This window comes from Mesorhizobium sp. M4B.F.Ca.ET.143.01.1.1, assembly GCF_004792275.1.
In the GTDB taxonomy this organism is placed as follows: Bacteria; Pseudomonadota; Alphaproteobacteria; order Rhizobiales; family Rhizobiaceae; genus Mesorhizobium; species Mesorhizobium abyssinicae.
The window spans coordinates 1-56811 of the sequence record NZ_SRSR01000021.1; the positions used below are offsets into that span (position 1 = coordinate 1).

General features: G+C 61.7%; 57 protein-coding genes and 4 pseudogenes (1 of these 61 only partly in view). 24 read left to right on the forward strand and 37 right to left on the reverse strand.

Going from position 1 to position 56811, the window contains the following annotated elements; all coding sequences use genetic code 11:
- Positions 1-34: 34 nt before the first annotated feature.
- The 7 genes from EN786_RS37955 to EN786_RS31775 all read right to left on the reverse strand — a co-directional run bounded on the left by EN786_RS37955 (position 35) and on the right by EN786_RS31775 (position 6999).
- The gene (locus EN786_RS37955) at positions 35-190 is read right to left on the reverse strand and encodes a hypothetical protein (protein WP_210238907.1); all 156 of its coding nucleotides are present in this window, start codon (positions 188-190) and stop codon (positions 35-37) included.
- 268 nt (positions 191-458) lie between these two features.
- Entirely contained in the window at positions 459-1316 is an 858-nt protein-coding gene (locus EN786_RS31750; RefSeq protein WP_135909397.1) for a nucleotidyl transferase AbiEii/AbiGii toxin family protein, read from the reverse strand.
- Positions 1313-2140, reverse strand: coding sequence for a type IV toxin-antitoxin system AbiEi family antitoxin (locus EN786_RS31755; RefSeq protein ID WP_135909399.1), 828 nt, complete (start codon positions 2138-2140; stop codon positions 1313-1315). Before EN786_RS31755 ends, EN786_RS31750 begins: the two co-directional genes overlap by 4 nt.
- Before the next feature lie 164 nt (positions 2141-2304).
- Positions 2305-4830: a recombinase family protein gene (locus EN786_RS31760; RefSeq protein WP_135909401.1), complete on the reverse strand. Its 2526-nt coding sequence runs from the start codon at positions 4828-4830 to the stop codon at positions 2305-2307.
- A gap of 146 nt (positions 4831-4976) precedes the next feature.
- The gene (locus EN786_RS31765; protein WP_135909403.1) at positions 4977-5306 is read right to left on the reverse strand and encodes a hypothetical protein; all 330 of its coding nucleotides are present in this window, start codon (positions 5304-5306) and stop codon (positions 4977-4979) included.
- Between the two features lie 14 nt (positions 5307-5320).
- Complete coding sequence (locus EN786_RS31770; RefSeq protein WP_135909406.1) at positions 5321-6421, reverse strand: hypothetical protein; 1101 nt, start codon at positions 6419-6421, stop codon at positions 5321-5323.
- A 23-nt stretch (positions 6422-6444) separates the two neighbouring features.
- Entirely contained in the window at positions 6445-6999 is a 555-nt protein-coding gene (locus EN786_RS31775) for a methionyl-tRNA formyltransferase-like protein (RefSeq protein WP_135909408.1), read from the reverse strand.
- Between the two features lie 71 nt (positions 7000-7070).
- Here EN786_RS31775 and EN786_RS31780 point away from each other — a divergent pair, with 71 nt between their 5' ends.
- Positions 7071-7442, forward strand: a complete 372-nt coding sequence (locus tag EN786_RS31780) for a hypothetical protein (RefSeq protein ID WP_135909410.1) — start codon at positions 7071-7073, stop codon at positions 7440-7442.
- Positions 7443-7498: 56 nt separating this feature from the next.
- On the opposite strand, the gene EN786_RS31785 is transcribed toward EN786_RS31780, so the two are convergent.
- The 3 genes from EN786_RS31785 to EN786_RS31795 are packed head-to-tail and all read right to left on the reverse strand — an operon-like array spanning position 7499 to position 11265.
- On the reverse strand, positions 7499-9232 hold the full coding sequence (locus EN786_RS31785; protein ID WP_135909412.1) for an FAD-dependent oxidoreductase: 1734 nt from the start codon (positions 9230-9232) through the stop codon (positions 7499-7501).
- Between the two features lie 25 nt (positions 9233-9257).
- Entirely contained in the window at positions 9258-10091 is an 834-nt protein-coding gene (locus tag EN786_RS31790) for a phosphoenolpyruvate hydrolase family protein (RefSeq protein ID WP_135909414.1), read from the reverse strand.
- Positions 10078-11265, reverse strand: coding sequence for a Tm-1-like ATP-binding domain-containing protein (locus tag EN786_RS31795; protein WP_246688790.1), 1188 nt, complete (start codon positions 11263-11265; stop codon positions 10078-10080). Before EN786_RS31795 ends, EN786_RS31790 begins: the two co-directional genes overlap by 14 nt.
- A gap of 184 nt (positions 11266-11449) precedes the next feature.
- Between EN786_RS31795 and EN786_RS31800 the strand changes: the two genes are divergently transcribed.
- Positions 11450-12028 (forward strand): hypothetical protein, encoded by a 579-nt coding sequence (locus EN786_RS31800; protein ID WP_210238914.1) that lies wholly within the window; start codon positions 11450-11452, stop codon positions 12026-12028.
- A gap of 3 nt (positions 12029-12031) precedes the next feature.
- Here the strand turns inward: EN786_RS31800 and EN786_RS31805 are convergent, their stop codons facing one another.
- The 8 genes from EN786_RS31805 to EN786_RS31840 are packed head-to-tail and all read right to left on the reverse strand — an operon-like array spanning position 12032 to position 20749.
- Positions 12032-13783, reverse strand: a complete 1752-nt coding sequence (locus EN786_RS31805; RefSeq protein ID WP_281405024.1) for a phosphoenolpyruvate hydrolase family protein — start codon at positions 13781-13783, stop codon at positions 12032-12034.
- Between the two features lie 54 nt (positions 13784-13837).
- On the reverse strand, positions 13838-14953 hold the full coding sequence (ugpC, locus tag EN786_RS31810) for a sn-glycerol-3-phosphate ABC transporter ATP-binding protein UgpC (protein WP_135909420.1): 1116 nt from the start codon (positions 14951-14953) through the stop codon (positions 13838-13840).
- 28 nt (positions 14954-14981) lie between these two features.
- Complete coding sequence (locus tag EN786_RS31815) at positions 14982-15776, reverse strand: HAD-IIA family hydrolase (protein WP_135909422.1); 795 nt, start codon at positions 15774-15776, stop codon at positions 14982-14984.
- Positions 15769-16542 (reverse strand): glucose 1-dehydrogenase, encoded by a 774-nt coding sequence (locus EN786_RS31820; RefSeq protein WP_135909424.1) that lies wholly within the window; start codon positions 16540-16542, stop codon positions 15769-15771. The genes EN786_RS31815 and EN786_RS31820 overlap by 8 nt, the downstream gene beginning before the upstream one ends.
- Positions 16539-17480 (reverse strand): ribokinase, encoded by a 942-nt coding sequence (locus tag EN786_RS31825; protein WP_135909426.1) that lies wholly within the window; start codon positions 17478-17480, stop codon positions 16539-16541. The genes EN786_RS31820 and EN786_RS31825 overlap by 4 nt, the downstream gene beginning before the upstream one ends.
- Positions 17477-18337, reverse strand: coding sequence for a carbohydrate ABC transporter permease (locus EN786_RS31830; RefSeq protein WP_135909428.1), 861 nt, complete (start codon positions 18335-18337; stop codon positions 17477-17479). Before EN786_RS31830 ends, EN786_RS31825 begins: the two co-directional genes overlap by 4 nt.
- 12 nt (positions 18338-18349) lie before the next feature.
- The gene (locus EN786_RS31835) at positions 18350-19303 is read right to left on the reverse strand and encodes a sugar ABC transporter permease (RefSeq protein ID WP_210238908.1); all 954 of its coding nucleotides are present in this window, start codon (positions 19301-19303) and stop codon (positions 18350-18352) included.
- A 57-nt stretch (positions 19304-19360) separates the two neighbouring features.
- Positions 19361-20749, reverse strand: a complete 1389-nt coding sequence (locus tag EN786_RS31840; RefSeq protein ID WP_135909430.1) for an extracellular solute-binding protein — start codon at positions 20747-20749, stop codon at positions 19361-19363.
- 254 nt (positions 20750-21003) lie between these two features.
- Here EN786_RS31840 and EN786_RS31845 point away from each other — a divergent pair, with 254 nt between their 5' ends.
- From EN786_RS31845 to EN786_RS31910, 14 genes are all read left to right on the forward strand, one after another.
- Positions 21004-21378: a CidA/LrgA family protein gene (locus tag EN786_RS31845; RefSeq protein ID WP_135909432.1), complete on the forward strand. Its 375-nt coding sequence runs from the start codon at positions 21004-21006 to the stop codon at positions 21376-21378.
- The gene (locus tag EN786_RS31850) at positions 21371-22069 is read left to right on the forward strand and encodes an LrgB family protein (protein ID WP_135909434.1); all 699 of its coding nucleotides are present in this window, start codon (positions 21371-21373) and stop codon (positions 22067-22069) included. The genes EN786_RS31845 and EN786_RS31850 overlap by 8 nt, the downstream gene beginning before the upstream one ends.
- A 164-nt stretch (positions 22070-22233) precedes the next feature.
- Positions 22234-22821: an FMN reductase gene (gene msuE, locus EN786_RS31855; RefSeq protein ID WP_246688791.1), complete on the forward strand. Its 588-nt coding sequence runs from the start codon at positions 22234-22236 to the stop codon at positions 22819-22821.
- Between the two features lie 23 nt (positions 22822-22844).
- Entirely contained in the window at positions 22845-23945 is a 1101-nt protein-coding gene (sfnG, locus tag EN786_RS31860; protein ID WP_135909436.1) for a dimethylsulfone monooxygenase SfnG, read from the forward strand.
- Positions 23946-23999: 54 nt separating this feature from the next.
- Positions 24000-24902 (forward strand): ABC transporter ATP-binding protein, encoded by a 903-nt coding sequence (locus tag EN786_RS31865; protein WP_135909438.1) that lies wholly within the window; start codon positions 24000-24002, stop codon positions 24900-24902.
- Complete coding sequence (locus EN786_RS31870) at positions 24902-25798, forward strand: branched-chain amino acid ABC transporter permease (RefSeq protein WP_135909440.1); 897 nt, start codon at positions 24902-24904, stop codon at positions 25796-25798. Before EN786_RS31865 ends, EN786_RS31870 begins: the two co-directional genes overlap by 1 nt.
- A 3-nt stretch (positions 25799-25801) precedes the next feature.
- On the forward strand, positions 25802-26839 hold the full coding sequence (locus EN786_RS31875) for a branched-chain amino acid ABC transporter permease (RefSeq protein ID WP_135909442.1): 1038 nt from the start codon (positions 25802-25804) through the stop codon (positions 26837-26839).
- A gap of 49 nt (positions 26840-26888) precedes the next feature.
- Positions 26889-28220 (forward strand): ABC transporter substrate-binding protein, encoded by a 1332-nt coding sequence (locus EN786_RS31880; RefSeq protein ID WP_135909445.1) that lies wholly within the window; start codon positions 26889-26891, stop codon positions 28218-28220.
- 64 nt (positions 28221-28284) lie between these two features.
- On the forward strand, positions 28285-29076 hold the full coding sequence (locus tag EN786_RS31885) for an ABC transporter ATP-binding protein (RefSeq protein WP_135909447.1): 792 nt from the start codon (positions 28285-28287) through the stop codon (positions 29074-29076).
- Complete coding sequence (locus EN786_RS31890; protein WP_135909449.1) at positions 29073-30320, forward strand: SfnB family sulfur acquisition oxidoreductase; 1248 nt, start codon at positions 29073-29075, stop codon at positions 30318-30320. Before EN786_RS31885 ends, EN786_RS31890 begins: the two co-directional genes overlap by 4 nt.
- A gap of 31 nt (positions 30321-30351) precedes the next feature.
- On the forward strand, positions 30352-31527 hold the full coding sequence (gene ssuD, locus EN786_RS31895) for an FMNH2-dependent alkanesulfonate monooxygenase (protein WP_135909451.1): 1176 nt from the start codon (positions 30352-30354) through the stop codon (positions 31525-31527).
- A complete protein-coding gene (locus tag EN786_RS31900; RefSeq protein ID WP_135909453.1) occupies positions 31524-32954 on the forward strand; it encodes an FAD/NAD(P)-binding protein in 1431 nt (476 codons plus the stop codon). The genes ssuD and EN786_RS31900 overlap by 4 nt, the downstream gene beginning before the upstream one ends.
- A gap of 26 nt (positions 32955-32980) precedes the next feature.
- Positions 32981-33487: a flavin reductase family protein gene (locus tag EN786_RS31905; protein ID WP_246688792.1), complete on the forward strand. Its 507-nt coding sequence runs from the start codon at positions 32981-32983 to the stop codon at positions 33485-33487.
- A gap of 449 nt (positions 33488-33936) precedes the next feature.
- Positions 33937-34893, forward strand: coding sequence for an LLM class flavin-dependent oxidoreductase (locus tag EN786_RS31910; protein WP_189524331.1), 957 nt, complete (start codon positions 33937-33939; stop codon positions 34891-34893).
- Positions 34894-34930: 37 nt separating this feature from the next.
- Here EN786_RS31910 and EN786_RS31915 read toward each other — a convergent pair whose 3' ends face one another.
- From EN786_RS31915 to EN786_RS37960, 6 genes and pseudogenes are all read right to left on the reverse strand, one after another.
- On the reverse strand, positions 34931-36271 hold the full coding sequence (locus EN786_RS31915) for an FAD/NAD(P)-binding protein (protein ID WP_135909456.1): 1341 nt from the start codon (positions 36269-36271) through the stop codon (positions 34931-34933).
- A 28-nt stretch (positions 36272-36299) separates the two neighbouring features.
- A complete protein-coding gene (locus tag EN786_RS31920) occupies positions 36300-36749 on the reverse strand; it encodes an Rrf2 family transcriptional regulator (RefSeq protein ID WP_135909575.1) in 450 nt (149 codons plus the stop codon).
- A 782-nt stretch (positions 36750-37531) separates the two neighbouring features.
- Positions 37532-37861: pseudogene (locus tag EN786_RS31925) on the reverse strand (IS6 family transposase); the annotation flags it as partial.
- A 177-nt stretch (positions 37862-38038) separates the two neighbouring features.
- Positions 38039-38851, reverse strand: coding sequence for a hypothetical protein (locus tag EN786_RS31930; protein ID WP_135909459.1), 813 nt, complete (start codon positions 38849-38851; stop codon positions 38039-38041).
- A gap of 224 nt (positions 38852-39075) precedes the next feature.
- A complete protein-coding gene (locus EN786_RS31935; protein WP_135909461.1) occupies positions 39076-39288 on the reverse strand; it encodes a thermonuclease family protein in 213 nt (70 codons plus the stop codon).
- Positions 39289-39303: 15 nt separating this feature from the next.
- Positions 39304-39477, reverse strand: coding sequence for a hypothetical protein (locus EN786_RS37960; protein WP_189524333.1), 174 nt, complete (start codon positions 39475-39477; stop codon positions 39304-39306).
- Between the two features lie 182 nt (positions 39478-39659).
- Between EN786_RS37960 and EN786_RS31940 the strand changes: the two genes are divergently transcribed.
- Positions 39660-39911: a hypothetical protein gene (locus EN786_RS31940; protein ID WP_135909463.1), complete on the forward strand. Its 252-nt coding sequence runs from the start codon at positions 39660-39662 to the stop codon at positions 39909-39911.
- A 10-nt stretch (positions 39912-39921) separates the two neighbouring features.
- On the opposite strand, the gene EN786_RS31945 is transcribed toward EN786_RS31940, so the two are convergent.
- The 8 genes and pseudogenes from EN786_RS31945 to aztA form a co-directional block, all read right to left on the reverse strand.
- A complete protein-coding gene (locus EN786_RS31945; protein WP_135909465.1) occupies positions 39922-40956 on the reverse strand; it encodes a diguanylate cyclase in 1035 nt (344 codons plus the stop codon).
- Positions 40957-41040: 84 nt separating this feature from the next.
- Entirely contained in the window at positions 41041-42858 is a 1818-nt protein-coding gene (locus tag EN786_RS31950) for an EAL domain-containing protein (protein WP_135909577.1), read from the reverse strand.
- Between the two features lie 347 nt (positions 42859-43205).
- Positions 43206-44435 (reverse strand): zinc metallochaperone GTPase ZigA, encoded by a 1230-nt coding sequence (zigA, locus tag EN786_RS31955; RefSeq protein ID WP_135909466.1) that lies wholly within the window; start codon positions 44433-44435, stop codon positions 43206-43208.
- A gap of 73 nt (positions 44436-44508) precedes the next feature.
- A pseudogene (locus EN786_RS39560) lies at positions 44509-45075 on the reverse strand (metal-binding protein ZinT); the annotation flags it as partial.
- Positions 45076-45117: 42 nt separating this feature from the next.
- Positions 45118-46290, reverse strand: a pseudogene (gene aztD / locus EN786_RS31960) (zinc metallochaperone AztD); the annotation flags it as partial.
- A gap of 86 nt (positions 46291-46376) precedes the next feature.
- Positions 46377-47366: a zinc ABC transporter substrate-binding protein AztC gene (gene aztC / locus EN786_RS31965; RefSeq protein ID WP_135909468.1), complete on the reverse strand. Its 990-nt coding sequence runs from the start codon at positions 47364-47366 to the stop codon at positions 46377-46379.
- Between the two features lie 17 nt (positions 47367-47383).
- Entirely contained in the window at positions 47384-48259 is an 876-nt protein-coding gene (gene aztB, locus EN786_RS31970; RefSeq protein WP_135909470.1) for a zinc ABC transporter permease AztB, read from the reverse strand.
- A complete protein-coding gene (aztA, locus tag EN786_RS31975; RefSeq protein WP_135909579.1) occupies positions 48259-49107 on the reverse strand; it encodes a zinc ABC transporter ATP-binding protein AztA in 849 nt (282 codons plus the stop codon). The genes aztB and aztA overlap by 1 nt, the downstream gene beginning before the upstream one ends.
- Positions 49108-49203: 96 nt before the next feature.
- On the opposite strand from aztA, the gene EN786_RS31980 reads away from it, so the two are divergent.
- The 7 genes and pseudogenes from EN786_RS31980 to EN786_RS32010 all read left to right on the forward strand — a co-directional run.
- Positions 49204-49629 carry a Fur family transcriptional regulator gene (locus tag EN786_RS31980; RefSeq protein ID WP_135909472.1) on the forward strand — a complete coding sequence of 142 codons (426 nt, stop codon included), beginning with the start codon at positions 49204-49206 and terminating at the stop codon, positions 49627-49629.
- Positions 49622-50797, forward strand: a complete 1176-nt coding sequence (locus tag EN786_RS31985) for a GTP-binding protein (RefSeq protein WP_135909474.1) — start codon at positions 49622-49624, stop codon at positions 50795-50797. The genes EN786_RS31980 and EN786_RS31985 overlap by 8 nt, the downstream gene beginning before the upstream one ends.
- Positions 50798-50822: 25 nt before the next feature.
- Positions 50823-51827, forward strand: a complete 1005-nt coding sequence (locus tag EN786_RS31990) for a GTP-binding protein (protein WP_135909476.1) — start codon at positions 50823-50825, stop codon at positions 51825-51827.
- Positions 51828-51909: 82 nt separating this feature from the next.
- Positions 51910-52182: a nitrate reductase gene (locus EN786_RS31995; RefSeq protein ID WP_135909478.1), complete on the forward strand. Its 273-nt coding sequence runs from the start codon at positions 51910-51912 to the stop codon at positions 52180-52182.
- Positions 52151-52579: a hypothetical protein gene (locus EN786_RS32000; RefSeq protein WP_135909480.1), complete on the forward strand. Its 429-nt coding sequence runs from the start codon at positions 52151-52153 to the stop codon at positions 52577-52579. The genes EN786_RS31995 and EN786_RS32000 overlap by 32 nt, the downstream gene beginning before the upstream one ends.
- 107 nt (positions 52580-52686) lie before the next feature.
- Positions 52687-52983 carry a hypothetical protein gene (locus tag EN786_RS32005; RefSeq protein ID WP_135909482.1) on the forward strand — a complete coding sequence of 99 codons (297 nt, stop codon included), beginning with the start codon at positions 52687-52689 and terminating at the stop codon, positions 52981-52983.
- A pseudogene (locus tag EN786_RS32010) lies at positions 52983-53234 on the forward strand (DUF2285 domain-containing protein); the annotation flags it as partial. The gene EN786_RS32005 and the pseudogene EN786_RS32010, both read left to right, overlap by 1 nt.
- Here the strand turns inward: EN786_RS32010 and EN786_RS32015 are convergent.
- The 5 genes in view from EN786_RS32015 to EN786_RS32035 are tightly spaced (at most 21 nt apart) and all read right to left on the reverse strand, a layout consistent with a single transcriptional unit that may run on beyond the window.
- Positions 53219-54046, reverse strand: coding sequence for an ABC transporter substrate-binding protein (locus tag EN786_RS32015; protein ID WP_135909484.1), 828 nt, complete (start codon positions 54044-54046; stop codon positions 53219-53221). The pseudogene EN786_RS32010 and the gene EN786_RS32015 sit on opposite strands and share 16 nt — an antisense overlap.
- 21 nt (positions 54047-54067) lie before the next feature.
- The gene (locus tag EN786_RS32020; RefSeq protein WP_135909486.1) at positions 54068-54844 is read right to left on the reverse strand and encodes a class I SAM-dependent methyltransferase; all 777 of its coding nucleotides are present in this window, start codon (positions 54842-54844) and stop codon (positions 54068-54070) included.
- Positions 54845-54861: 17 nt separating this feature from the next.
- The gene (locus EN786_RS32025; protein WP_135909488.1) at positions 54862-55296 is read right to left on the reverse strand and encodes a pseudoazurin; all 435 of its coding nucleotides are present in this window, start codon (positions 55294-55296) and stop codon (positions 54862-54864) included.
- 10 nt (positions 55297-55306) lie between these two features.
- A complete protein-coding gene (locus EN786_RS32030; protein ID WP_135909490.1) occupies positions 55307-56071 on the reverse strand; it encodes an ABC transporter ATP-binding protein in 765 nt (254 codons plus the stop codon).
- Positions 56068-56811 carry the 3' portion of an iron ABC transporter permease gene (locus tag EN786_RS32035; protein ID WP_210238911.1) on the reverse strand. The gene runs 228 nt beyond the window's last position, so 744 of the gene's 972 nt are visible here — the last part of the coding sequence; its start codon lies beyond the right edge, outside the window — the gene reads right to left on this strand; it ends in the stop codon at positions 56068-56070. Before EN786_RS32035 ends, EN786_RS32030 begins: the two co-directional genes overlap by 4 nt.

Here is a 56811-nt window from a genome sequence, read left to right on the forward strand (position 1 = left end):
GGTCCGGATATCGGACCGGTAATTAGAAACGGGCTCAGACCATGGATACCGTGAACAGGGATAATCCCATGCCGCCTTGAAAATACCCCTTGACCCGAAAAGCCTCATGTGAGGGATTGCCGGGCAGCGCTTTTGCATGCAGGGCGAACTGGCCACCCTTCGAGCGCTTCAGTGTGGTGGCCACCGACACCTTGTGCGCCTTGCCCTTGCCGATGCACTCGACTTTGAGGGTACGGTGCCAAACTTTAACGACCCGACTCCTGCTGAGAGCGCCTGCAAACTACTTTATGTCATCGGCTCCAGAGCACGAAAAAACCTGCATTTGCTATCTGAGCGCGGTCGGCAGCGGGGCGGCGGATGGGGAGAGTATCAACCGACTACCGTGCTTGCCGATTGCCAGTTTGCCTATGACAAGGTGCCATGACGTGTCGCACGGCTGTCGTCTCGTAGTGCAGCCCTTAGACTTCGAAACGAGACTTCATCTCGTCCGTGCGAGCCCAGGCAGCCCCGGGTATCAACGCGATAAATTTGGCAAACACGTCTCGGAATGAGGTCCTGGTCGTGTCGTCTGTCAAAAGCGCGGCCTGGTCGGCAGGAAGCAGTGGTCTTATGTCGGTCAGAAAGCGCGGGTTTGCGAGTTTGGCGAGCATACGCTCCTCTGCCTGAGCCCGAGAAATCGCCTGGCCAGACGACTCAAGGTATTGGCCGAAGAGCTCGATAACATGCTTGGCATCCAGCCCTTCAAATGTTCCGAGCGCATGAGCAAGATCGTATAGATCGCGACCCTTGTCACGCTGGAGTAGCGCCCGCAGTTTCGTCGCCAGCATTTCCTCTCGCGAGAATGTTGGCACATTGGTCTTGCCGGTGAACCAAGGGTTCTCGACGTCAAACTCGACTTCGGCAGGTGGATCGAACGCCGTGATCTCGCGTGTATTGATTTCGACCTTCAGCCGGATCAGGACACCGCTCCCGTCTTCCGGTTCGATGCGGAATCGGAGCTTGGGTGCAACGGGGCTTTGCTCGAACTGGGCCTTTCCGAGCCACGGCTCCAGGACTGTGCGCAACTGGTCAAGAGTAGGCCCGATCGGTCCATTCGATGTCCGAACCAGATCAATGTCCTCGGAGTATCGTAGGGGAGAAGCGAAATGCAGCTTGTTGAGTGCCGTTCCGCCGCGAAAGCGTAGCTCTTCGCGGAGCACCGGGTCCGAGAAGATTTCGACGATCGCGCGGCTAATGATCAGATCCTGTTCGATCTGACGCTGATCGGCCCACGGAACGACGTTGCCCCATGCAACAATGTTTTGCGTCGGAATCACTCGTCCACCTCCGGTTCGCGGCGGACAATGACATGCCATTTGGAATTGCGCTCAATCGGCACTGGCGCAAAATCCGAATCGCGGGCCTCTTTTCTGTCCAACTCGATCCACGGTGGAACTCCGCGTTCATTCAGTGTTTTGAGCATGGCTTCGGCGCGATCCCCATGCCCCAGTCGTTCAAGAAGGTAGCCGACCCGTTGAATGACGGGCCGTTCAGTGGCCACGGCCAGCTGAGCGAGTTTCGTCGGCTCGATCGTCGGGCCAAGGTCATTCAGCACGGTCGCGACGTTGTCGATCCCGCCCGACGCCTGCGGATAACGCACTAAGTCGAAAGCGGTCAGCGCACTCGACGACACCTTCATCGTGCCGGTATCGGTCTTGCGCTCTTCAAGGCCACTCGCCACCGCATCCATGTCTTTGCGGTAGTAGAATGCAATGAGATTCCGTCCCGCTCGGATCTTGGGTATGCGCTTCGTGGCAACGACCTGGAACTCCATAACAGCCTGATGCGTGGCGCCATGCATTTCTGCCGCCTTGAGCAGACCCACATAGTAGGGTTGGTTTTCATGGCGCATCAGGGCGTCGATGTACCACGAAGGCGGCGGGGCACCCCAAGAGGCGAACTGGGGTGGAACGATCACATAGAATCCTTGCCGTGGCTTGAGCAAATGTTTCCGGCGCTGCAGGCGCTCAGCAGCGTCGAGGAAAGCCCCACGCGACACACCCAAGGCTTGCTCAGCTTCCTCAATCGAAAACACCACACGCCCGGCAGAAAGGAGGCTGGCCAAATATGTTGATAGGGCAGAGCGTTGATCGTGAACCATGTTCGATTATCCGCCTTTAGTGCGGAATATTCAACATGATTTATGGGGTCGCGATAAATCGTGCAGACACATCCGTTCCTAGAGCGGAGAATCCGACATGAAATGGTGGGCTGATAGCTCGATCCGCATTGAAATTGAGCGGTGCGAGCAACCGTGGCGGAACCCTAGAAGGGGATCGCTTGGGCCTTCAGAAACAGCTCCCATTTTCCTAGCGCCTTGAGCGCAACGCGGTAGGTTTTTTCGTCCTTACAGTAGATGATTGGCGGTAGGTTGTCGGTATCTTCGCTGCGGTCGCGCAGAAATGAATGGGCCGCGCTTCGGAGGCGGGTCTGCGCATCACGTGTCAGCCGGTCGCGATGTCGCTGAATCTCTGCGGCATGTTCAAACTCCGTGTGCCTTTGCCTCTCGATCTGATGGAGGATCTCTTTCGCCATTGCCAGACCGTGCACTCCGCGCGCGGCAGCTTCAAGCGGCGTTCTCCCTTCCAGACGTTCGTTAGGGATCTTCAGCCACTCCAACTCAGAACCACCAAACAGTTTCGCGGCCTCGGCTCCGATCTCATCGTAGCGGCCACGTCTGGCATCCTCGGCAGATTTGGCGGCAGCGGCCTTCCGTTCAGCCTCCTTGATCGCGATCGAATCAAGACGCCGTACGATTTCTTGCGAGATTGGCAGGTGAAGCAGGTCCTCAACATTCACCCTGCTTCCCCGGAACAAGGTCTGGATCAAACCGAGTTTCGCTGAAATATCGGCTTGAGTATCGGCGTCGTTCAGGAGATCAAAGTAACTTGGCCCTGCATCGCTCGCCGTGGCCTGCCAGCCTTTTATCGTCAAACCGCGCCGCTCATCGTCGGGAACCTGGCCGATGATCCACGTCGCAACTTTAACCGCATGGTCGAACACGGCGCGCCGCTGGGCATCTGCGAGCACCCACTCGGTCCATCGCTCGACCAGCCCGCCATCCAATACAAAGCCATATGTTCGTTGCACTGCGACACCAGCGTCAACGAGATATCGCAGGTAGGAGTCATTACTCTCTGAACGCAAAAGGTAACTTCGGTCGGAGGACGGCGCATTACCATTGGAGGACGGCGGTTCGCTGCCGGTCGGAGGCGTAGTCGGTTGCGCCGGGATCGAGTGACGGATGGTGATGGTGTCGTCGTCCACCAAGACCTCCTTGACCAGCAAGCGGGCGATTCTCTGGCGGTCACAGATGTCCAAAGTTTCTGCCGATTGCCGCAGGCGCTGCAGGAAAGCGGTCAATGTCTCGGCCAATCGCAGGAATGACATGCGGTCGGCGGCCTGATCGCGGATCGCCTGCAGCTCGGCTCGCAGTCCCTGTTCGCAGGCCCGCAGTTCGGGCATGCGGCGCCGCAGTTCGTCCAAAGACAGAAGATCTTCCTGGTAGGCGGTCAACAGGCGTTCGATGCCTTTGCCGACGCGCGTGAGGTCGCGTTCGACAGCGTCCTGCCGTTTCTTCGTTGGCTCGCTCGCACGGGCCGCATCAAGGCGACGGTCAAGCTCAGCGGTGATAAGCCCAGGATCCTCGATCAGCCAAATGACCTCCTGCCACACGATGTGGTCGAGCAGATCCTGGCGGATCGGGCGGCTGTCGCAAACGGAACCGCCGAGATGGCGCCAGCCATCCGAACCCAGGCAGCGGTAATAGTGGATTTTGCGGGCCGAGCTACGGGTCGACGTGCGGTAGAGCGCATAGCCGCATTTCTTGCATGACACCAGGCCCTGCACGAGGCTGGGCTCAATGGTGCGGCGCGGCGCGAAACGCTTGTTGTCGGCCAGGCGTTCCGCCGCCAACGCGAAGGTCTCTTCGCTGACAAGGGCGGGAACCGGTATCTCGATCCATTCCTCCCGCGGCCGCTCGTGCGCACAGGTCTTTTCGCCATGAACCGCCCGACCCGACAGGCGGAATGGCTTCGTCACCTTTTGCCGTGGCCCGACTTTCGTCTTGTTGAAGCAGGCGGTGCCTTTGTAGGCGGGGTTGCGCAACATGCCCCACACGACCGAACGTTCCCAGCGGGTCACGCGCTTGCGTGTCGGCGGGGCCATTTCCCGCAGCAGCCGGGCGATGGCGCCGATGCTCAGGCCCTCGACCGTGTATTTGTCGAATATCAGCCGCACCACTGCCGCCTCGGTGGCGTCAATCTCGTAACGCGCCGGCATCTCGGGCGTCTTGCGGATGTAGCGATAGCCGTAGGGCGCCCCACCGAGCACGGAGACCTCGCCGGCTTTGGCGCGGTGACGCTTGCCGCGGCGGGAGCGTTCCAGAATCTGGGCCCGTTCGTACTCGGCGATCATGCCCTGGAACTGCAGCATCAGCTGATCTTCCGGCGTGCCGGCATGCGGCGCTTTGATGAAAATGGTCTCGACACCATGGCGGGCGAACTCTTCGGTCAGAAGGACCTGATAGGCATACTTGCGGCTCAGCCGATCCGGCGCGTGGATGAGGACCGTTTGGATTTGACCCTCGGCCGCGAGGTCGCGCAGCCGCTCCAAGCCGGGCCGCAGCAGGCTGGCGCCGCTGAAGCCTTCGTCCTCGATCACCCATTCATCGGGGACGCTGAACCCCTGCTCGCGGGCGAACTCGACCAGCGCCGCTGTCTGGCTGGCGATCGTGTTCTCCTCCTTCTGCTGGTCGGAGGACACCCGGGCATAAATCGCGGCGATCTTCATCGCTCCCCTCCCTTATCCGCGATCCAATGCCGACGACACGGACCCGCTCCGGGACCAGAATCCCGTAGACCTGCTCCAGCTTGATGGTGAGGAGACGATCAAATGCATGCTCGAGGTGGACGCTGCGATCCTTGGCGCCGCACCGGTCAGCCATTGCCGCCGGCTTCGCCGAGGAAGGCGCGCAATGCCCGGCTGACCAAGTCGCTGATTGTCGTCGTCTCGGCCGCCGCCCGCGCCCGCACCGCGTCGACCAAACTGGGCGGAAGCTTGAACGTCACCGCCGTCGTCGGCTCGGTCACGGGCACCGGTCGCTCGAGCGTCTGGGCCGCCTCGATGTACCGATAGGCCTGACGTCGGGACAGGGTGAATTGGCGCGACAACAACAAGGCAGCCTCCGCCACGCTCAGCCCACGCGCGAGCAACCCATGGGCCGCATTGAGACGCTCCGCTTTCTGCGAATCGGTTGATCGCGACATGTGTCATATGTATATTACCTCTTGAGACGCAAATCAAGTACGGAGCGGGAACGATCGAGCGGGATTGTCCGATCGAACTCGAAGTTACCTTTTGCGTTCAGGGAGTAAACGGCCCGCCATGGGGCAGCGAACCGACCGTGCTCTTTGATGGCGGCAGCCTCGAGTTCGCTGCTGACACGTCGGAATAACGGCGCAATGAACCGGTGCGTTTCGAGGTAATTCGCTATGGGAACGGCCTTGACGAGTTGCTTCCCCGTCTTCCGGCCCAACAGCACCTCGGTGAGGACAACAGCTTGCCAGATGGCCGGTGGTACCGAGAAACATCCGTAGCCCGCGACATCGACACCGACATGCTGCAGAAGGCCAAGATCGCGGAGGGCGTCCATTCTCGGCACGCTGTCGCTTTTGCTCGAAAAGGACCCCATCGAGGTCAGGTAATCCTTGATCAGCCGCCCTGCCTCCGACTGCAGCTTCTTCTCGGCCGCAATCCGGCTGTTCTGCTCTTCCTCCCTCAGTCCAATGACTGCGTCGTCTATGGTTTTATTGAACAGCCATCTCCGAGGCGCCGTGCGCAACACAGCATCGGCGACAATCTCAGGAGAAGCATCACGCGGGATCCTTGAGAGATCGATCTCAATCGCCGCGATCCCGTGCTCACGAATGCGACGGATTTTCTCCTCGTCGCACGGATGAGTGACGACCACCTCGACAAACAATTCATGCCCTTTGACGGTGACGTAGAGATCAGGAACAATTCCGTCGGGGTCGTTGTATTCGATGCGGGCGAATTCGAGCTTGATATCGGTCGCGCCAGGGAGCGCCCTTTCCACCGCCCCGTGGATTGCGATCCGCTTCGGAACCACCAGGGTCAGGCTGTCCGCGACGATCTGTTTTGCGAGCTTGTGGAGCGCCGTTTCGGGGGCGCCACTGCAACCAGGACCGTAGTGAGCAAAATGAGGCACGACCTTGTCGGCCTTCGTCCTGGCAACGAGTTGGATGCTGCAGCCTGGACACACACAATCGCATTTCAGGCCGCGTTCAACTTCTGAAATGTGAACTAGCTTTCGCCCAGACTTCTGACCATAGACAAGCTCCGCCCGGTCCGATCCGAACAATAGATGACCTGCTGGACGCATCCTCACCGGTCCGCCGCCGCAGCCGGGCTAGCGCCCCTTAGGATCGCCACCTGAATTGCTGCATCACCCGGCGTCGAATGAAGCCAAAGCTCAAGTACGCTGTCACCCAAAATAGGTCCGGCGGCCCCTAGGATACGCTCGGCGACGATGTCATCAGCGCCTTCCCCATAGATGAGATAGATTCCTCGCTGATATCCAGCCCGCGACGTGAAGAGAGAGAGCGTTGCAAGATCCTTGCGGAGTCCAGCAGCACTTGGAGGCGCCGATTTCACCTCGACTATAGCGTAGTTTTCCATGTAACCGGGGCGATGAACCAGCAAATCTGGCTTCATTCGGTCCGCACCAAACTCGGCGAGAATTGGATGCGAAGCTTTGTCAACTTCGCCTGTCAAGCGGTACGTCGTGTCTTTTGGCCAGCGGCTTCGGAGCTGATGATAGAGCTCGTAGCAATAAACGCGTTCTCGATACACGCCGTCTCCGCCATCATAGGGCAGGTAGAAGTATTCGGCCGAGACTGCTGCTGTTGCGCTAGCGAAGATGTCGGAGAATTGGTCCATTGACCCCCCATGTGACACGAGAATAACTCTGCGGGGGCCTAAGGGAAACCGGATTCGCGGGAGGGGTGTGCATGGGGCGAATGAAGGATATGGCGATCGATCTACGCAATCTAGAAATGGACTTCATCGACCTGGTAGGCGAGCTCTTCAAGCGTGACGGTTACCGCGTCACTGAGCGGTCTGCAGAGTTCTTCCCTGGTCCGGGTCCTGACCTCGCGGTCAGCGGTCCAGACGGGGAACAGAAAATCATTGAGCTTAAGTTACATCGCTCAGAGCGCGTGCCCTCCGCCTTGCTTCGAAATGCCTACGAACAACTCAGCGAATTTATCTCCAAGCGTGGTGCGGCGGGCGGTCTCCTTGTGGTCACTCAGCCGCTCGTCGAAAGTCACTATTCGGTCATCTCACCGGCCAATGTGGAGCTACGAGGCCTCATGCGCGAATGATCTGGTACTCGCTTCGAAGCGATGTGATGGAACTCATCGGCGGCCGCGTCAAAAAGCTAGCGGATTCCCTCGCAAATTGCCTTCACGGCGCGATAGGCGAATACGATGCCCGGCCCGATGGTGATGCCCGCACCAGGATAGATGCCGCGCATGACGGAGGTCGCGTCGTTGCCGCAAGCGAACAGGCCTTCGATCGGTTTCCCCTGAGCATCCAGAACCCTGCTCGACGTGTCGGTGGTCAGCCCCGTCGCCGTTCCCAGCGTGGCAGGGACGATCTTCAACGCGACGAAGGGTCCGGTCTTAATCGGACCGAGGTTCGGATTGACCTTGCCGACCGAGGGATCGCCGAGCATGCGGTTGAAGGCGGATTCGCCCCGGTGGAAATAGGGGTCGGTGCCGATCTTGGCGTGCTCGTTGTGCTCGTTGACCGTCGCTTCGAGGGCGTTCGGATCGATCCCGATCTTGCCCGCCAGCCCGGCCAGCGTGTCGGCCACCTGGATGTAGCCGACGCGCTCGTACCGCTTGGTGCTCAAGGTCCAGGGCCAGGGAAGCAGTTGCCCCATGCCACGCTTCCGAAGGAACTCATGATCACAGATGAAATAGAATCGGTCGTTCTCCGGGTATCCGTTCTGGAACATCGCGATGCAGATGTCGTGGTAGGGATTGGATTCGTTGACGAATCGGCGCGCGTCCGGGCCCACCGCAATCACGCCGGGGCGGCCGCGGTCGAGCCAGCCGTAGGGGACCGTGTGAACATTCCCCTTCGTGTCGCGCAGAAGCGAGACCGGCGTCCAGAACCCTGCGCTGGCGACTTCGTTGTCGATCTCCCCTCCGGCCCCCAGTCCGATCCTTATGCCGTCGCCCGTCGCGTCCGGATGCGCCAGTGTGTCGTCGTGCTGGTGGTCGCCGCTGAGGGCCGCGCGAAGCCCTGCATTACGCGCAAACCCGCCGGTCGCAAGGACGACGCCTCCCTCGGCCTTGACGCGCAGTTCGCGGCCGTCCTTGCTGATCACCGCGCCGATCACCTTCCCGTCCTCCGTGATGAGTTCGGTCAGTGGCGCTTGCGTCCAGATGTCAACCTTGCGCTTGCGCAGGCTCGTGATGAACCGCGCTATCAGCGCGTTGCCGCCACTGAGCTCTGTGCCGCGGCGAAACCGCATCCGGTCGCCGGCGTAGCGGCTCACGCGGCGAAGCACGTGCCGCACTGAATCCATCGATCTGAAAGGGTTCAGGAACTTCCCGACCTCGCCTGACGAGATCATCATGCCGCCGAGGACCACCCGGATGGGGTCGCCGACAAGGTCGAAATCCTCGCCCAACAGGCGACCGTCATAAGGCGCGGGGCTCAGCGCCCGACCGGCGTTCACCCCGCCGGGCTGGCTCGAATGGTAGTCCGGCGCCGAGGCGAGCGTGAACTCCACATTCGAATCCTTCTCGATCTCGACAAGGGCGGCAGGCCCGTCGGCCAAGTAGGCCTCGACGAAATCCTCGCGGTAGTAGTTCCCGAGTTCGTTCTTCAGGTAGGTGCGGGCGTTGTCGATGCTGTCGTTCACCTTCCTGGCCACGGCCTGGGGAGAGCAGGGAATCCAGATCATGCCGTTCGACAGCGCCGTCGTCCCTCCGAGCCGGGGGGATTTCTCGCAGACGAGGACGCGGAGTTCGGCCTGCGAGGCATAGAGCGCCGCCGAAAGTCCGGCTGCCCCGCTCCCGACTGCGATGACGTCAAAGACGGCGTCCCAACGCGACACGGCGGGCTGCCTCGATGCGATGGGGGTAACGGTCTCGGCCATATGTCTCTCGCAAGCAGGAGTGCGCTCAGGTTTCGGCGCGGATGAGGGGTACGGCCTTGAAGGCCTCGGCGGTCGACTTGACGGCGCGTTCGATCGGAATTCTTTCGATCGAGGAGGCGGCGACGAAGCCGACGCAATCCGTCGACCTGTAGACTTCCGCGGTGTCTTCCGGCTCCGCGATTGCGCCGCCATGAGCGAGCAGCACGACGTCCGGACGGACGGCCCGGGCCGCTTCGTTGATCACGTTGATCTTCCGGATGGCTTCGCCGATCGCCTGGCCTTCTTCGTGGCCGACCAGTCCGCCGCGCGTGGCGCCGACATGGGGGACGATGCAGTCCGCTCCTGCTTCGGCCATCGAAGCGGCATCCTCGGCAGAAGCGACGTAGGCCATCGAGAAGATGTCCTTCGTCCTTGCCTTCGCAATCATCTCGATCTCGCGCTCGAAGCCAAGGCCGACGCGGCCACGCCGGTCGCGCCACTTGTCGCCCATGGTCGAGATCGTCGGGTAGTTGATGACCCCGGAGTAACCGGCGGCCCAAAACTGGTCGAGCAGCCTGTCAAGGTCGAGGCGGACGGGATCCCACGCCTCGACGCCGCCGATGACCGGAACGTCCGAAACGACATTGCGTATCTCGGCTGCCATTTCGATTGTCCGGGCGTTGGAGTCGCCGATCCGGCTCGTCGGCAAGCCCATGAGCCGGGACAGACCCGTGCTGTAGACGACAAGCATGTCCGCACCGCCGAGAGCCGCGCACTTGGCGACAAGGCCGCAGCTGCTGCCCGCCGCGAGGATGGCGTTGCCCTTGACGGTCTGGGTTTCGATGTTCGCCAGGATCTCCGAGCGTTCAAACATCCACATCGCGGGTTTCCTTATTCTGAACCTGGTGGACGATCCAGCCGACCGCGGCCTCCGCGAAGGCGGGATCGTTGATGTGGCAATAGAGTTGCTGGCATTGAATGAAGGCGGGCAGCGCGCTGCGCAGCCCGGCTAGCCACGCCCGGTTCGCCGCCGGGTCATGAAAGACGCCACCCTCCCGGTCGTAGTCGGAGACGCCTTCGGACGGCCAGAGGACGAGAGACGGACCCTGTGCGGCTGCCAGCTTCTGGGCGGTGACGCGACCGATCTCGAAGATTTCGTCCTCGGTGGTCCTCATGAGCGTCGTGTAGGGCGTGTGCGCGTAGAGCTTGCGGTCGCAAAAGCGTGCAGGCACGGACGAGGGGACCCCGAAGTTCACCATGTCCACCGCGCCGGGCGCGATCAGCTGGGGGATTCCTTTTCGGCCTGCCGCGGTCAGGCGTTCAGGCCCGGCCGTCGCCGTGCCGCCTAGGAATTCGTCCGCGAGTTCCGTCGTCGTCAGATCGAGGACCGCGTCGAACTCGCCAGCATCGACAAGAGACTCCATCTTGCGCCCCCCGGCTCCATTCGCCGGAAACACGATGGCCTCGATGCTGTGTCCGGAAAACAGCCGTACGCAGTGATTGACCGCAGGCGTCGTCACGCCGAAGGCAGTTATGGCGACGATCTTGCGGCGGGAGCCTGGCTGTTGCGGCTCGTAGCGCATCGCTGCGATCGCGACGGCGGCGTTGCGCAGGATTCGTGACGTGAACCCGTTGATGCCAAAGAGGTCGACGATCGTTGGATATAAAATGATGTCGCTCCTTGCCGCGAGATCCGCAAGGAGCGCCGGACGCCCGCTGGAAACGAGCAGCTTCGGGAAACCGTAAGGGAGATCCGCTACCGCCTCGCCGAAGACGCCGCTCCCCTTGCCTCCGGCGATGCCGACTATGGCGGTGATCCGGCCGTCGACGTGAAGTGCATTGACTGAGGCGCGGGCATTCCGCCCGATCACCGTAAGCAAGGCCGCGGGATCGTTCGACCGCGCGGCGCCGTCCTTGGACGTGCCGACGTCGACGAAGACAATTTCTCTGCCGCACGAGCGGATGACCTCGGCGACGAAGGAGGCCTCGGCTCGCTTGGTGTCCAACGTGGCGACGATGGCGACTGCCCCGTCCGACGACTTGGTCTTGGTCACGGCATATCCTACCTTCGCCGTTGCGGTTGAGGGGTGCCCCCCAAAATCCTGCTGATCGGTTCCATCGGATCCTCCCTTGCGCACTCCGCCCTTGCGCAATCGATGGCGACCTTTAGACCTGTGGCAGCCGGCACATAATCGCCGGCTGAACCGGAGATGGGTAAAATTGGGTAGGTGGTTGATCGTGGATGTGTTGGCCGGTCGCAATGCCGTAAACGCCGGTGAAGCTGAGACGGCGTACATCTTCGCGCCGTCGTTGCGCGCCTTGCCGAAGGGCCTGCCGCTCGTGATGGCCACGCTGCCGATCGTCGACTGGAATGCGGTACTGCTGCAAGCGCTGGGGGAAATGGACCCGGTCGCCGGCCGACGCTGTTACGCGGCAGTGTTGATGATCGATCCGTTCACCCTATGGGACGACCTTGCTGATTTGCTATCCAGCAAGGGATTTGCAGGAGTCGTGAACTTCCCGCCGGCGGTCATCGCGGAGGGTTTCCCCGCATCCGTGGGCGTGGAGAACGCGATCGAAATCGAGCGGCTGAAGTGGTTTGCCGATTCCGGCCTGAGACTGGCATTCACGGCTGCGTCGGCCGAGGAGGTCGCGAACGCCGAGGCGCGCTTGCCCGGTCGGTTGGATGCAATCGTCCATATGCCTGCCGAGTCGTGGGAGCATCCTGTTTCGGAGCGGATAGAGCTGCGACAGGAAGCGTCGAAGGGCGCATTTTCAGCGCTGCCTGTCTGGGCGCTTGCGAGCGATACTGCTTAACGGCTACTCCAGTATCCTCAGGCTCTTGATCTTGTTGTAGAGCGTCTTGCGGGACATGCTCAAGGCTGCGGCTGTCTTGCCCCTGTGGAGCTTGTTGCGTCGAAGCGCGTCTATGATCCACTCCCTCTCGGAGAGACTCATTTGTCTACGGGCAGGTCGAGTCCCCAACACCGGCTGGACAAGATCGGCCGTTATCGGCGTTCCTGGGGGCAAAGTTGCCAGCTGCTCAACGGCGTGCCTGAGCTCACGGACGTTGCCTGGCCAGCGGTGACTGGCAAGCGCCAGAAAGGCAGAGTTTTCAATCGGCAACACGCTTGCCTGGGCGTCGCCCTTCGTTTCGACGGTGAAGTGCTGGATGAGTGCGGGCAGGTCTTCAAGCCTGTCCCGCAGGGGCGGCAGCTCGATCTCCAGGCCGGTGAAGGCCGCCCGCAATCGGGGCGAGATGGGCAGAGTCTGCAGGACCGGTCCGGCGGCAACCGTGCAGGTCGCAATGACTTTCGCATCGGATCGCAGGGGAGCGACGCCATTGACGGCATTGAAGGTTCCCGTCTCCAGGAAGTCGGCCAGCTGTTCCTGCCCCTCGCTCGACAACTCATTCAGGTGAAGGACGATGATTGCAGTGTCCGATGCCATTTCAAGCAGCGAAATCCGTCTCTTTGTATCCTTTTGCGCTTCGAGACCGAACAGTGCGGCCGAGTTCTGATCTCCCGGCGCCCTTCTGCACGGAAATGTAACCGGCTTGCGGTGTCTTCTGGCCCCAAACGCGTGGACGAGGGACGCCACCCGCCGTTTGCCCGTACCCGGCTCGCCGACGATCAGTACCGGATTGGTGCCGGACGCCAGCCGTTTCGCGGTTTCCAGCGCGTGGTTCATGGCGGCGGAGCGCGCGATAACGCCGTGCCTGTAGCCATTCAGTTGCAGCTGGCGTTCCAGCAAGTCGACCTTTTCCCTGAGAACATGGATCGTCTTGAAGCCCGACGTCATCTCGAGGACCGACATCTCAAGAGGAACGCGGTCAAGCGAGGAGCCGCCGATAAATCCTTGGGTCCCGGTCTCGCGGCAGACGTCCATGAGTTCTTCCGGCTTGGTGATCGGGCCGCCGCCCAGCAGGCACACGACGTTTCGATTGATCGCATGGACGGCGCGCGCGATGTCACCGGTCCGTGCGGCCAGTTCGGCAAGCCCAATCGAAGTCGAGGAAACGGCGGTCTCTGCCGGGTTGAGGTTGAAGTTCATGCAGACCGCCTCGACGCCGGCTTCCACCATACGGCGTGCCTCGGACTGAGTCCGGCTGTAGGCTATCGTCATCAGGCCGCGTTCGGCGGCCTTTACAAGCAGTTCGGTCTCGCGGCCATAGCCGAGGCCGCAGTTCTCCACGATGGATCGCCTCATTTCGTCGAGATGGATCACCGACGGGAAGTTAGTGACCCCGGCAAACCCCCAATGGCTGATGCGATCGAGAAACTGATCGAGATCCAGTCTTGGGTCGAAGGTGCAGGCGCCGAAGAAGACCGGCAGCTTCGTGCTTCTCAGGATTTCCGAGCGGCCGAATCCGGCAACGAACGCATTGCTGTCACGAATGGGAAGAACCGATGCAGGAGACGATCCACCCATGGCGCGGAAGCGTCCGGCATTGAGCGCGAGCACGAAGTCGGCGCCAGCCCGCTCGGCGGCGCGGGCGGTCATGCCCGAGCCGATGGCGGCGCCCAGCATGAAGGAGCGGCTGTTGCTCAGGAATTGCTTTAGGCCTGTTATGTTCGCTGCCCCATGAGATCCGGCTCACTGTAGCACATCGAGCTTCAGGGCGCCTCAGTTCCAGTTCTTCGGCGCTTCCAGCCGGGGCAGGGCCTTCCCGTCATTGGTGAACACGTGACAGTCGGACGGGGAGGCCGCGAGCGCAATTTGTCCGCTTTTGCCGGCATGAAAGTGATCCGTGGGGGAGAGAGCGACGATGTTTTCCCCCAGCGCCGAGCCGTAGAGGTAGGTGGCGCTTCCGAGGTGTTCGACGAAGTCCACTTCGATGTCGACGATGAGCTCGCCGGGCGCACCCGTCGGGGCGACGAAGTCGTCAGGTCGGATGCCCAGTGTGAGCGGCTGGCCCGATGCCAGGAAATTCCCTTGGACCGGAAGCGAACGGGTGAGCTTCTCGTTGAGGGCGATCTCCACGCGCGCCTGATCCTTCGACTTCAGTGTGCAGGGGAGGAAGTTCATGCGGGGCGACCCGATGAAGCCTGCGACGAACCTGGTCGCTGGACGGTGATAGAGGTCATGCGGACTTCCGACCTGCTCGACGCGTCCGTCCTTCAGCACGACGATCTTGTCCGCCATGGTCATTGCTTCGACCTGGTCGTGCGTGACGTAGATCATCGTATTGCCGAGCTGCCTGTGAAGCTTGGCGATCTGCACCCGCATCTGGACGCGCAACTCGGTGTCGAGGTTCGAAAGCGGTTCGTCGAACAGGAAGACCTTCGGCTCCCGCACGATCGCGCGTCCGATGGCAACGCGCTGGCGCTGGCCACCCGAAAGCTGCTTTGGCTTGCGGTCGAGCAGGTGTTCGATTTGCAGCAAGGCGGCGGCTTCCTGAACCTTTGCCGCGATCCGGTCCTTCCGCATTTTCGCCATCCGCAGCGGGAAGGCGAGGTTGTCGCGAACGCTCAGGTGCGGGTACAGCGCGTAGGACTGGAACACCATCCCGAGATTGCGGTCGGCGGCGTCGATCCGGTTCATGACCTTGTTGTCGATCTTCAGCGTGCCGCCCGAAATCTTCTCCAGCCCTCCGATCATCCGCAGCAGAGTCGACTTGCCGGATCCAGACGGGCCGACGAAGACGACAAACTCGCCGTGTGCGATGTCGAGGTCTATGCCGTGAAGGATGTCGAGATTCCCGTAGGCCTTCCTGATACCCTCAAGATGGACTTCAGCCATTGCTACCTCCCAATCCCTGTTCGCCGCGTCAGGGCGCCAAGGGAATCTGCTTCAAACTGGATATCGTGAAGTCAGCCGGCAGAAGCGTCGCATCGTTCACGGGCGGAACTCCTGTCGTGACCAGGACCGCGCACAGGCCGGCGCGCTTGCCTGCCTGGATGTCGGTCGGTATCTGATCCCCGATCATCAGGGTCGAAGACCTCTCGGTCCCGATCCTGGAAAGGGCGGCCTCGATCATGTGTGTTTCGGGCTTGCCGACGATGATCGGCTTGACGCGCGCGGCGGTAGCGACAGCGGTCAGCATCGCCCCGGCGCCCGGCTCGAAACCGGTCGGGGTCGGCAGCAGGAGATCCGGGTTGGTGCCTATGAGGACAGCGCCCTTCAGGACGGCATCAACGGCGATGCGCAACTTCTCGTGCGTGATATTCCGGTCCAGCCCCATGACGACGATGGCCGGTTCCTTCTCGCTAATCTCGAGGTCAGCATCGATGATCGCCTTCTTCAACGAAGCGGCGCCGATCACATAGATCCGCGTTCCTGCCGAATAGGTCCGCCGTATCAGTTCCGCGGCCGTGACCGCCGAGGTGACGACATTGTCCTCGGTGACGTCGAGCCCGAAACCGACGAGCTTGGAGACCACGTCCTGCGCGGTATGCGTGGAGTTGTTGGTGACGAAGCAGAATGGAATGCCCTCCTTCTGCCAGGTCTTGAAGGCCTCCACCGCATCCGGGATCGCGCTCTTGCCTCGGTAGATGACCCCATCGAGATCGGAGACGATGCCCTTCATCCTGGGCCATGCGACCGTGTTCGCCTGGTCAGCCATTCATCAACATCCCGCCGTTCACGTGCACGATCTGGCCGGTGATGTAGGCAGCTGCGGGGCTCGCGAGGAAGACGGCCAGGCCGGCGACGTCCGCCGGGGTTCCCACGCGGCCAAGAGGTATGCGGCCAGCGTGACGTGCCTCCGTCTCCTCCCGTGGCCGTCCGTGCATCGGCGTGTCGATGATGCCGGGAGCGACGCCGTTCACGTTGATGCCGAGCGGGGCGCACTCATAGGCCAGCAGCTTCGTCAGGTCGTGCACCACCGCCTTGGAGAAGCAGTAGTCAGCGCCGCCCGCCTGATAATTGAACACCGCGCCCTGGGAGGACAGTGAAGATCCGATGTTGATGATGCGGCCGCCGGCGTCGCGCATGAAGCGTTCGACGACCAGCTTGGAGCAGAGCAGCACGGAGTCGGAATTGACCTTCATGGTGCGCTCGATCTTGGCTTGATCGCCTGAAAGCAGCCGTTCGCCGGACTTGATTCCCGCATTGTTCACCAGGGCATCGAGCTTGCCGAAGCGATCCGCGACGACCTCCATGACGCGCCGAATATCACCCTCGCTGGTGACGTCCATCGAGACCGTAACCGCACGGTCGCCGCCTTCGACCTTCTCAAGCGCCCCGGCCAGGGCGTCGCTGTTGGCGTCGGTCGCCACCACATTCGCGCCGGTCGACAGGAACGCGCCCGTTATCGCCGCGCCTATTCCGCCGCCAGCGCCGGTCACGACGATCGTCCTCCCGGACATGGAAAACAAGGGAGTGGTCATCGTATCTCCAGTAAGGTTCTGTGGTTCAGGAATTCATCGACGGCTTCAGCGGTCGGCATCGAAGCCTGCGCGCCCCGCTTCGTCACGCATAGGGCCGCCACGGCCATGGCCTGGCGGACGGATTCGCGGACGGTCAAGCCGCGTGCCAGACCCGCGGCGAATCCTCCGTTGAAAGCGTCTCCCGCGGCCGTGGTGTCCATGACGACAACTGGGAAAGAAGGCACGAGGAAGGACTGCTTGGCGTCGGCGTAGAACGCTCCCCGCTCTCCCATGGTGATGAGCGCGGCTGTCGGACCGAGTTTCAAGAGGGCGCTTGCCGCCTGCGCCGCGCTGTCTGCGCAGACAACCTCGATGCCGGTGAGTTCGAAGGTCTCCGACTCGTTCGGCGTCACGAAATCCACCTTCGACCACGCGTCGCGTGGCAGGCCCGGCCTCACCGGAGCCGGATTGAAGATCAGCTGGAAGCCGAGGGAATCCTTCAGCGAGAACAGGCGCTCAAGGGCGGGAACGGGCAGGCCCATTTCGGCGACGACGATCGACCCCGGCTCTATGCGGTCCGCGACCTCGTCGATCACCTCCGGCGTGACGTTGGCATTCGCGCCAGGATCGATGACGATCATGTTGCCGCCGTCGTCGCCGACCATCACAAGAGCGGAGCCGGAGGCTTCGCCCTTGGCGATCTGTACGGCGTCGGTGACCACGCCGGCGTCAGTGAGCGAGCGCAGCAAAACGCTGCCAGACGCGTCGTCGCCAAGCCGGGTGAAGAATTTGGGCTTCAACCCCAGCCTGGCCGCGGCCACTGCCTGGTTGGCTCCCTTGCCGCCAGGATGCCTGACGAGCGAGCCGATCAGGCTTTCGCCCGGGGTCGGCAGGCGTTCGACGTTGAAGCAGAGGTCGAGGTTGGTCGTGCCGAAGAAGATGAGCGGCGTGGTGGTCATTTGACCGCTCCGAACGTCAGGCCGCGCTCGAGGTGACGCTGGCCGACGACGATCAGGGTCACCGGCACGATCATCGTCACGACCAGTCCGGCCGCCATTACGGGATAGAATTGAACGCCGGGATTGAGCAGCTTGAGAAGAGCAACGGTGACGGGGGCTTTGGTCGAGCTCAGCATCAGGCCAAGAGCGAAGTTGTGCCAGGCGAGCAGGAAAACGAGCAGAGAGGCTCCGATGAGGCCGGGCTTCAAGAGCGGCAACACGATGTGAAGGACGACCCGGAAAGGTTTCGCTCCATCGATCGCCGCGGCCTCCTCGATGTCCTTGGGGATGTCCTCGACGTATGAGCGGGTGAGCCAGACGATCATCGGCAGGGTCACCACCTGATAGACCCAGATCATGCCGAGATAGGTGTCGTAGAGGCCGATCGACTGGAACAGGCTGAAGAGCGGGATCACGACGAGCAGGACCGGAGCGAACCGGAAGCCCAGGATGAAGAAGGCGATGTCTTCCTTGAAGGGGATGTCGCGGCGGGCGAGAACGTATCCTGCCGGCACGCCCGCGATAAGGGAGACGACGACGGATCCGAGCGCGATGACCACGCTGTTGACTATCGGGCTGAGGAAGTCGACCTTTATCGTTCCGTAGCTGGTGGCGTCCGCCTGGGCGGCGTCGAACAGCACGCGGAAATTATCGAGGGTCGGCTCGAAGATGAAGGACGGCGGCCAAGCCATCACCTCGTTCTGCTGCTTGAGCGCCGTCATCACGATCCAGACAAGCGGGAAGGCCAGAACCGCGACGCAGAGCACGACCAGCGCGTTGAGGACAAGACGGGTGGCTGTGGAGCGGGTGAAATCCATCGGGTCCGAGCCTCAGTTTACCCGGCGGCGAACTGCCTGCCAGGCCTTGACGGTGAGGAACGCGCCGATCAGGACGATGAGCCAGTTGACCACCATCAGCGCGGCGCCGCGGCCGAATGTCAGGTTCTGGAAAGCGGTAATATAGGCCTGCACGGAGAGCGCGGACGTTGCGTTGCCAGGGCCTCCCTGGGTGGTCCCGAAGATGACGTCGAACTGGTTGAACGACTCGATCAGGCGGAAGACCGCAGCGATCAGGATGTAGGGTGCAACGAGCGGCAGCTCGATGTTGACGAACATCGCCCAGGCCTTCGCGCCGTTGATCCGCGCGGCTTCCCTGATGTCGTCGGTGATGCCCTGCAGCCCCGCGAAGATGATCAGCGTGAAGAATGGGGTGTAGGTCCAGACGTCGATCAGGATCACCGAAAACAAGGCGGTCTTCGGATCGGATATCCACGCGAACGGACCCAAGCCGACGAGCGAGAAGAGGTAATTCAAGATTCCGCTCTGGGGGTTCATCATGGTCGTCCACATAAGGGCGACACTCATCGGCGGAAGCACAAGGGGAAGCAGGATGACCGGTCGAAGCGTACGTGCCAGCATCACGCCGGACGCGAACAGCTTGGCAATCGCCAGGCCGATGACGGCCTGAAGCATCACGGCGCAGATGGCGTATGCAAGGGTGACCCAGACGTTGTTCCAGAAGTCGCCGCTCTTGGCTAGGGCAACGTAGTTGGCGAAGCCGACAAACCGGGCATTCGGCCGGCCCAGACGCAGATCGGTGAAGGACTGGTAGACCCCGTAGAAGAAGAGAAGCAGGAACCCGAGCAGGATCACAACTGCGGGAAGGATGACGGCAAGGCTCAGCCAGTCGATCGACCGCTCGGCTGCGGCCGCATCGGTCTTTCGCTTGCCGGCTGCCGATTTGCCAATGTCGACAGCGGTCGCTTTGATGACTTCGGAGGTCAAGGTAGGACTCCACCAGGATTGATGACGGGCGGCAGAAGCCTGCCACCCGCTTCATCGTTACATGCCAGCGCGGATCTCTTCGGCCAGGTCGTGGAGGGTAGCCTCCACGTCGTCGCCGTTGACCATCTTCTGCATGGCCACCGCCCAAGCGTTCATCGCTTCGCCGAACCCAACGCGCGGGGTAAAGGCAAGCGCTGCCCGGTCCTGCGTGGCGTTGAAGCTTTCGACGAAGTTGTTGAACTCCGGCTGCGAAGCGTATTTGAGCCACGCTTCATCCTTCCATGTGGAGGTGCGGGGCGAATTGACGAGCTTTCCCGCGAGCGCTCCAGACAGCACGACTTTCTTTGACGTCGCCCACTGGATGAACAGCCACGCCGCGCCCTTCTTCTGGGATGCCGCATTCATGGCCAGCGACCAGATCCAGATATTAGAGTCGAAGTTCTGGGCGTTTGGCGCGCGCAGCGGCGGAGCGAAGGCGATCTTTCCGGAGGCAACTTGGCCGGCCACGTCGTTCCAGAAGCCGAACATGTTGGCGTCGACTGCCATTGCCGTGCGTCCGGAAGAAATGCCGTCGACGACCTGGTACCAATTGTCGTTGGCGAAGGAGGGCGCCGCGCATTTCTTGATCATATCCACGTAGTCCTTGTGGAAAGCGATCGATTCAGGCGAGTCCAGACCGGTGTCGAGCTTGCCGTCCTTGATAACGAAATCCTTCACGCCATAAGACCGGGCAATCGATACGGGTGCGGTGTGGATGCTGCTCCAGAAGCGGACACCGCGGACGCCGAGGGGGGTGATCGAAGGATCAGCCGCCCTCAGCGCCTCGCAGGCCGTGGCCATCTCGGGAGGAGTGGTCGGAACTGCAATCTTGTACTTGTCGAGAATGTCCTTGCGGTAGAAGAGCTGGATGTTCTCGAAGGCGTGCGGGATCGCCCACACCTGGCCGCCTTCGCCGGGCGCTATCTGGCCATCTTCCAACTTCCAGGTGAGCGCAGAGCGCAGGCTGGGGAAGAAGTCGTTGTAGTCGTAACCGGCATCGGTGAGCTTCGGATCGTTCAGGTAGTTGTCCAGGGGCTCAAGCGCGCCGCCGGGCGCGAGGTCCCATGCAGGCTGGATACCGGTCCCGACCACGTCCCACGCAGGCGACTTGGTGGTCAACTGGATCGTCAGCTTGCTCCAGTATGAGTCGTCCGGGTAGAGTTCCGGGGTGACCTTGATGCCGGTGAGCTTCTCGAATTCCGGCAGCCCGGCTGCCAGAGCATCCGCATAGGGGTGGATGTCGTAGGCCCAGGTAATTGTCGTGCCCTCGAACTGCCGCCAGTTGATGGCATCGGCACTTGCTGAATTGGTAAGCGATGTCGTGGTGACGAAGACTGCCGAAGTCAGCAGCATGCGTTGCGCGACACGGCGAGCGTCGGTAAAAAAGACAGCCAATGAACTGGCCATGTGATCCTCCCTAGGCGTTTAGCCGATATGTTCGCGGCACACTCCTCCATCCCGGATGTGCCGACTGCACGATAGCCCAAGTTTGGCGACATCGTTGGTGAAGGAATGGCTGACATGAGTAAAGTTGGGTAAGAAGCCCTTGAAAGAATTTCCATCACAGCCTCGGGCGATAGCCGTGCAAGCAGACATGTGCTCCAAGCTCGACATGGTGGCGCAGCGGATGCTTCGCCTGGATTGTTGTATGGAATGACCGGATGCTCGTCGGGATATGCTTGCTGCTCGTCTTTCAGCTGATCGGCGAGATCGCCGCTTACTTTCTCAACGGCGTTGTTCCCGGCCCAGTCCTTGGGATGGCTCTTATCGCGACGGTCTTTTCAGTTGCGAGAAGGTTCGGAGTCCTCAACAATGTCCGCGGTCAGGTCGCTTCTGTCTCCACGGTGATCCTGGGAAACCTGGGCATTCTGTTCGTGCCGGCAGGCGTCGGAATCGTGCAGCACATTGATCTGATCCGGGGCCAGGGAGCTGCGATACTCGCAGTCGTGCTTGGCTCGACTGTGCTTACGCTGACCGCGACAGCGTTGGCATTCGTCGTAGCCAAGCGCCTCGTTGGAGGCGGCGCCAATGGGTGAGGAGCTATGGATCTACCTCGCCGCGTCGCCCCTTCTGTGGCTTACGGCAACCTTGGCGGTCTGGATCGCCGCAATTGGTCTGTCGAAGCTGTATCTCGGAAATCCGTTGCTGAACCCCACCTTGGTGTCGGTTAGCGCGATCGCTCTCGTCCTGCTCATCGCTAAGGTGGATTACCGCAGGTATTTCGACGGGGCCCAGTTCATACACTTCTTGCTGGGCCCTGCCACGGTCGCGCTGGGAATTCCGCTTTATGAGAGGCTTTCCTTGGTAAAGGCAAACCTCTTTCCGGTATCCGTCGCACTCCTTGTCGGAAGCACAACCGCGGTCGGATCGACCGCGTACCTCTGCCGTGCGTTGGGGCTTGCTGACCAGGTCACCGCGTCCCTTGCGCCGAAGTCAACTACCGCGGCCGTTGCAATGGCAGTTTCCTCCGGCCTCGGAGGAAATCCTGCCCTGACTGCCGCTGTCGTCGTCCTCACCGGAATCTGCGGCGCCGTGATTGTAACGCCGCTCATGAATGTGATGCGCGTGAAGGATTTCGCCGCAAGGGGGTTCGCGGTGGGTCTGGCTTCTCACGGGATCGGAACCGCTCGCGCCTATTCCGTGAACCCCGTGGCTGGGCTTTTTGCAGGGATTGCGATGGGACTGAACGCAATCCTGACCTCGATGATCGTACACGCATTTCTGTAACGCGGCCGCGCCGCATCCCGCTCCTAAACCGTCAACCCTTTGCCACGTGGCAAACAGCCCGATTTTCCCCTCGAGGTGAAAACATCAGAACAAAGTACCTTATCTCTACAGACTTTATAGAATATCGTTTGCCCTTGTTTGTCGCGGCCTAGCGCGCATGCAAAGTGTGGGAGATTGATGACTTGGCACGATTATCGGTTCTCGGAATATCGGGCGGCGTAAGCACGCCGTCCCGCACCACGGCGGTAGTCAATGCGCTGGTCAAGGCGGTCGCGTTGCGCGTCCCTGCAGATACTGGTCTGATCGAGATCACGGAGGCAGCACCCTCGCTTTTCGCCGGGCTATCCCGCGGCGCACTCGGCGCATCCGGAGAAGCGATCATCCAGCGTGTCGAGAAGGCAGACTTGCTGGTGGTCGGAACGCCTGTCTATCGCGCTTCCTACACCGGCGCCCTCAAGCACCTGTTCGACCTCGTCGATTACCACGCGTTGACCGGCAAGACTGTGCTCCTCGCGGCAACCGGCGGCAGCCCCTACCACGGCTTGGTTCTCGAACATCAGCTGCGGCCATTGTTCGGTTTTTTCGGCGCTGTCACCGTCCCGACGGGCGTCTACGGCGCGCCAGACGATTTCATCAATGGCGAAATCGTCGGCGCAGCGATCATCGAGCGCATTGCAAGGGCCGCTACCGACGCGGTCTCCTTGCTCAACTCCAGTCACGCAAATGCTGCCGTCGCCACCCGCGTCGGCTGAGCAATTAAAGGGGAAACGACGAGATGAGTTCGCATTCCGACGCCATCAAATTTGCCTACTGGGTCCCGAATGTCTCCGGCGGCCTGGTCATCTCCAACATCGAGCAGCGGACGGGTTGGGACATCGACTACAACCGCAAGCTCGCCCAGATCGCCGAGGCCAATGGCTTCGACTATGCGCTGAGTCAGATCCGCTTCACCGCCGGCTATGGCGCCGACAACCAGCACGAATCGGTGTCGTTCAGCCATGCCTTGCTTGCCGCCACCACAACGCTGAAGGTCATCGCGGCGATCTTGCCCGGCCCGTGGAATCCTGCGCTGGCGGCCAAGCAGATCGCTACCATCAACCACCTGACCAATGGCCGCGTCGCCGTCAATGTCGTCAGCGGCTGGTTCCGCGGCGAGTTCGCCGCCATTGGCGAACTCTGGCTCGACCATGACGAGCGCTATCGCCGGTCGGAGGAATTTATCCGAGCGCTGCGTGGCATCTGGACCGAGGACAGCTTCACGCTGAAGGGCGATTTCTACCGCTTCACCAACTATTCGATGAAGCCGAAGCCGATCGATCCCCAGCCCGAGATTTTTCAGGGCGGCTCGTCGCGCGCCGCGCGCGACATGGCGTCTCGTGTCTCCGACTGGTATTTCACCAACGGCAACACGCCGGAGGAGATCCGGAAGCAGGTCGACGACATCCGCGCCAAGGCGAAAGCCAATGGCCACAAGGTCAAGATCGGCGTCAATGCCTTCGCCATCGCTCGCGAGACCGAGGCAGAGGCGCGCGCAGTGCTCGACGAGATCATCGCCAAGGCCAATCCCGAGGCAGTCCAGGGTTTTGCCGATCAGGTCAAGAATGCCGGCAAGGCCTCGCCGGAAGGCGAAGGCAATTGGGCGAAATCCTCCTTCGAGGATCTGGTGCAATACAATGACGGCTTCCGCAGCAATCTCATCGGCACGCCGGAGCAGATCGCTGAACGCATCCTCAAGCTCAAGGATGCCGGCGCCGACCTGATCCTGCTCGGCTTCCTGCATTTCCAGGAAGAGGTCGAGTTCTTCGGCAAGCGCGTCATTCCACTGGTGCGCGAACTGGAAGCGGCTCGCGCCAGGGAACTTGTCGCCGCGGAATAGGTCAGGCGCGGCCCTCGGGCCGCTGCCAGCTCTCCTTCAAATCAGGGACGTTTCATGATTGGTGCTTCGCTGGGAGCCGCCGCATACGAGCGCGCGCCCGAAATTTCCGCCATCCTCGCGGTGACTAACCTCGTCGGCGACAGGCGTCCGGCATGCCTCTCGTCAAGGTCTGATGCGGTTCTCGCATTGAGCGGGATCGGTATTTCCTTTGGCGGCGTCAAGGCGCTGAGCGACATTGATCTCGAGGTCATAGGCGGTGAGATCCGCGCGGTGATCGGCCCCAACGGCGCCGGCAAATCTTCGCTGATCAACATCATCAGCGGCCTCTATCACGCCGACCACGGCACGATCGCGATCGACGGCCAGTCCTTCTCCCGGGTGCCGGCGAGTCGTCTGGCACGACTGGGCGTTGCGCGAACCTTCCAGAACCTGGCGCTGTTCGGCGGTCTCTCCGTGCGCGACAACATTGCGTCCGGCCGCGTCTACACCAGGCGCGCCAGTTTTGTCGAACATATTGCCAGTCTGCCACGCGCCCGGCGTGAAGACGCGGGAATCGCCGAAAAGGTCGATCAGGAAATCGCCTTCCTGCATCTCGGGGCCGTCGCCGACCGTCTGGTCGCCACGTTGCCCTACGGCCTGCAGAAGCGGGTCGAACTGGCCCGCGCCCTGGTGGCCGAGCCCAAGATCCTGCTGCTCGACGAGCCGATGGCCGGCATGACGGCGACCGAGAAAGCCGAGATGGCCGGGTTTGTGCGCGCCGCGCGCGACCGACATGGCGTCACCATCATCCTGATCGAGCACGATATCGGCGTGGTCATGGGGCTTTCCGACCGGGTCGCTGTGCTCGACTACGGCCGCAAGATCGCAGACGGGACCCCGGCCGAGGTCAGGGCCGATCCGACAGTGATCCGGGCCTATATCGGCACCGCCGAGGGCGGGAATAGCGAAGACATCTGATGAGCTACTATGATTTCCTCTTCGTCATCGAAGTGCTGGTCGGCGGCCTGCTCTCTGGGGTCATGTATTCGCTTGTCGCCATCGGTCTCGTGCTGATCTACAAGACGTCGGGCGTGCTGAACTTCGCGCAAGGGTCGATGGTGCTGTTCGCAGCGCTCACCTTTGTCAGCCTCGTCGAACGCGGCATCCCCTTCGCGCTTTCGCTGCTCATCACCTTCGCGGTCATGGTCGCGCTGGGCTTCACCATCGAGCGGACTGTGCTGAGGCCGCTGGTCAATCGCTCGCCGATGACCCTGTTCATGGCCACACTCGGCCTGTCCTACATCATCGAGGGCGCTGCCCAGCTGATGTGGGGCACCCAGGTGCACGGGCTCGATCTCGGCATAGACGACACGCCCTTTGAGGTCGGCAACATCCTGATCTCGTCGTTCGACCTTCTTGCCGCGGGCATTGCCGCGGCGATGGTGGCGGGCTTGAGCGCATTCTTCTACTGGACCCGGATCGGGCTGGCGTTTCGCGCCGTCGCCGACGACCAGTTTGCAGCACTTGCCGTCGGGCTGCGGCTGCCCCGGATATGGGGAACGGTGTGGACGGCCGCCGGGTTCGTGGCGCTGGTCGCGGGACTGCTCTGGGGTGCGCGTCTCGGTGTCCAGTTCTCTTTGTCGCTGATCGTGCTGAAGGCGCTGCCGGTACTGGTGCTCGGCGGCTTTGATTCCATCCTCGGCGCCATCGTCGGCGGCCTCATCATCGGCGCCAGCGAAAAACTGGCCGAAGTCTATCTCGGCCCCTTCGTCGGCGGCGGCATCGAAGGCTGGTTCGCCTATGCGCTGGCCCTAGTGGTCCTGCTGGTGCGCCCCTCCGGCCTGTTTGGCCAGAAAACCGTCGAAAGGGTCTGACCGATGGCCGTGCAATCGCTCGATGCCGCAAGGCTTCCAATCGACTGGCAGAAGTTGGCTCTGCCGGCCGCCTTGATTGCCGTGGCCTACGGCCTGATCCCCGCCTACGCGTCGAGCTATCTGGTCGAGGCAATCCTGCTGCCGTTCCTGGCGCTCAGCCTAGCAGCGGTCGGTCTTAACCTGCTCACCGGCTACTGCGGCCAGCTTTCGCTTGGCTCCTCCGCCTTCATGGCGGTCGGCGCTTTCGCCGCCTACAATTTCAACCTACGGGTCGAAGGACTACCGTTGGCGGCAACTATGATCCTGGCCGGGATTTCGGCCGCCGGCATCGGCGTCGTGTTCGGCCTGCCCAGTCTCAGGCTGCGCGGCTTCTATCTCGCCGTGTCGACGCTCGCCGCCCAGTTCTTCGTGCAATGGGCGTTGACCAAGTTCGGCTGGTTCTCCAACTACAATCCGTCCGGGGTTATTTCCGCGCCGCGCCTTACCGTCGCGGGATTTTCGCTCGATGGCGCGACCGGCCGCTACCTGCTTTCGGTCACCACGGTCATCGTGCTCACCGCTCTTGTCTGGCGGCTGGTCAACAGCGCCACCGGCCGCAACTTCATTGCCGTGCGCGACAATGAAACGGCGGCGCGCGTCATCGGCGTGCCGGTGCTGAGAACCAAGCTGCTGGCCTTCGCCATCTCGTCCTTCATTATCGGCGTCGCCGGTGTGCTGTGGGCCTTCACCTACCTGCGCACCGTAGAGCCGGCCGGCTTCAACCTCGACCGCTCTTTCCAGATCCTGTTCATCATCATCGTCGGCGGACTGGCTTCGATGCGCGGTGCGTTTCTGGGCGCGGCCTTCTTCGTCGTCTTCCCGCTTCTTCTGTCCCGGATCGGCGCCTTCGCGTTTGGCGGCCTGTTCGATTCGGGCGTGCTCGACATGAGCCAGCGCATCGTGCTCGGCGCCCTCATCATCATCTTCCTCATCGCGGAACCGAACGGGCTGTCGGCCCTCTTCGAGCGCCTGAAACGACGGATCGGCTCAAGGTCCAGCTGAGCGCCGCTCGACATCCTCTCACGGACCCACACCTCAGGAGACGCAACTCATGACCTTCTTCAGTCATCTCAAGAAAGCGGCGATCGCCACGGCCTTCGTGCTCGTCGCGACGGCTGTCCACGCCGACGAACAGTATTTCCCCCTGCAGAGCTATCGCGTCGGCCCCTATGCCGCCGGCGGCACCGGCTTCTTCGGCGGCTTCATCGACTACCTCAATCTGATCAACATCCGCGACGGTGGCGTCAACGGCGTCAAGCTGACCTGGAGCGAAGGCGAGACCCAGTATGAGGTCGAGAAGGGCGTCGAGGTCTACGAACGATTGAAGAGCAATCCGGGTATCGCCGCCTGGAACCCGCTTTCGGTCGGCATCGCCTACGCCATGATCGACCGCATCACTGACGACAAGGTGCCGCTGATCACCATCAACCACGGCCGCACCGACACCACGGACGGGCGCGTGTTCCCTTACGTCTTCCCGCTGCTGCTCAATCCCTACAGCGAGACTTCCGGCATCGTGAACTACATCGCTTCCAAGGAAGGCAGCCTGGACAAGCTCAAGGGCAAGAAGATCGTGGTGCTCTATCACGGCTCGCCCTACGGCAAGGAGACGATCCCGATCTACGAGCTGCTGGCGCAGAAATACGGCTTCGAACTGTCGCAGATCGAGGTTCCGCATCCGGGCAACGAGCAGCAGGCACAATGGCTGACGATCCGTCGCGAGCGTCCCGACTATGTGGTGCTGCGCGGCTGGGGCGTGATGAACCCCGTAGCGTTGAAGACTGCGCAGAAGACCGGGTTCCCAGCCGATCACATTGTCGGCAATGTCTGGTCGAATTCCGAAGAGGACGTCATCCCCGCGGGCGATGCCGCCAAGGGCTATACGGCCATCACCACCCAGGCCTCGGGCGAGCAGTATCCGGTGGTCCAGGAGATCGTGAAAACGATCTACGGCGCCGGCAAGGGCAATCTCGAGGACAAGGGCCGCATCGGCTCGGTCTACCACAATCTCGGCATCGTCAATGGCATCCTCAATGTCGAGGCGGTCCGCATCGCGCAGGCCAAGTTCGGCAACCGCACGCTGACCGGCGACGAAGTGCGCTGGGGCTTCGAGCATCTCAAGCTCGATCCGGCGCGCGTCGAGGCGCTCGGCGCCAAGGATCTGTTCCACTCGATCAATGTCTCCTGGGACAATCACGAGGGTGACGGCTACGTGACCTTCCAGCAGTGGGACGGCAAGAAGTGGAACGTCGTGTCCGACTGGATCGCGCCCGACTGGAAGCTGCTGCGCCCGATCATCGAGAAGTCGTCCGAGGCTTATGCCAGCGAGAAGGGCATCAAGATCCGCACGGCCGAGGACGCCGACGCAGTGGTCAGCAACTGAGTTTGCCATGGCGCGGCCGACAAACTGGCCGGCCGCGCCATCCAGCTTCCCAGCGGAGTCATCGATGTCTAGCCCGGAAAACCCGATCCTGTCAGTTGCCAGCGTGGAAGCCGTCTATAACGGCGCCATCGCCGCCCTGCACGGCGTCGACCTGTCGGTCGGCAAAGGCGAGATCGTCGCCTTGCTCGGCTCCAACGGCGCCGGCAAAACGACGCTGCTGCGCGGCGTATCCAATCTCCTCCCGGCCGAGCGTGGCACTATTACCGCCGGCCGGATCACCTTCGATGGAGGGGATGTTTCAAGGGTAAGCCCCTCGCATCTCGTCCGCAGCGGCCTCGTCCAGGTCCTCGAGGGCCGGCATTGCTTCCGTTCGCTGACGGTCGAAGAGAACCTCTTCACCGGCGCGCTCGGACGCTCGTCCTCTCGCACCGGCGTCAAGGCCGACCTCGATCGTGTTTATGCACTTTTCCCAAAGCTCGCCGAGAAGCGGCGAACCCGGTCCGGGCTTACTTCCGGGGGCGAGCAGCAGATGACGGCTATCGGCCGGGGTCTGATGTCGCGGCCGAAACTCTTTGTTCTGGACGAGCCGTCGATGGGACTGGCACCGCTGATCGTCGACGAGATCTTCAGCGCCCTGAAACGGCTCAACCGCGACGAAGGCCTTTCGATCCTCGTTGCCGAACAGAATTCGGCGGTCGCGCTGAAATACGCCGACCGCGCCACCGTGCTCGAGAACGGCGTCAGCGTCCTCGAAGGATTGGCTGCCGACCTGCGCCAGCGCGCCGATATCAAGACCTACTATCTCGGCGGTTCGCCGCTTCCATCCGACCATGTCCCCAAGGAGACCGCAGCATGACCATCCAATCGAAGCAGCCGTCCGATATCCGCAGCGCCGTGCCACCGGTCGAGCGTCCGTCAGCCAAGGCGCATGTCATCAGGACCGACGCCGAGGCGATCGCTGTCGCCGAAAAACTGGCCGCGGAATTCGCCAAGGATGCCTCCAGGCGGGACCGTGAACGCCTCTGGCCGACGGAAGAGCTCGATGCGTTTTCGCAGAGCGGCCTGTGGTCGATCAACGTGCCGAAAGCCTATGGCGGGCCGGAGCTCTCCTATGTGACGCTGTCGAAAGTGATCACCATCATCTCGGCGGCCGATCCCTCGCTCGGCCAGATTCCGCAGAACCATCTTGGCGTCGTCGCCGCCATCCGCACCGTCTCCGACGAGGCCCAGAAGAAGCTGCTGTTCGCCGAGGTTCTGTCCGGCACGCGCTTCGGCAACGCGTTCTCCGAGTTTGGTTCCAAGCGGGCGGCCGACTTCGAAACCAAGTTCGTCGACGCCGGTGACCATGTCGTGGTCAACGGTGAGAAATTCTATTCGAGCGGCGCGTTGCTCGCCCATCTGGTGCCTATCGTGGCGCTCGATGACGAGGGGCGCGCCTGGTATGCCATCGCCGATCGCGGCGCGCCCGGACTGACGGTCATCGACGACTGGTCGAGCTTCGGCCAGAAGACGACGTTGTCCGGCACGGTCTTGCTCGACAATGTGAAGGTGCCGAAGACGCATCTGGTTCCCGGCTATAAGGGTTACGACCGGCCGACGGCCGACGGAGCCATCTTCCAGATCATCCAGGCCGCCGTCGATCTCGGCATCGCCAAGGCGGCGATCGACGAGACGGTCGATTTCGTGCGCACCAAGTCGCGCGCCTGGATAGACAGCGGCGTCGATCATGCCTGGCAGGATCCTTATACGATCCAGGCGATCGGCGACCTTCGTCTGCGCGCCAATGCGGCAGAGGCGGTTCTCGAAAAGGCCGGGCTTGCCGTCGATCGCGCTGTCGCCGACCCGAATGAGAAGACCGTCGCTGAAGCGCAGATCGCTGTGGCGGAATCCAAGATCCTCACCACCGAGATCGCCATTAATGCCACGAACAAGCTGTTCGAGCTCGCCGGCACGCGCTCGACGCTGGCCGAGCACAATCTCGACCGGCATTGGCGCAACGCCCGCACCCACACGCTGCACGATCCGGTGCGCTGGAAATACGCGATCCTGGGCAACTACTACCTCAACGACGTCAATCCGCCGCTCCATGCCTGGAGTTGAGCAAGGCGCGCCAAGTCACAGAGGACAATTCATGAGCATTGCCACTCCCGACAGGATCAAGGTCCTGTGGTTTCTTCCGACCCATGGCGACAGCCGCTATCTCGGCACCTCCGAGGGGGGTAGGGCGGTCGACTTGCCCTACCTCGCCCAGGTCGCCAAGGCCGCTGATGCCATCGGTTACTATGGCGCGCTGCTGCCGACCGGACGCAGTTGCGAGGACAGCTGGGTCGTGGCGTCGGCTCTGGCGCCGCTGACGCAGCGGCTTCGCTTCCTGGTCGCCGTCCGGCCGGGCCTGCAATCTCCGACGCTCGCCGCGCGCATGACCTCGACACTAGACCGCATTTCCGGCGGACGCCTGCTGATCAATGTTGTCACCGGCGGCGACCCGGTCGAGAACCAGGGCGACGGCATTTTCCTCAGCCATGACGAGCGCTATGAGGTGACGCGGGAATTCCTCGACATCTACAAGGCCGTGCTGCGTGGCGAGACCGTCGCTTTCGCAGGTAAGCATTTCCGCATCGAGGACGGCCGCCTGCTTTTCCCGCCCGTGCAGACGCCGCGTCCGCCGCTCTATTTCGGCGGCTCGTCAGATGCGGCCAACGCGGTCGCCGCCGAGCAGATCGACAAGTATCTGACCTGGGGCGAACCGCCCGCAGACGTTGCGGCCAAGGTCGATCATGTGCGCGGTCTTGCTGAGAAGGCGGGACGAGCGGTGAGTTTTGGAATCAGATTGCATGTCATCGTCCGCGAAACCGATGACGAAGCCTGGGCCGATGCCGACCGCCTGATCAGCCGCCTGGACGACAAGACGATAGCCGAGGCGCAGAAGGTTTTCGCGCGCATGGATTCTGTCGGCCAGTCGCGCATGAGCCGGCTGCATGGCGGTCGTCGCGACAAGCTCGAAATCAGTCCGAACCTGTGGGCCGGCGTCGGCCTGGTTCGCGGCGGCGCCGGGACCGCCCTGGTCGGCGATGCGGCCACGGTGGCGGAACGGATCGACGAATACCGTCGTATCGGCATCGATACCTTCATCCTGTCCGGTTATCCGCATCTGGAGGAGGCCTATCGCTTCGGCGAACTGGTGCTGCCGCTGTTGCCGCTCGATCATGAAATCTCGACGCGACCGACGGCCGTGAACATGGGGCCTTTTGGCGAAACGGTGGCCGGCGACCATCGGCCGTCGGCACTGCGCGCGAGTCAGTCTTGAGCACCTACCATCTGGCGCAAAGGCCGGTCGTAGCCATCGTCGGCGGCGGGTTTTCCGGTGCGGCGACCGCGTTTCATCTTGCGCGGCTTCTGCCCGCCGGTGCTGCCGATATCGTCGTCGTCGAGCCCCGCGAGGGGCTCGGCTATGGTCTGGCCTATTCGACGCCCGATCCTTCACATCGCATCAATGTGCCGGCGTCGAGGATGACGCTGATCTCCGGCCAGGACAGCCACTTTGCCGACTGGCTGGAGCAGACCGGCGCCGTTGCGGACGATCCCGAGGCCATTGCCGCCAATGGAGCGCTCTACCCGCAGCGTCGCGTTTTCGGGCGCTACGTGGAATCCTATCTCCAGCCTTTGCTGCTCGGCAAAACGATCCGCCATGTCAGGTCCTCGGTCGCATCAGTCGAGCTCGGTGGCGAGGCCTACCACCTGATCCTCGCTGATGGAGGAACGCTCGCAGCGGACGCCGTGGTGATTGCGACGACGCATCCGCCACCGGCCTTGCCAGTGCCCCTGCAGTCCGTGGCTGGCGCAGCCGGGCTGGTAGCCAATCCCTATGATCTCGAAAGGCTGGAAGCGACCGGACTTGACGACCATGTGCTCGTCGTCGGCACTGGACTGACGTCGGCGGATGTCATCGCAACGCTCGACCGCAATGGCCATCGCGGTCGCATCACAGCACTTTCGCGCCATGGCTACCGGTCGCGAGGCCATGCGGCTATGCATGCCGATCCGATCGGCGACTTCACCGGCCTGCCTTCACGCAGCGCCACCGTGCTGCTCAGGCGTATCCGGTCGACCATCGCGACCGCCGCGCAGCAGGGCGAAGGCTGGCACCCGGTGCTCGACGCAGTCCGGCGACAAGGGCAAATCATCTGGCAGGCCTTGCCGCTCGCTGAGCAACGCCGCGTCGTGCGCCATTTGCGCGCGCTGTGGGATGTGCATCGCTTCCGCATAGCGCCGCAGATCGCGGCCGTGCTCGATCGCCGGGTTGCCGAAGGCACGCTCGCCTACCGCGCCGCATCGATTGTCGGCGCCGAACAGATCGAAGGACGCATTCGCGTCAGGCAGCAACTGCGTGGCCAACGCCGCTTCGTTGCCGAGGCCTACGACAGCGTGATCGTGACGACCGGGCCGGCGCATGCCGATATTTTGCGGACCTGCGCAGCGATTGCGGCGCTCGCACGGATGGGATTGGTGCGGCTCGACCCGATTGGTCTTGGCTTGGAGACCGACAGCCAAGGCCGTGCGGTCGGCACGTCCGGGCGGCCGACCGACAGCATTTTCGTCAGCGGGCCATTGGCGCGCGGCAGCGTTGGCGAACTGATGGGAATTCCCGAAGTCACCGCGCATGCCGAGCGCATCGCCGCCGAAATTCACCAATGGCTGGAATACCAAACGGCGTTGCGTCGCAGGGCGTCGTGAAGCTGCAAAAAATGAGGCTAAGCCAGATGACACTGACCGAACGCGTTCCCCAGATTGAAACCCGGATCCCCCTGAAATCTGCCATGCGGCACCTAGCTGGACCCGTGTCCGTGGTTACCGCAGGTATTGGCGACGAACGGACGGGCGCAACCGTTACCACCGCCCACTCACTGTCCGTCGAGCCGGAGGTAATGGTCGTCAGTATCAACCTGAACTCGTCAACCTGGGCAGCAATCAGGCGGCACAGGCATTTCTGCGTGAACGTGCTTCGAGCCGACCAGGTCGCGATTGCCGACCGCTTCGCCGGACGCGGCGGCCTGAAGGGGGTGAAGCGTTACGAGGGGGCTCGCTGGCTGAGCCTTGCAACCGGCGCGTTGGCGCTCGACGGGGCACTTGCCGCCGTCGACTGCGCGGTCGAAGACATGATCGTCCGCCACAGCCACGCGCTGATCCTCGGCAGCGTCCGGTATGTGGCGGGCGGAGAGCCGGGCCCGGCATTGATCTATCATCACGGCGCATATGGATCGTCGTGAGTGCCGATGTGTGACGTTCCGGGCCGCAACCTACTTTGATGTTGATGTCCTGATCTGCTGACCGATGGCAGCAGCACGAAGTCCTATGCGCTACGTAGAGAAAGTTTCCGCCGAGCGCCGCTTCCGGAGAACCATTTCCTACACCCCAACCAATATTCGCAATCGACAAAGTCTACTAACTTTATAGACTAATGGCGGTTGGAGGATTGATATGGCCTATGTCCATACCGCGAACACTCGCAAGAGGGCTACACGACCAGGCAGCGTGACGGCGCCCGCGGGCGCCTCAACCAAGGTGGCCGCGTACGCGGCCTATGCACTCTCGTTCGGACTCGTGTCCGCGATCGTGCTTGGGCTCATTCCCTGAGCGGCTTCCCCTTCAATCGCGAAAGCAGGATCCGATCTTTTCGCCGACCGTGGCGGAACCCCTGAACGAAGGAGGAGATGCGATGTCCATCGAGTTCACTTTCGTCCCCGGTACCGATTCCAACGATTTTTCTGCAGCCGCGCCGTTCTTTTTTGATCCGCAGGCATCCGCGGCAGCCCTCGCACAAGTCGAGGATGCGGGTTTTCAAAGCGTCGTGATCGATGGCGCCGCCGGCCTCTTGAGCAACTTCGATCTTGCGGCCAAAGCGGCGGCGTTGACCTCGTCGCTTCAGATTGTTCTTACACATTGCGCAGGGGTCGTCGCGCCTACCGTGGCGGCACGCCAGCTGGCCGCGCTCGACGCCGCCAGCGGAGGCCGCCTGGCTCTAAGAATTCTGGCCGACGGCATTGTCGAAGACGGCGTCGCTACAGATTCGCATGCTAGCCATATCGCGACCTGCCAGCGGACGGACGAATATTTGAGGCTGTTGAAGAGACTGTGGTCGAATGACAAGCCGTTCGACCATGAGGGTCCGTTCTACAGAGTCCGTGGCGGGTTCGTTCCGAACAAGGGTCTGCGCGGCCTCCGAATACCGATCCGGATGAGTGGGCTTTCCGGGACCTCCCTGAAGGTCGCCGGCCGGCATGCCGACATATTCGAACTGGCGCCCGGCGCGCCTGAGGATGTGCGGAGGCTGATTGAGCGCGTGCGCGCCGCAGCGGCCCAGTACGGAAGGTCCGGGAAGATCCGTTTCGCAATGCCCCTGAGCTTCACGCGCGACCGGCCGGTCAGCCGCGCGGACGCGGTTCACGTGCCCAGTTTTCCCGCGCGGTCGGCGCTTTCCTTGATCGCTTATGCCCAAGCCGGCGTCTCGGAATTCATGGTGACCGGCCCCTATGATCCGGAAAAGATCGAGAGGTTCGGCCAGGCAATCGCGCCGTTGCTCCGCAATCCCCTCGCTCGCAAGGAACGGCGCGCCATAACGCCCGCGCCGGAGCTGTCTGGAACATCGACGATGGGCAGGCGCCTCCGCGCTTGAGTGTCCTCCCGCTGCTCCGAGGCGATTTGAAAGCCGCCTATCCAGCCAGTTGGTCAGCCAATCGCGCGCACTGGATCCGGATGTCGGGGATGGCGTCGATGTCGAAGAATGTGCCGCGGGTGAGCGGACCGACGGCGAACAGCTTGTTGGAGGGCGCGCCGTCCACATCGATCACGGCGCAGTCCGCAGTCACGTCGAGGCCGAGCCGAAGCGGGTCCGGACGCGCGAGCCCGCGATCGGTCAGCGAGCGGACGACGGCGACCGATCCGGTCGAGATGTCCTTGACGATGCCGGTGCAGTCGTAGGCGACGGCGACTTCCAGGTTTTCCAACGCCTGCGACTGCCGAAGTTGCAGATTGACCGTCAGTGTTCGACCTTCCCGATGGACACCCAGAACCCGGCCGGCAATAAGACGGAGCCGGCCCGACCGCTCCGCTTCGCTTATTCTTGCATGGATCTCCGGCGCCATCCGGTGGCGGTGGATATCCCACCACGCCTTGATGTGCGCGAGAAAGCGGCGCTTTGCGGTCACCGGCCAACTTTGCCAGATTCGCTGATTGTAGGGCCTAAGTCCGTCGACGACGTCGCGCCAGTTGCCGCCGGCCCTCTCGGTTGCGCGGACGAGGTCGCGGAACCAGCCGACAAAGTAGGAAAGCTTGGTGCCGAGCAGGATGTCTGCGCTGTCCAGCCGAATCGGGCTGCCCTTCTGGTGCGGCGAGGGCAACAGTCCGCGCCGGGACACGGCGGCGATTTCGCCGCGATGGCCGCGATGCTCCAGGGTGAGCCAGGCGTCGACCATGCTGAGCCCGGTGCCCAGAATGAGCACGCGGGAATCCGGATCGATAGGTGTGTCCTTGGCCGAGCCGATGCGAACTGCAAAATCCTGCTCCGATGCAGGCTCTTCGTCATGCCCGGCCGCGAGCACCGCGACATGCCCGACGATGCTCGTTCCATTCGCCAGCCGCAGCTCCACGCCGGCGGGACTGGGCGAGATCAAGACGCCTTCTTCCTGAACCAGACGGAATCGGGTCCGTTCACGCTCGGCGATTTCCACGAGAAGCTCCTGGAGATAGAGGCCATAGACGCTGCGCGGCGCATAGATTGGGGTGTCTTCCTGCTTCGCCAGTCCTTGGTCTTGCAGCCAGCGCCAGAAATGCTCCGGGTCGTCCGCAAGCGCACTCATGCCCATCGCGCTTACATTGAGCAGGTGATCCGGCAGCAACGTTGAATAGGCAATGCCAGGGCCGAATGCCGCGCGTTTTTCGACCAGCGTGACCCGCAGCCTCGGATCTGGAGAACGCAGAAGATGTCCAGCCAGGATGACGCCGCTAGCGCCCCCGCCGACAATGATGATGGAGCTGCGGCTGCGCTCCGTCATGAGCGCCGCCTGTAGCGGGACGCCGAAATCAGGCCTGATGTTTCAGCGTTGCGGCAAGATCGTCGTTCGCGCAGTCGCGCATTTCGGCGAGACTGCGGTTGTCCAGAACCTCGGCGATTGCATGCCGCACTTCCAGCATCATGTGACGGACTTGGCATGTCGCCTCATCGCAATCTTCGCAGCGCGCGTAGCGCGTGCGGCTCGCACAAGGGATGGGCGCCAGCGGCCCGTCGAGAACACGCACGACATGGCCGACCTTGATATCCGTGGCTGGACGCGCCAGGCGATATCCGCCTTCCTTTCCCTTCCGGCTCTGTACGAAGCCGGCATTGCGAAGCTCGCCGAGAATGGCGTCGAGAAACTTCTTCGGAATGTTGTTGCTGGTCGCGATGTCGTTGACGAAAGCGAGTTGTCCGGTCGGCAGATGCGCGAGATGTACGAGCGCCTTGAGGCCGTACTTGCCTTTTCTGGTGAGCATTTGACGAGTGTCGTCCTGGCGTGCGGCAGCGGATTGCCACTTGTTGGGATGGCCTGGCTCCTCGGTTCGTCCCCACCGCGCCCGGCCGTGCATGACACATAAATTCTAGTGACATGATATACAACCGACAAACGTTGATTTTTCGTTGTTTTTCAGGTCGCCGTTGCTGCTCGGATGTTGAACTCCCGAGGCGGGACTGGGCGACGCTGCAACAACAATGCGACCAGTTGTGCGCTGGCCGGCTCGATGCGCTTCTTCGCCACGGGGTCGGCCGGAAACCCGACTGCAAATTCGTGGTCGCTCGAATAGAGCGAAGTCGGAATGTGCAAAGCGCGAAGAAGAACCCGAAAAGCCGGCGAAGCTGGCTTCCGGCTGGCCAGCAGATGGGCTCTGCGATCCAGCCCACCGCGGGATGACGCGGTGGGGCTTGGTCGCTTGCTCCACAGGGCCGAACGCATCGTCGGACTTCGAAACGGAAAATCCCAGTGGGCGCGGTACGGTGCTAGCACAACTTTTCGCAAGATTGCGGGATTTTGAAAGTTCATTCGTAGCGAAGCGCCTTGGACCAGTGCATTGATAATTCACCAGCTGGCGGTTTTCCTCCCATCCCTGCCAGCTGGTGTTCCCCTCTGGAGGTTTGACCTTCACATTGCCGGGCCAGTTTGGCCCGGCTTTTTTGTGCAAGCTCTCCTGCTAACGACCATCGCAGCAAGTCACGAGCTGGCGATGTCACGTTGTCTGGCTATGAACGCGCTGAGAGCTGCGGCGCTGTTGTCAGCTGACTTCAACAGGCGCGTCAGCAATCGCTTGGCCGCCTTGGTGTTGCGGCGGTTCTGGACGATCTCGTCGAGGACATAGCCGTCCTGATCGACGGCGCGCCATAGCCAGTGTTTTCGGCTAGCAATGGTGATGACGACTTCGTCCAGGTGCCAGATGTCATCGCGGCTCGGCTGCTTGCGGCGCAAGCGGCGAGCATAATCGGGCCCGAACTTCTTGCCCCAGCGGCGGATCGTTTCGTAGGAGACCACGATGGCGCGCTCCAGCAGCATTTCCTCGACCAGACGCAGGCTCAAGGGGAACCGGTAGTAGAGCCAGACCGCATGGGCGATGATCTGCGGCGGGAAACGATGGCGCTTCTATTCGGAGTCGCTGGAACTGCGCTCCATGATGGGTGTTGTAAGCACGGCTGCCTCTCCGATCTATTTTGTTGTAACACGGCGCCATGCGATCAGATGCTTGCCCGTTATCGCAAAGTCTGTCGCGGGGGCCTCGACCTTTGCGCGACATACTCAGCCGGATATTGCCATCGCTCGATCGAATATGGCTCGGCTAATATGTTGTGCTCCCGGCACGATCTCGACAGTCCATGCCAATTCGAGACCCAGCGTTTTGGCTAATGACTTGCAGTGTTTGAAATGCCAGAGGCCACGAGCAAGACGGTGGGGCCCCTGCGCAAGAGCTTCGGGCGTTCGTGGAAGATCGGCGGCTGCCGCGTCGGTGTCTGCATCTCCAAGCAGGATATGCAAAGGGCGGGAAAGATATCTTCTCAAATCTGCATCGCACATGCCTATGCCGCCCATCCCATTGGGATAGTTCATCGTCAGATTGGGTAGCATGTAGATACCGCTATTTGAAGATATTGGCTTTTCCAACATGGGCGCTTCCGTAAGCGCGACATACCTCAGCACGTATTGAGAGCCGGCAGAATTGCCGTACAAATCGAACTTTTCCGACTGGATTTGAGCGTCATTTTTGATCGACAGGAACAGGCGATCGATCAGTTCAAAATTCCACTCCTCCCGAGCATTGAGCTGCGAATTTGGTGGAGCAGAGACGGCATTTCCATAGTTGTAGGCATATACGTCCGGAAATGCATCAATATCGAATTCCGGAACGATCACGATCTTGCCGAGGCGATTCGCTGCGGCGATGAACTCGTCCCGAAATCCCGCCGCATCTCGATCTAACCCATGGAGTGCAATGAGTATCCGCGAAGCCGGCTCTACTTGTTCGGGAACGCAGTAAAAAACTCTGAGGTAGCCCCGCACCCCTCCCGCTCTGTCCTCAAATTTGAACCAGCCAGCGCCTGTTTTTAGTTGCAACTGTGTACCCTGTTCGCGAAAGGTCCGAAATCTGCGACAGTCTTGCGGCCGCCTCTTTGCAACGCAAGCGCCTTGACGTCCGGGTCCGATTATAGAAGGGATCGTTACCCGCACGGGCCGACCCGTAGGGGTTCGGTGGCGTGAGCCATAGAGCCCGGTCGCGTTAGCGACGCGCCCGAATTCGACTCCTGTCAGTGCGATTTTTTCCGGCGATATGTCCAGGGCTAATCGAACTCGAACGCCCACAAGCCTTTTTTCTGCCGCTTCGCCTCGAACTCCAACTTCTCATAATCCGGATCGACGGCTTTTCGATGAAACCTATACGCGACGGCAAATCCTTGGCGGACCAGCTCCGCACCAAAATCCCGCACGCGATCATTCCAGCACACGCCTAAAAACCGCTGATAACGGTCGATTCCTGAAAACTGGCATGAAATTTCCTAGCCTGCGGTTCATGAAATCAGCGCGGCTATCGCGTCCACGCCACAATCGATCGACTGGCCTAGCGGCGAATGCGCTCTCTGGCCTGTCTCGCAAGCATCGACGCCGAATAGCCTGATTTTTTCGCCCGAGCCTACGATTTTCAGCGTGTCACCGTCGATGACATTGACGACGATACCGTGCATGAGGGCGTCCGAAGCGGCGGCGTGAGCCGTCGCCTGGATGCCAGGAAAGGAGGCCGCGCAAAAGCGCGGCCGACAAATAGCGAGCGAAGCGAGTAGGGCGATTTGTCAAAGGCGCTGCCGGCAAGCGGTGAGCACGGCAAGGACCGCCCCGAAGGGCGGGCCAATCCCGTCAGGTGAACAGTTTGAGTGCGACCATCACGGCAGAGGGCGAAGGCGGTGCCGACAACCCAGATGATGACGTTCTTAGTCTGCTCGTGCATGTCAGCGCGGTTGCGCTGGCTGATGACATCGAGCCTTCGTCCTTCCTCCCAAAGCGCCTCGTCAATCTCGTCGGCAATGGATCGCTCCGAAAAACCCAACCGCGCAATGAGTGTGTATTGGCCCAGACCAACGAAATCGGGACCTTCTGGCTGAGTCGGTGCGCGAGGCTGTAACGTCCTTTGATCAGGCCGCGTCGGGACCTTCCGATGCGAGGAGCAGTGCGACTTCGACGCGGTTTCGGCCTTTGTGCTTGGCCTTGTAAAGGGCGTTGTCGGCGGCGAGAAGCAGGCCTTCCGGCATCCTGATCGTCCCGCCCGATCGTGACAGTGCAGTCGCTGAACCAATGCTGACGGTGACGCGTCCGCCGCCTTCCGGATTGTCGCCATGAGGCAGCCCGAGGTTTTCGATTGCGAGCCTCAGCCGTTCCGCTATTTCAAGCGCACCATCGCCATCGGTATCAGGCAAGATGACGGCGAGTTCTTCCCCGCCATATCGTGACGCCAGATCTCCAGGACGATGAAGCACGTCTCTTATAGCGGCAGCGACGGCACGAAGACAATCATCGCCTACCTGATGACCGTATTTGTCGTTAAAGCCTTTGAATCGATCGATATCGAGCAACAGCAAGGACATCTGTCCAGCGCTGCGAACGGTGCGTCGCCATTCCCTGTCCAAGGTCTCGTCGAAGGCTCGGCGGTTGCCCAGGCCGGTCAGTCCGTCCGTCATCGCAAGCGAGCGGAGTTGTTCTTCGAGCCGTTTGCGTTCTGTTATGTCTCTCATAATCAGGACGAAGTCGCCTGGAACGCCAGTTAGCGGATCACGCACGATGCGCGCCTTGCTCTCCACCCAGACAGTTTTCCCATCCTTCCGCCGGATCTCGATCGCAAGCGGCTCGCCTTCATCTGCCCCGGCAATCAAGAGCGCGGCTGCCGCAGCGATGTTTTGAAGATGCTCCGGCGGGACGAACACCTCCGGACCATGCCCCACCATCTCCTCTGGCAGCCATCCCAGAAGTCGGGTGCATGACGGTGAAACGTAGCGTGCCTTCGTGTCCGGCCCGAGTTGCATGATGACGTCTCCGCTGTTTTCGGCGAGCATCCGGAAATTCGTTTCTTCCGGAAGAATGTCCGAACGGATTGCCAGGCCTGCCGGTGATTGCCCGGACCCCGTGCGACCAAAAGCCTTGCGAATAAACTGCAACGTGGGTGGCAGGCGCATTTTGTTTCCTTTTCGGACTCTTTCTGCGGGGCGCAGCAGCATTCTTTATCGGCTGTTCAAGCTACCCCCAGGAAGGTATTTCTATCAGGCGATCAGATCGATTGGGTTCGCTATCCCGCTCACCACCCTCGTCCCCTCAGCAGATGGTCGCGCGAACCGCTTCAAAAGGCCTTTCGCTATTTGACGTGGTACCGCTTGCGAAAACAGATACCCCTGACCCAGCTGGCACCCGATCTCCGCAAGTAAAATGGCCTGGGCTTCGTTCTCGATGCCTTCGGCGATGACCTGGATGTCGAGCTTGTGGGCGATGCCGACCAAGCCCTCGACGATCGCCAGGCTCGGATCTCCCTGAACAAGGCGATCAATGAACGATTTGTCGATCTTGATGATATCGACCGGCACCGTCAGCAGATGCGTGAGAGAAGCGAAGCCGGTTCCAAAATCATCTAGTGCGACGCGCAGGCCATGAGCCCGCAACGCCTTGATCTCCCGAGCGACAACCGGATCGCGCTGGCCGAGATAGACCGACTCCGTGACCTCCAGAATGATATGCTTCAACGGAACGTTCTCGCGGCCGAAGGCGGCTTCGAGACGCGTGTAAAGCGTGCCGCTATAAAAATCGGCTGAGGTAATGTTGATGCCGACATGCTGCAACGGAATGCCTTGATCCAGCCACGAGCGCGCGTCCGCTGCGACGATCGCCATCATGCGTTCGGTCAGATGCGAGGCGACGCTGACATCGGAGGTCGCCTGGTGAAACGCAGCGGCGGAAACGACCTCGCCATCCGGCTTGCGAAGGCGGCACAGGGCCTCCATGCCGACGATCGCGCGGGTGTCGAGCCGCAGGATCGGCTGGTAGAACGCGTCGATCCGGCCTTCGCGCAAAGCCACGTCAACATCGCGGATCACCTCGATCCGGGTCTTGATTGTGCTGCCGATTCCCGGCGAGTACAGCACGAAGCCGCCACGCGAAGTTTCCTTCGCGTGGTAGAGCGCGAAATCGGCATTTTGGCGCACGCTTTTCGCATCGACGTCCCCCGCCGACAGCACTGCGCCGCCGATGGTCGCCCGTGCCAGGATCATGAGCCCGTCGCAGTCGGCGGGCACAGCCAGAGTGTCGAGAATATGATGCGCCTTGCTCTCGATGCCGGCGGCCGCTCCGGCTCGCTGAAGGATCACGGCGAACTCGTCGCCGCCCATGCGGAACACACGGTCAGGCGCTACGCTTTCAGCGAGACGTGACGCCACCGCCTGTAGCAAAGCATCGCCGGCCGCATGACCGAAGGTGTCGTTGATGGGTTTGAGGTTGTCGAGGTCGATGATCAGGACCGCCCAGGCGTTCGGTTGGGCACAGGACAACCGCTGCAGGGCTACGTCCAAACTCGCCCGGTTCGGCAGGTTGGTGAGGGCATCGACATAGGCGCCGCGCTCTCGCTCGATGACCCGCCGGTGACGCTCGAGCGCAATGGCGCACAGGGAGGTACACGAGGCGACGACCTCCTCCTCGCGGGGGGTGGGGCCGCGCTTCTCCGTAAAGTACAGGGCAAAGGTGCCGAGCACAGCGCCCTCTGCGCCGCAGATCGGGCTCGACCAGCAGGCCTTCAGGCGCAGCGCCAGGACTGGCTCCTTGAAGTTGATCCAGCGCGGGTCGGTCGCGATGTCCTTCACAGCCACGGCTTTTCCGAGATAGGCCGCACTGCCGCAGGAGCCCACAAGCGGGCCGATCATCAGGCCTTCGAGAAGAGCCATATATTCATTCGGGAAGCTGGAACCTGGGAGAGGATGCAACAAGCCGTTACCGTCAACGCGCAGGACGGAACACCTGACGCCCGGCAACATTTTTTCGATCTGGTGGCAAAGACGGTCCGTCGTCGCTTCGAGCGTTTCGCCCCTGGCGATCATTTCGAGAATATTGTTCTGGAGATGCAGCACGTTAACCCGCCAACACGTGTCCCTAAGTACCCTGTAGCATTCTGGTGAAATCACCCTGATGAGGCGCAGTGCACAAGATGAACAATGTCAGGTAATTCTTTATAAGTCTTATCATTCGCCACTGACAAACCGGGGCCAGCACTCATTGATCAGGGCCAGAAGATAACGGCAGCTGCGATGCAGATGGCCGAGAAAGGCGGATGCCGGTCCACGGATTTTCAGGTAAGTACAAGGGCGAAACTGTCGGTCCCCTCAGACTGGCAGCCAAGCAGCGGACTGCGTTCCCAATAGTTTCAGCGTGAACCCCGGCCGGCATTTCAACGCTCATGCAACAGTTTCTCCCAGCTGGGAAACGGGTCAGGCAGATCGCGCCAGCGACCAGGCGTGAAGTCGAGTTCGGGGACGAGGCAGGCGTCGAGTTCGGCGCGAATCCTGGCTTCGTCCATTGGGTCGCATCCGATGAAGACGATTTCCTGGCGCCTGTCGCCCCAGACCGGATCGAGATAGGGCTTCATCGCCGCGCGCCATTCGGCATGGTCGGGCCATTGATGCTTTGGAACCGAGGCCCACCAGAGCCCACGTTTCCCGGTGCGGATGAGCGAGCCGGCCTGGCTGATCTCACCAACATAGTGCGGGCGGGTGGCGAGCCAAAAGAAGCCCTTGGCGCGCACAACCCCCGGCCAAGGGCGATTAATGAAGGCCTTGAGCTTAATCGGGTCGAACGGACGGCGCTCGCGGTAGACGAAGGAGCGAATGCCGTATTCCTCAGTCTCGGGAACATGGTCCTTGAAGCCGTTCAATTCCTTGAACCAGAGTGGGTGCTGCTCGGCCTTCTCGAAATCGAAGCGGCCTGTATCCAGGACCTTGTCCAGCGGTATCTGCGCAAAATCTGTTTCGATTACCTCCGCGTCCGGATTGAGCGAGCGGACGATTTTTCGCGCCAGATCCAGATCATGCCGCGAGGCGTCCGAAACCTTGTTCATCACGACGACGTCGGCGAATTCGATTTGTTCAACCAGCAGGTCAACAAGCGCGCGGTCGTCCCCATCGCCTGCTGTTTCACCGCGGTCGCGCAAAAAGTCTTGCGAGGAATAGTCCTTGAGCAGATTCACGGCGTCCACGACCGTAACCATCGTGTCGAGCCGGGCGACGTCCGACAGGCTCTCGCCGTTCTCGTCGCGGAAGTCGAAGGTAGTGGCGACCGGCAACGGCTCGGCGATGCCGGTTCCCTCGATCAGCAGATAGTCGAAACGGCCCTCTTGCGAGAGCTTGCGCACTTCCTTGAGGAGATCGTCGCGTAGCGTGCAGCAGATGCAGCCATTGGTCATCTCGACCAGCTTCTCGTCGGTGCGGGAGAGGTTTGCGCCGCCATCGCGTACGAGGGAAGCGTCGATGTTCACCTCGCTCATGTCGTTGACGATGACGGCGACACGGCGGCCTTCACGATTGTTGAGGATGTGGTTCAGAAGCGTGGTCTTGCCGGCGCCGAGGAAGCCGGAAAGCACGGTGACGGGGAGGCGGAGATTGGGTTTGGCTGTGTCGAGCATGGCGTGTCTCTTGGTCTTGCGGACGTGCGGAGGGAGCACGCCCGGCGCTGACGATGCGAGCGGATCTACGCGGTCAATGCGCCATCATCTCGCGCACAATCTCGTCCGCACTCAAAGAGGATGGGTAGTAGGTCGGCCAGTTCGTCACTTCGTCGAGCAGCGCGGCGCGATCCTTACCCCAGTAGAGGTGGTAGTGGCCGGCTGCCTCCGGCGCGATCTTGTGGTCGCTGAACTGGATGTATTGCGGCGTGGCGGCATCACCTTCGGTCTTCTTGAAGATGAAGCGCACGCCACGGTTGCCCTTCTCATAGGTCAGGATCTCATAGCCATCGCTGGCATAGCGGGCCTCAAGCGGCTTCCCATCCTTGAAGAACTTCACGGTGTCGCCGTTGATCTCGATCCGCTCCACGTCTGTCCGATAGCCGATCTCGTAATAAGCCCGGTACTCGTCGGCGCTCTGGTCGCCGGTCTCTGCCTTGTGCGCCATCACCGGATCGAGCGTCCCATCCTTCAGATAGGGATAGACCGACTGCCAATCGCCGGCCCAATCGGACAGTGCGCGCTCCTTGATCTGATGGTCCTCGAAGTAGCCCTTGTAGACCTGGTCATCACCGTGATCGTGGCTGTGCGCGTGTTTATTCTCACCGCCCTCGTCGTGAACCTCGCCGCTTCCGCCGACCGCAACGATGTTGTAGGGCTTGCCGTCGACAGCGATCTCGCCAGCCTTCGCGAAGGATGCCGCATCGACAAGATGGAGCTTGCTGCTCAGCGGGTCGGTCACAACGATCTTGTCGCCGGCGACCGCGATGCGCGGCCGCGGATCGTTCCAGTGACCGTCCATCGAATAGGGATCGGTCAGCTTCAGCGAGTTGGCGATCTTGCCGGCAACAATATCAAGCTGATGAAGCTGGCCGTCCTCGGTGAAGACATAGGCGAATTTCGCCCGGATGGGATCAACCGCAAAATGCACTCGACGGGTCGGCAGTTCGATCAGCCGGAAGGCGTCGCTCTCGACCGTCGGATCGATCAGCACCACCTGGTCGGGGCCGTAGTTGCCGAGGAAATACTGCAGTCCCCGGCCACCGATTAGCGTCGTCGATTTGCCGTCCGGCAAAGAATCCGCATAGGGCAGATGGCGGATGTCCGGCGAGCTGTCTCCATGCGTGACGACGAGCAGACCGGTCGCGCAGGCGAAGGCCAGAATATTGCCAGACGAGGCCTCGCCATGGAGGTCAGGGCATGCGGCAATTTCGCCGACCTGATTGCCGGATTCGTCAACGGTCCTGATGCCGACCGGGAGCTCGTCCGGCTTTTCCTTGTTCGGCTCCGATAGCAGCACATGGGAGCCATAGGCGACGGCGACGCCGTGCTGCGGCGCGTCCGTCTTCACTTCCTGGACGTCCGACTTGCCCTCCAGCACCGCCTTCTCGGAGATGATCCGGGCGACACCTTCTCCATCGAAAAAAGCAGTGAACTCGCCGCCATGCTCGACGAAATGGGACGGCTTCTGGCCGGTGATCTCTGTGCCCGTCAGCTTCGGAGTTTCGACGTCGATATCGCCATGATCGCCATGGTCATCGAAGGAAATGCCGCTTGAGATGGCAGTCACCAATCCGGCATCGCCCTGTCTGGCAAACACAATGCGGCCGCTGTCGCTGCTATAAAGCACCGCTGGACTGTTGATTTGGAAGGTCTCGAGAGACTCGCCCTCGATGGCATCGATGACCGTCACCTTCGCCTCCTCGCGATCGGCGACGAACAGACGCCAGGCGGTCACCTCTTCGGCAAGCGCCGTTCCTGCCGACAGGGACAGGACCAGCGCAACCGCCGTGGCTGACGCAAGCTTCATCTTCATATGGGTCTCCTTTACGTTATTACATTACGAATTTGGTCCGAAGAAAAAGGCGGATCGCTCCGCCTTCTCTTTCATTTCACGAGCCATCAGCTTCCCAGGATCGCGCCTTTGATCGTGTTCACATTGTACTTCATCATGTCGATGTAAGTTGCCGCCGGTCCCCTCTCGTCCGACAGCGCATCGGAATAGAGCGTGCCACCGACGTTGATACCCGTCTCCGAGGCGATCTGCTCGATCAGGCGAGGGTTGGTGATGTTCTCCAGGAAGATCGCCGCGGCTTTGTCTTCCTTGACCTGCTTGATGAGGGCAGCGACGTCTGTCGCCGAGGCTTCCGATTCGGTGGAGACGCCCTCCGGTGCGAGGAACTTCAGCCCGTATTCGTGTTCGAAGTAGCCGAAGGCATCGTGCGAGGTGATGATGGCGCGCTTCTCATCCGGAATCTCGGCGACTGCTGTCTTGATCTCCCCTTCCAGCGCCTCGAGCTGTTCGCCATAGGCTTCGGCATTTGCCTGGTAGGTGTCGCAGCCGGCTGCGTCAGCCGCGCAGAAAGCATCGGTGATGTTCTTCACATAGATTTCGGCATTGCGAACCGACTGCCAGGCGTGCGGATCGAACTCGCCATGGTGGTGATGGCCTTCATGAGCGTGCTCGTGGCTTTCTCCGGCTTCGTGTTTCTGTTCGCCCTCGGCGGCCTCATCATCATCGTGACTATGCTCTCCCTCGGTGTTCTTGAGCACCTCACCGCCCTTAGTTAACTCAACGACTGGCGCCTTCGTGCCGCTGGCCTCGACGAGACGCTGCAGGAAGCCCTCGAACTGGAGGCCGTTGACGAGCACCACGTCGGCCGCCCCGACGGCGGCGGCGTCCGACGGTTTCGGTTCAAAGACATGGGCGTCGCCGTTCGGGCCGACCAGCGTGGTTATATCGACCCGATCGCCACCGACGTTCTTCGCGAAATCCGCTATGATCGAAAAGCTGGCGACGACCTTGAGATTTTCGGCCGAGGCAGTGGCAAGTGCAGCCGGAAATATTGTTATAACGCTCACGGCGGCGGCGAGCTTCAGCATTCTGGACATTCGATCGACTCCTTTGTTCAGGCGGTGCGGTGGGAAGCGTGCCGGACGCGCATGGCGAGAACGCCGCGCGTGCCGGCAATGATGGAAAGCAGGTAGACCACGCCGGCCGACAGGATGATGGCCGGGCCTGAGGGCAACGAGGCGTGATAGGAAAGGAGCAGGCCGGAGATGCACGAGGCGGCACCGATCGCGACCGCCAGCAGGGACATCGGCTCAACGCGCGAGGTCCAGAAGCGCGCGGCCGCGGCGGGCAGCATCATCAAGCCGACCGAGAGCAGCGTGCCGAGCGCCTGGAAGCCGCCGACGAGGTTGAGCACAACCAAGCCGAGGAAGATGAAGTGGACCGGCGGGCCGAGGCGCGATACCGAGCGCAGGAACAGCGGATCGAGGCATTCGGCCACCAGTGCGCGCCAGAAGATCGCGAGGGCGACAAGGGTCACAACGGTGATCGTGCCGATCAGACTCAGGGCATCGTCGTTCAACGCCAGCACGGTGCCGAACAGGACGTGCATGAGATCGACATTGGAGCCGCGCAGCGACACGATCAGCACGCCGAGCGCCAACGAGATCAGATAGAAGGCGGCCATCGAGGCATCCTCCTTCTGGATGGTCAGACGGGATACGGCGCCGGCACCCAGCGCCACGACCACGCCGGCCGCCAATCCGCCCAGTGTCATCGGGATGATCTGCAGGCCATAAAGCAGGAAGCCGGTGGCCGCACCCGGCAGGATCGCGTGGGCCATGGCGTCGCCGGTTAGGCTCATCCGGCGCAACATCAGGAACACACCGACCGGGCAGGCGCCAACCGACAGCATCAGTGCTCCCGCGAGTGCCCGCTGCATGAAGGCGAACTCGACGAAGGGCGCAATCAGGTACTCGTAGAGAAAGAGCATCAGGCCGCACCCCTGCGACCGGCATTGCCCGCTTGCGCCGGCTGCTCGACTGGCCCGTGTTGCGCCAGACCGTGCACAGGACGATGATCGTGGACATGCGCGTCGCTGTGGACATGTTCCTCGGGCGCGCACCAGGGTGCATCTTCGTTCCATGCCTCGTGGAATTGCCGCGCGCGTAACAGATTCTCGGGCGCGAGCGTCTTTCGGGCCTCGCCCCAGGCCACGGGACGGCGGGCCAAGAGCAAGGCTTCGGGAAAGTGCTGCCGCACGAGATCGAAGTCGTGGACGACGACCATGATCGTGCGCTGTTCTCCATGCCAGCGCTTGATGAGGGCGATCAGGTCGGCGACGGTTCTTGCGTCGATGGCGTTGAAGGGCTCATCGAGCAGTATGAGATCCGCATCCTGCACCAGCACTCGCGCGAACAACGCCCGCTGCAACTGGCCGCCCGACAGCGTGTCGATCGGCCGCTTCTCGAAGCCCTCCATCCCGACGGCCGAAAGCGCATTTGCGACCGCTGCGCGGTCCTCGGGGCGATAGCGGCCGAGAAGACCGCGCCGAGGCCACAGGCCGAGCGAGACCAGATCGACGACGCGGGCCGGAAACGACCGGTCCAGTTCCGACAGCTGCGGCAGATAGGCGAGCTTCACGCCCTGCGTGACGGTGCAGGCGCCGGCCATCGGCTTCAGGACACCGACGATTCCCTTCATCAAGGTCGACTTGCCGGATCCGTTCGCGCCGACCACCGCAGTCAGCGACCCCTTGGCTACCACCCCATCCAGGTGATGAACCGCCGGATGGCTGTTGTAGCCCAGCGTCAGGTCTTCAAAGGTCACGCATGCAGACATTCGTTCCGTCCTGGGACGTCGCTCAGCTTCCACTCTTGACGATCGACTACGTTATGTTATTACGTTCGTCAATTGAAAACGTTATATCATCACGCCATGAACGCTATCGTCACAGCCCCCGCAGCAGCTACGAACCGACGACACGGACGGAACCGTCAGCTCGTGCGCGAGGCGTTGGAGCAAGCACAAAAGCCGATGAGCGCGTACGAACTCCTCGAGCTTCTGCGTGAGGACGGGCTGCGCTCTCCACTCCAGGTCTATCGCGCCCTGGCACAACTCATCGAGGACGGCACCGCCCACAAGATCGAGAGCCTCAGCGCCTTCGCGCTCTGCACGCGCGCCGAGTGCGGCCCAAAAGGACGTGCGATCTTTGCGATCTGCACAAAGTGCGGGCGGGCCGAGGAGTTCCACGATCATGCGCTGGAGCGCGTGTTGCGTCGGCTTGGCAGGAGGGAAGGCTTTCGCACCACGGCGACCACGGTCGAACTGTCGGGCCTGTGCGAGACTTGCGCCCATGGATAAGATACCGGTCTTCGTGTTGACCGGCTTTCTTGGCGCTGGCAAATCGACGCTCCTCAACCGACTTTTTGTCGATCTTGCCTTCGCCGACACTGCCGTCATCATCAACGAGTTCGGCGATATCGCGCTTGACCACGACCTTGTGCACGTTGGCGAAACGCAAGTCTCCCGCACCACGACAGGATGCCTCTGTTGTACGATCGGCAGCGATATCCGATCGACATTGCATGAGCTTCAGGTTCTGGCGGGCGCAGGCGAAATTTCGTTCGATCGGGTCATCGTCGAAACCACCGGCCTCGCCGATCCCGCGCCGCTTGTGAACCAGCTCGTTCCTGGCGGTGCCCCGGCGGTCGGACTGCGTGATCATCTTGTCGCTCGCAATTTCGAGCTCGCAGGCGTCGTCACCCTCGTCGACATCGTCACCGGCGAGCTCTCCATCGAGAATCATTTTGAGGCTGCCAAGCAGATCACCTTTGCCGACCGCATCGTGCTGACGAAGACTGATCTGGCGCACGATCCGGTTTCGCTGCGCGAGATCGACAGCCTGCGGGAACGGCTCCGCACTTTGAACCCGGTCGCCCCGATCGGTGACAGTCATCATGCGGGCTTCGATTTGGCAGAACTCTTCCTTCGACGTGTCTACACACCGGCCACCCTCGGCGACGATGTGATCGGTTGGCTCGCTCTGGAGGATGCGATCCGGGGTGATGCTGGTCATGGCCCGAAAGCGGGCAGCCACGCGGAAACGTCCCCGTTTGCGCGTCATGGTGGCCGTATCCGCACCTTCGCCATTACCCGCGACGTGCCGGTTCGTGAAGACGCATTCCGACGATTCCTCGACCTGCTTGCCATGTCCGCTGGGCCTCGACTGCTGAGAGTGAAGGGCCTGGTGCATGACATGGATCAGCCGGAACAACCGCGCGTCATTCATGTCGTTCAGCACTCGGTCTACCCACCGACCGTTCTCGACGCTTGGCCGAGCGAGGACCGCCGTACGCGCCTCGTCTTCATCACCGATGGCATCGATCTGGAGCCCGTGAGGCAGCTCTTTGAAGCCGCCCTCGACGGCAAGCCGATCAAGGCCGGACGGGCGTTGAGGCAGCTCGCCTCGGCTGTTGCAGACACGTTCAGGTCGGGGACGACCCAATTGATGCGCACTCTGACCAACTGACCACAACGAACAACAGGAGACGACCATGTCCACCCAACCTGCTGAACAGACGCCCGTCACGGTCCTCACCGGCTATCTCGGCGCAGGCAAGACGACGCTCTTGAACCGCATCCTTTCCGAGCAGCACGGCAAGAAATACGCCGTCATCGTCAACGAGTTCGGCGAAGTTGGCATCGACAACGACCTGATCGTTGATGCCGACGAGGAAGTGTTCGAGATGAACAATGGCTGCATCTGCTGCACCGTGCGCGGCGACCTGATCCGCATCATCGAGGGGCTGATGCGCCGCAAGGATCGCTTTGACGCCATCCTGGTCGAGACGACTGGCCTCGCCGACCCGGCTCCGGTCGCCCAGACCTTCTTCGTCGAGGACGAAGTCCGCCAGAAGACGAAGCTGGACGCCATCGTCACCGTGGTGGACGCCAGGCATCTGCTGGGCGAGATCGACCGGGCGCACGAAGCGCAGGAGCAGCTTGCCTTCGCCGACATCGTCATCCTCAACAAGACGGACCTGGTGACGGCCGAGGAGCTGGCCGCCGTCGAGGCGCGCATCCGCAAGATCAACCCGACGGCGACGATCAGGCAGTCCACGCGCTGCGATGTGCCGCTCGATCAGGTTCTCAATCGCGGCGCTTTCGATCTGGACCGCGTGCTTGAGATCGAGCCGGATTTTCTCGATGGCGCTCACGACCACGAACATGACGCCCATGTGACCAGTTTCTCGCTTGTGACCGAGCAGCCGCTCGATCCGAGAAAATTCCTGCCGTGGGTGCAGATGATCACCCAGCGTTTCGGCATGGATATCCTGCGCATGAAAGGCATTCTCTCTTTCAAGGGTGACGACGATCGCTTCGTGGTGCAGGCCGTTCACATGCTGCTCGAAGGCGACCACCAGCGCCCCTGGAAGGACAACGAGCCGCGCGTGAGCCGTGTCGTGTTCATCGGCCGCAACCTGCCGAAAGAGATCATCGAGGACGGCTTCATGAAATGCCGGGCCGAACCCGATCCCATGACCGCGCTAAACGCCTAAACCCTCAAAGCATCGTGGTCAGCTTCCGCTGCCTCTGAGCCGGAGGCGACGGAACCTTGCGGATTGGGGAGCCACAACAAGTATGAACCGTCTCGCGAACCCATTTGCACCGCGCCGGGCACTTCCCGAGAGGACGCGGCAGATCAAGGCCTGGGTGCGCGAGGTTTGTAACCTGGACGATGCTGTCGTCGTGTCGATCACCGAACTCGCCTGTCGGGATGAGGGTTGTCCCGACATTGAGACCGTGATCGGCATCATGCGGCCGGGCGAGAAGATCGAAACTATCCGCATCCACAGGCCTATCGCCGAGGTGACAAGAGAGGATGTCGACGGCGCCAGCAGCGATCCGAATTGAGCCGTCCCGGCCTGAAGGTATCAATCCATGCAATACGACGTCATCGTCATCGGCAGCAGCTTTTCCGGAATGGCTGCCGCCCTGCAATTGGTCCGCGCCCATCGCCTGGTTCTTGTGTTCGATGCCGGGCTGCGGCGAACCGTTTCGCCAGCCACTGGCATGGCTTCCTGTCGCAAGAGACGGCGCCGACCCGGATGAGATCGCGAAGCAGTCGCGCGAGCAGCTTTCGCTCTACGATACACTCACCTGGTACGACGGAACGGCCGAACGGATTGAGGCAAGCCGCGATGCTTTCGGCGCTGTGCTCGCCGACGGGCGTTCGGCAGAAGGCCGTCGCGTCCTTTTCGCTACCGTCGTCTCCGACACGCTGCCTGGCGCGCGTCGCCGGCCGCGCTAAGCACGGCCCGCCCCGCCTATCGCGTGAATTAGGAATTCCGCGACAATCCGACTTTCATGTCATAGATTTTCACCTAAGCTCTAGCCCGCCACTTGGAGGAAAATCATTTGTCTGAAAAGCAATCATTCACGTTCTACACCTACTCGCGCTGTGCCGAATTCGAAAACGACCGCTGGGCCTATACAGGAATTCCAGACTTTTTCTTTGAGGATGCGGAATCCGCACGGCAAGCCGTTCTTGAGCTGCGAGCGGAGATAGCGGCCGATCCGGACGAGGAATGGTTTCCGATGCAGCTTGAAAAGATCGAAACGCTACCGATCTCGAAAGAGACTATCTTTGCACTGCTCAATAAGGGCGTTGGAGCATTCCTCAAAAGCTATGAAATCACAGAGGTGGTCAACTAATGCCGGAGCTGGACCCCGATGTTGCGGACGAGGTGCCGTGGTCCGACAGGATCACCCCGTACGACGAAGCACATTTCGTCACTTACATGCGGTTTCTCGATGCTGAAGCAGATGGCGCTGATTGGCAGGAAGTCGCTCAGATTGTCCTGCACCGTGATCCTGTGGCCGAACCTGAGCGCACCCGCCATTGTTGGGAAAATCATCTAAGGCGAGCAAAATGGATGACGCACACCGGCTACCGAAGACTCCTCACCGGCGATCGCGATCTTCTTCTGCGGGTCGTGGATTTGGCGATAGCCTCCCAGCTCACCCATGGCCATTCCTTTTCAGAAATCACGACATTTCGGGCATTGAGCTTCGACAGGATGTATTGCGGCGCCCCGTTGGCGCCGGCGACCGAGGCGTCCATGTCCATTTCAGGACTGGTAAACCAGACGAGCACCGGCACATCTTTCGCCTTGGTCACGCTAGCCTGAGCCCGAGCCTCACGTGCTCGCAGGTCGGCAATCAGAACTTTGCCGCGATCCTCGATATCAAAGATCTGCGAAAGTTCAGTTATCGCCTGATAGACTTGGTCCATTGTGAAGGGTTTGATCCGCCTTCCATTGCCTCCTGAGGAATTGTCTTTTCCCGTGCAGTCCATGGGCGCGATATATGTCTGGATGCCAACGTCGGCGAATTGTTCCCGCGTCCCCACTGCCCCCTGCGGACCGACGTGCCACTCGAACTCGGACAAGACCAAAGTGGGTTTGGAAGCCACGACACTCTCGAAACTGGGGGCTTCGTCAGCGATGCGGGGAACTGTGGCATTCATAGCCGCATACTCTTCCTTGATCGGACCCAACCAAACGGCAGTCCCGGTCATGCGCGGTCCGAGCTTGAGAGCGTAAAGGATCTCATGCATGGCCTGCCCGAGCGACACCACCTTTCGTGGCGCCGCTTCGAACGTGAGTATCCGCCCGCAATTCTCCACAGTCAGCGGGTAGTTGGTCGGCTGCGCAATTGCGGCCGGGAGCAGCAGAATGGACAGAGCAAGACCGGCAAGCGTGGGCCGAATGTTCATGAGATGCTCCTGGACGGGGATTTAGCCGCCGGGCTTTTCGGCGATCAGGATGAAGCGGCGATAGACAAGGGTGCGCAGACGATTGCGCAACCCACGGCCTCTGCGTTGTGCTCGGGCGATAGGTTCGTGCGGTAGCTCGCGGATGGAGACAAAGCCCGCCGCTGCCAATTGGGGCGCCAGACCGTCGAAGGTGAGCCCTTCGCTGAAAGGAAGCCGCGGCATGATCTCGGCGTGTTTCTCGCTCATGGCTCCGTCGTAGTAGGGATCCGGCGAAACCTGCTCCCAGAGCGAAAGCAATCTTGCCGCCCACAGCGCGGAGGGCTTCGGTTTCGTCCAATCGCCGTCATAGATCAGCAGCCGCCCGCCCGGGTGAAGGATGCGCAGCCAATCCGCGAAGGCCGTGGCCGGCTCGGTCAGCGTCCAGACCAGATGCCGGCAGACAATTGCGTCATAGGATTCATCAGGCTCCATGGTGTGGCCGGCATCGGCATGGAGGAACCGCAGGCGGGGTTTTCCGACATGTTTCGCTCGCACTTTCGCCAGCATGGCATCGGAAAAATCCAGCGCGGTGACCTCATGACCGAGGTCATGCAGCAGGCGAGTCACCTCACCGGTGCCGCAGGCAAGCTCCAGGACCTTGCGGGGCGACGAGCCGAGCTGGTCGCGGATTGGAGCAGCCCAGGCTTCGGCCTCGTGCCCAGGCGCTATGTAGTGGCCAAAAGCGAGATCGAAAGTTTCTGCGCGGCGCGACCAGTACTCATGGATCTCGTCCCTGAGGTCGAAGTTCGCTCCGGGCACTACCTGCTCGTCAGAGATCATTTGCCGAAACCGTTTCGCGCGAGGATTTCATCGAAGCGTTTGTGCGCCCGCGGCGGCACGTCCACGTTCAAGAACGAAGCTTCCAGCGCGGCGTCGCCGACGCGGATAACCATCACCATGCCCATGCCCACATGCGGCGAGCATTTGATGCCATAAAAACCTTCCTGGCCGAGTATGACCTCGATCTCCTCGTTGATCTTACCTTTGAAGCCGGGGTGACCGTCCGGGACCATGCCGTCGATCGTCGCGGCATTGTGGCCGCTTGCGGCCGCGATGAACTTTACGGTGTCGCCCGGCGCGATTTGGACGAAGTCAGGCTCGTAGACCATCGGGCCCGTCTCGTTGCGGTTGAGCATCTTGATGTCGTGCGTCTCGGCACAGGCGGACGACGTTGCCAGCGACAGGAACAGGGTCAGAATTTGCAAGCGCATGGGTTTCCTTTCAGGAAGCTGGATGGAAGCGGAACATGTGCGTGCCGTCTGCCGGGTCGATGAGAATGCTTGCGCGAACGCCGAACACCGCGCCGATCCGCTCGGCAGTCAGCACCTCGTGCGGAGGGCCTAGCGCGACGAGCCGGCCGCCGGACAGCACGCCGACGCGATCGCAGGAGAGCGCCTGGTTCAGATCGTGCAGCGCGACAACCGATGTGACTGGCAGTTTCGCGACCAGGTCGAGGATCGAGAGCTGGTGCTGGACATCGAGGTGGTTCGTGGGCTCGTCGAGAAGCAGGATCTGGGGCTGCTGCGCAAGCGCCCTCGCCAGGTGGACACGCTGGCGCTCCCCACCGGACAGGGTTGCCCAGGAACGGCGCTCGAACCCTTTCATGTCGGTGTCGGCAAGCGCTTGCGCCACGATGAGGTCGTCTTCCCGCGACCAGGGCTGCAGCGGCGTCAGCCACGGCGTGCGGCCAAGGTCGACCGCATCTTTCACGGTGATGGCCTCAGTGGTCTCTGCCTGTTGTTCGAGAAAGGCGATCAGTTGGGCGACGGCGCGGCGCGGCATCGCGCGAAGCGCCTCACCCTTGACCCGAACGTCGCCTGACGTTGGTTGTCGGATGCCTGCCAGCAGTTTCATCAGTGTCGACTTGCCGGAGCCGTTCGGCCCGACGAGACCGAGCGTTTCATCCTCGTTCACCACGAGATCGACCCCGGTGACGATCGGTTTCCCTCGCACTGACCAGCCGAGATTGTGTGCTTCCAGGATCATGGCGCGCGCCGCCCGCGGATCAGGATCACCGCGAAGGCCGGCGCTCCAACGAGTGCCGTAATGACGCCGATCGGCAAGACCTGTCCGGGAATAATGGTGCGTGAGAGCACATCCGCGGTGATGAGGAACGCCGCGCCGATGAGCGCCGTCGCCGGCCCCAGCCTCCCGTGGCGCACGCCGACGAGAAACCGCGCCGCATGCGGGATAACAAGCCCGACGAAGCCGATCGAGCCGACGATGCTCACCATCACCGCCGTCACCAGCGCCGTGAAGCCGATGAGGACCACCTGCACTCTGCGAACTGGTACTCCCAGCGACGACGCCGACTCGGCGCCGAAGGCGAAAGCGTCGAGAGCGCGCGCATACCAGATGCAAGCGGCTAACCCGACCAGGGCTATCGGAACCGCCAGCCAAACGTCGGGCCACCGTGCGCCGCTCAAATTGCCCAGCAGCCAGAACATGATGCCGCGCGCTTGCTCGGCATTGGCCGACTTGGTGATGATGAAGGAGGTCAGCGCGTTGAAGAGCTGCGACCCGGCTATGCCTGCGAGCACGATCTGTCCGGTGCCGTGCGACGTAACGCCACCGCCAGCCGCGCGCGCCAGTATCGCCACCAGGGCAAAGGCTGCGACGGCGCCGACGAAGGCTCCAAGCGACATCGAAATCGCGCCGGCGCCCAAGCCGGCGACAGTCACCGCCACCGCGCCGGTCGAGGCACCGGCGGAAATGCCGAGAAGATA

Bases quoted from the DNA above. Each gene is read 5' to 3' on its own strand.
- EN786_RS31755 (WP_135909399.1), bottom strand. From the start codon at position 2,140: ATGGTTCACGATCAACGCTCTGCCCTATCAACATATTTGGCCAGCCTC.
- EN786_RS31760 (WP_135909401.1), bottom strand. From the start codon at position 4,830: ATGAAGATCGCCGCGATTTATGCCCGGGTGTCCTCCGACCAGCAGAAG.
- EN786_RS31765 (WP_135909403.1), bottom strand. From the start codon at position 5,306: ATGTCGCGATCAACCGATTCGCAGAAAGCGGAGCGTCTCAATGCGGCC.
- EN786_RS31775 (WP_135909408.1), bottom strand. From the start codon at position 6,999: ATGGACCAATTCTCCGACATCTTCGCTAGCGCAACAGCAGCAGTCTCG.
- EN786_RS31780 (WP_135909410.1), top strand. From the start codon at position 7,071: ATGGGGCGAATGAAGGATATGGCGATCGATCTACGCAATCTAGAAATG.
- EN786_RS31785 (WP_135909412.1), bottom strand. From the start codon at position 9,232: ATGGCCGAGACCGTTACCCCCATCGCATCGAGGCAGCCCGCCGTGTCG.
- EN786_RS31790 (WP_135909414.1), bottom strand. From the start codon at position 10,091: ATGTGGATGTTTGAACGCTCGGAGATCCTGGCGAACATCGAAACCCAG.
- ugpC (WP_135909420.1), bottom strand. From the start codon at position 14,953: ATGGCTGAAGTCCATCTTGAGGGTATCAGGAAGGCCTACGGGAATCTC.
- EN786_RS31815 (WP_135909422.1), bottom strand. From the start codon at position 15,776: ATGGCTGACCAGGCGAACACGGTCGCATGGCCCAGGATGAAGGGCATC.
- EN786_RS31820 (WP_135909424.1), bottom strand. From the start codon at position 16,542: ATGACCACTCCCTTGTTTTCCATGTCCGGGAGGACGATCGTCGTGACC.
- EN786_RS31825 (WP_135909426.1), bottom strand. From the start codon at position 17,480: ATGACCACCACGCCGCTCATCTTCTTCGGCACGACCAACCTCGACCTC.
- EN786_RS31830 (WP_135909428.1), bottom strand. From the start codon at position 18,337: ATGGATTTCACCCGCTCCACAGCCACCCGTCTTGTCCTCAACGCGCTG.
- EN786_RS31840 (WP_135909430.1), bottom strand. From the start codon at position 20,749: ATGGCCAGTTCATTGGCTGTCTTTTTTACCGACGCTCGCCGTGTCGCG.
- EN786_RS31845 (WP_135909432.1), top strand. From the start codon at position 21,004: ATGCTCGTCGGGATATGCTTGCTGCTCGTCTTTCAGCTGATCGGCGAG.
- EN786_RS31850 (WP_135909434.1), top strand. From the start codon at position 21,371: ATGGGTGAGGAGCTATGGATCTACCTCGCCGCGTCGCCCCTTCTGTGG.
- sfnG (WP_135909436.1), top strand. From the start codon at position 22,845: ATGAGTTCGCATTCCGACGCCATCAAATTTGCCTACTGGGTCCCGAAT.
- EN786_RS31865 (WP_135909438.1), top strand. From the start codon at position 24,000: ATGATTGGTGCTTCGCTGGGAGCCGCCGCATACGAGCGCGCGCCCGAA.
- EN786_RS31870 (WP_135909440.1), top strand. From the start codon at position 24,902: ATGAGCTACTATGATTTCCTCTTCGTCATCGAAGTGCTGGTCGGCGGC.
- EN786_RS31875 (WP_135909442.1), top strand. From the start codon at position 25,802: ATGGCCGTGCAATCGCTCGATGCCGCAAGGCTTCCAATCGACTGGCAG.
- EN786_RS31880 (WP_135909445.1), top strand. From the start codon at position 26,889: ATGACCTTCTTCAGTCATCTCAAGAAAGCGGCGATCGCCACGGCCTTC.
- EN786_RS31885 (WP_135909447.1), top strand. From the start codon at position 28,285: ATGTCTAGCCCGGAAAACCCGATCCTGTCAGTTGCCAGCGTGGAAGCC.
- EN786_RS31890 (WP_135909449.1), top strand. From the start codon at position 29,073: ATGACCATCCAATCGAAGCAGCCGTCCGATATCCGCAGCGCCGTGCCA.
- ssuD (WP_135909451.1), top strand. From the start codon at position 30,352: ATGAGCATTGCCACTCCCGACAGGATCAAGGTCCTGTGGTTTCTTCCG.
- EN786_RS31905 (WP_246688792.1), top strand. From the start codon at position 32,981: ATGACACTGACCGAACGCGTTCCCCAGATTGAAACCCGGATCCCCCTG.
- EN786_RS31910 (WP_189524331.1), top strand. From the start codon at position 33,937: ATGTCCATCGAGTTCACTTTCGTCCCCGGTACCGATTCCAACGATTTT.
- EN786_RS31915 (WP_135909456.1), bottom strand. From the start codon at position 36,271: ATGACGGAGCGCAGCCGCAGCTCCATCATCATTGTCGGCGGGGGCGCT.
- EN786_RS31920 (WP_135909575.1), bottom strand. From the start codon at position 36,749: ATGCTCACCAGAAAAGGCAAGTACGGCCTCAAGGCGCTCGTACATCTC.
- EN786_RS37960 (WP_189524333.1), bottom strand. From the start codon at position 39,477: ATGCACGGTATCGTCGTCAATGTCATCGACGGTGACACGCTGAAAATC.
- EN786_RS31945 (WP_135909465.1), bottom strand. From the start codon at position 40,956: ATGCGCCTGCCACCCACGTTGCAGTTTATTCGCAAGGCTTTTGGTCGC.
- EN786_RS31950 (WP_135909577.1), bottom strand. From the start codon at position 42,858: ATGATCGCCAGGGGCGAAACGCTCGAAGCGACGACGGACCGTCTTTGC.
- zigA (WP_135909466.1), bottom strand. From the start codon at position 44,435: ATGCTCGACACAGCCAAACCCAATCTCCGCCTCCCCGTCACCGTGCTT.
- aztC (WP_135909468.1), bottom strand. From the start codon at position 47,366: ATGTCCAGAATGCTGAAGCTCGCCGCCGCCGTGAGCGTTATAACAATA.
- aztB (WP_135909470.1), bottom strand. From the start codon at position 48,259: ATGCTCTTTCTCTACGAGTACCTGATTGCGCCCTTCGTCGAGTTCGCC.
- aztA (WP_135909579.1), bottom strand. From the start codon at position 49,107: ATGTCTGCATGCGTGACCTTTGAAGACCTGACGCTGGGCTACAACAGC.
- EN786_RS31980 (WP_135909472.1), top strand. From the start codon at position 49,204: ATGAACGCTATCGTCACAGCCCCCGCAGCAGCTACGAACCGACGACAC.
- EN786_RS31985 (WP_135909474.1), top strand. From the start codon at position 49,622: ATGGATAAGATACCGGTCTTCGTGTTGACCGGCTTTCTTGGCGCTGGC.
- EN786_RS31990 (WP_135909476.1), top strand. From the start codon at position 50,823: ATGTCCACCCAACCTGCTGAACAGACGCCCGTCACGGTCCTCACCGGC.
- EN786_RS31995 (WP_135909478.1), top strand. From the start codon at position 51,910: ATGAACCGTCTCGCGAACCCATTTGCACCGCGCCGGGCACTTCCCGAG.
- EN786_RS32000 (WP_135909480.1), top strand. From the start codon at position 52,151: ATGTCGACGGCGCCAGCAGCGATCCGAATTGAGCCGTCCCGGCCTGAA.
- EN786_RS32015 (WP_135909484.1), bottom strand. From the start codon at position 54,046: ATGAACATTCGGCCCACGCTTGCCGGTCTTGCTCTGTCCATTCTGCTG.
- EN786_RS32025 (WP_135909488.1), bottom strand. From the start codon at position 55,296: ATGCGCTTGCAAATTCTGACCCTGTTCCTGTCGCTGGCAACGTCGTCC.
- EN786_RS32030 (WP_135909490.1), bottom strand. From the start codon at position 56,071: ATGATCCTGGAAGCACACAATCTCGGCTGGTCAGTGCGAGGGAAACCG.